The 57,671-nt window shown below is 58.7% G+C and carries 53 protein-coding genes and 2 tRNA genes (1 of these 55 running past the window's edge); 16 read left to right on the forward strand and 39 right to left on the reverse strand.

From position 1 onward, the window contains the following. Positions 1-910, reverse strand: a 910-nt coding sequence (gene dinB / locus D8U73_RS28470) for a DNA polymerase IV (RefSeq protein ID WP_130906358.1), incomplete at its 3' end; no start/stop codon positions are given. A 301-nt stretch (positions 911-1,211) separates the two neighbouring features. Between dinB and D8U73_RS28475 the strand changes: the two genes are divergently transcribed. From D8U73_RS28475 to D8U73_RS28490, 4 genes are all read left to right on the forward strand, one after another. Beyond that, positions 1,212-1,288 (forward strand) — tRNA-Met (locus D8U73_RS28475). A 224-nt stretch (positions 1,289-1,512) separates the two neighbouring features. Then, positions 1,513-1,589: transfer RNA gene (locus D8U73_RS28480), tRNA-Met, on the forward strand. Between the two features lie 278 nt (positions 1,590-1,867). Further along, positions 1,868-4,510, forward strand: coding sequence for a bifunctional lysylphosphatidylglycerol flippase/synthetase MprF (gene mprF, locus D8U73_RS28485; protein WP_130906359.1), 2,643 nt, complete (start codon positions 1,868-1,870; stop codon positions 4,508-4,510). Beyond that, positions 4,510-5,808, forward strand: a complete 1,299-nt coding sequence (locus tag D8U73_RS28490; RefSeq protein ID WP_130906360.1) for an AcvB/VirJ family lysyl-phosphatidylglycerol hydrolase — start codon at positions 4,510-4,512, stop codon at positions 5,806-5,808. The genes mprF and D8U73_RS28490 overlap by 1 nt, the downstream gene beginning before the upstream one ends. A 255-nt stretch (positions 5,809-6,063) precedes the next feature. Here D8U73_RS28490 and D8U73_RS28500 read toward each other — a convergent pair whose 3' ends face one another. Next, positions 6,064-7,965 carry a potassium transporter Kup gene (locus D8U73_RS28500; protein ID WP_130906361.1) on the reverse strand — a complete coding sequence of 634 codons (1,902 nt, stop codon included), beginning with the start codon at positions 7,963-7,965 and terminating at the stop codon, positions 6,064-6,066. Between the two features lie 285 nt (positions 7,966-8,250). Here D8U73_RS28500 and rimO point away from each other — a divergent pair, with 285 nt between their 5' ends. From rimO to tsaA, 6 genes are all read left to right on the forward strand, one after another. Beyond that, the gene (gene rimO, locus D8U73_RS28505) at positions 8,251-9,588 is read left to right on the forward strand and encodes a 30S ribosomal protein S12 methylthiotransferase RimO (protein ID WP_003222282.1); all 1,338 of its coding nucleotides are present in this window, start codon (positions 8,251-8,253) and stop codon (positions 9,586-9,588) included. 123 nt (positions 9,589-9,711) lie between these two features. After that, entirely contained in the window at positions 9,712-10,185 is a 474-nt protein-coding gene (locus D8U73_RS28510; protein WP_056856159.1) for a GNAT family N-acetyltransferase, read from the forward strand. A gap of 185 nt (positions 10,186-10,370) precedes the next feature. Continuing rightward, positions 10,371-11,081 (forward strand): rRNA pseudouridine synthase, encoded by a 711-nt coding sequence (locus D8U73_RS28515; protein ID WP_056856160.1) that lies wholly within the window; start codon positions 10,371-10,373, stop codon positions 11,079-11,081. Between the two features lie 75 nt (positions 11,082-11,156). Continuing rightward, the gene (locus tag D8U73_RS28520; RefSeq protein ID WP_056856161.1) at positions 11,157-11,627 is read left to right on the forward strand and encodes a DUF1456 family protein; all 471 of its coding nucleotides are present in this window, start codon (positions 11,157-11,159) and stop codon (positions 11,625-11,627) included. 299 nt (positions 11,628-11,926) lie between these two features. Continuing rightward, the gene (locus D8U73_RS28525) at positions 11,927-12,697 is read left to right on the forward strand and encodes an SDR family oxidoreductase (protein ID WP_056856162.1); all 771 of its coding nucleotides are present in this window, start codon (positions 11,927-11,929) and stop codon (positions 12,695-12,697) included. Positions 12,698-12,867: 170 nt separating this feature from the next. After that, a complete protein-coding gene (gene tsaA, locus D8U73_RS28530) occupies positions 12,868-13,566 on the forward strand; it encodes a tRNA (N6-threonylcarbamoyladenosine(37)-N6)-methyltransferase TrmO (RefSeq protein WP_130906362.1) in 699 nt (232 codons plus the stop codon). A 149-nt stretch (positions 13,567-13,715) separates the two neighbouring features. Here tsaA and fpr read toward each other — a convergent pair whose 3' ends face one another. Continuing rightward, entirely contained in the window at positions 13,716-14,495 is a 780-nt protein-coding gene (gene fpr / locus D8U73_RS28535; protein WP_008054100.1) for a ferredoxin-NADP reductase, read from the reverse strand. Between the two features lie 139 nt (positions 14,496-14,634). On the opposite strand from fpr, the gene D8U73_RS28540 reads away from it, so the two are divergent. Then, positions 14,635-15,561: a LysR family transcriptional regulator gene (locus D8U73_RS28540; RefSeq protein WP_056856163.1), complete on the forward strand. Its 927-nt coding sequence runs from the start codon at positions 14,635-14,637 to the stop codon at positions 15,559-15,561. Here D8U73_RS28540 and D8U73_RS28545 read toward each other — a convergent pair. The 3 genes from D8U73_RS28545 to D8U73_RS28555 all read right to left on the reverse strand — a co-directional run bounded on the left by D8U73_RS28545 (position 15,558) and on the right by D8U73_RS28555 (position 17,600). Further along, positions 15,558-15,920 (reverse strand): diacylglycerol kinase, encoded by a 363-nt coding sequence (locus tag D8U73_RS28545; protein WP_008060649.1) that lies wholly within the window; start codon positions 15,918-15,920, stop codon positions 15,558-15,560. The two genes, D8U73_RS28540 and D8U73_RS28545, sit on opposite strands and share 4 nt — an antisense overlap. 75 nt (positions 15,921-15,995) lie before the next feature. Then, a complete protein-coding gene (gene erdR / locus D8U73_RS28550; RefSeq protein ID WP_056856164.1) occupies positions 15,996-16,646 on the reverse strand; it encodes a response regulator transcription factor ErdR in 651 nt (216 codons plus the stop codon). A 210-nt stretch (positions 16,647-16,856) separates the two neighbouring features. After that, positions 16,857-17,600 (reverse strand): tRNA-uridine aminocarboxypropyltransferase, encoded by a 744-nt coding sequence (locus tag D8U73_RS28555; protein WP_056856165.1) that lies wholly within the window; start codon positions 17,598-17,600, stop codon positions 16,857-16,859. Positions 17,601-17,789: 189 nt separating this feature from the next. On the opposite strand from D8U73_RS28555, the gene D8U73_RS28560 reads away from it, so the two are divergent. Then, positions 17,790-18,212, forward strand: coding sequence for a PA3611 family quorum-sensing-regulated virulence factor (locus D8U73_RS28560; protein WP_056856166.1), 423 nt, complete (start codon positions 17,790-17,792; stop codon positions 18,210-18,212). Here the strand turns inward: D8U73_RS28560 and D8U73_RS28565 are convergent, their stop codons facing one another. Next, complete coding sequence (locus D8U73_RS28565) at positions 18,213-18,407, reverse strand: hypothetical protein (protein ID WP_056856167.1); 195 nt, start codon at positions 18,405-18,407, stop codon at positions 18,213-18,215. Positions 18,408-18,890: 483 nt separating this feature from the next. Between D8U73_RS28565 and D8U73_RS28570 the strand changes: the two genes are divergently transcribed. Continuing rightward, a complete protein-coding gene (locus tag D8U73_RS28570) occupies positions 18,891-20,009 on the forward strand; it encodes a TIGR00730 family Rossman fold protein (RefSeq protein WP_130906363.1) in 1,119 nt (372 codons plus the stop codon). Positions 20,010-20,053: 44 nt separating this feature from the next. Here the strand turns inward: D8U73_RS28570 and recX are convergent, their stop codons facing one another. The 5 genes from recX to D8U73_RS28595 form a co-directional block, all read right to left on the reverse strand. Next, the gene (recX, locus tag D8U73_RS28575) at positions 20,054-20,521 is read right to left on the reverse strand and encodes a recombination regulator RecX (protein WP_130906364.1); all 468 of its coding nucleotides are present in this window, start codon (positions 20,519-20,521) and stop codon (positions 20,054-20,056) included. A gap of 8 nt (positions 20,522-20,529) precedes the next feature. Further along, the gene (gene recA / locus D8U73_RS28580; protein WP_056856170.1) at positions 20,530-21,588 is read right to left on the reverse strand and encodes a recombinase RecA; all 1,059 of its coding nucleotides are present in this window, start codon (positions 21,586-21,588) and stop codon (positions 20,530-20,532) included. A gap of 83 nt (positions 21,589-21,671) precedes the next feature. Beyond that, on the reverse strand, positions 21,672-22,172 hold the full coding sequence (locus D8U73_RS28585; RefSeq protein WP_130906365.1) for a CinA family protein: 501 nt from the start codon (positions 22,170-22,172) through the stop codon (positions 21,672-21,674). Between the two features lie 116 nt (positions 22,173-22,288). Then, positions 22,289-22,630 carry a phage holin family protein gene (locus tag D8U73_RS28590; protein ID WP_056856171.1) on the reverse strand — a complete coding sequence of 114 codons (342 nt, stop codon included), beginning with the start codon at positions 22,628-22,630 and terminating at the stop codon, positions 22,289-22,291. A gap of 159 nt (positions 22,631-22,789) precedes the next feature. Next, positions 22,790-23,524: an XRE family transcriptional regulator gene (locus D8U73_RS28595; protein ID WP_056856311.1), complete on the reverse strand. Its 735-nt coding sequence runs from the start codon at positions 23,522-23,524 to the stop codon at positions 22,790-22,792. Between the two features lie 210 nt (positions 23,525-23,734). Between D8U73_RS28595 and mutS the strand changes: the two genes are divergently transcribed. Next, entirely contained in the window at positions 23,735-26,314 is a 2,580-nt protein-coding gene (mutS, locus tag D8U73_RS28600; protein ID WP_130906366.1) for a DNA mismatch repair protein MutS, read from the forward strand. A 141-nt stretch (positions 26,315-26,455) separates the two neighbouring features. Then, entirely contained in the window at positions 26,456-26,779 is a 324-nt protein-coding gene (gene fdxA / locus D8U73_RS28605; protein ID WP_056856222.1) for a ferredoxin FdxA, read from the forward strand. A gap of 482 nt (positions 26,780-27,261) precedes the next feature. On the opposite strand, the gene rpoS is transcribed toward fdxA, so the two are convergent. From rpoS to D8U73_RS28645, 8 genes are all read right to left on the reverse strand, one after another. Next, complete coding sequence (rpoS, locus tag D8U73_RS28610) at positions 27,262-28,269, reverse strand: RNA polymerase sigma factor RpoS (RefSeq protein WP_056856224.1); 1,008 nt, start codon at positions 28,267-28,269, stop codon at positions 27,262-27,264. Between the two features lie 104 nt (positions 28,270-28,373). Beyond that, positions 28,374-29,231, reverse strand: coding sequence for a peptidoglycan DD-metalloendopeptidase family protein (locus D8U73_RS28615; protein ID WP_056856225.1), 858 nt, complete (start codon positions 29,229-29,231; stop codon positions 28,374-28,376). Between the two features lie 211 nt (positions 29,232-29,442). Next, positions 29,443-30,078, reverse strand: coding sequence for a protein-L-isoaspartate(D-aspartate) O-methyltransferase (locus D8U73_RS28620; RefSeq protein WP_177336601.1), 636 nt, complete (start codon positions 30,076-30,078; stop codon positions 29,443-29,445). Positions 30,079-30,119: 41 nt separating this feature from the next. Next, on the reverse strand, positions 30,120-30,869 hold the full coding sequence (gene surE / locus D8U73_RS28625) for a 5'/3'-nucleotidase SurE (protein WP_056856227.1): 750 nt from the start codon (positions 30,867-30,869) through the stop codon (positions 30,120-30,122). Beyond that, positions 30,857-31,915, reverse strand: a complete 1,059-nt coding sequence (gene truD / locus D8U73_RS28630) for a tRNA pseudouridine(13) synthase TruD (RefSeq protein WP_056856228.1) — start codon at positions 31,913-31,915, stop codon at positions 30,857-30,859. The genes surE and truD overlap by 13 nt, the downstream gene beginning before the upstream one ends. Next, positions 31,912-32,385: a 2-C-methyl-D-erythritol 2,4-cyclodiphosphate synthase gene (ispF, locus tag D8U73_RS28635; protein ID WP_130906367.1), complete on the reverse strand. Its 474-nt coding sequence runs from the start codon at positions 32,383-32,385 to the stop codon at positions 31,912-31,914. Before ispF ends, truD begins: the two co-directional genes overlap by 4 nt. Positions 32,386-32,426: 41 nt before the next feature. Then, positions 32,427-33,275 (reverse strand): S-formylglutathione hydrolase, encoded by an 849-nt coding sequence (fghA, locus tag D8U73_RS28640; RefSeq protein WP_130906368.1) that lies wholly within the window; start codon positions 33,273-33,275, stop codon positions 32,427-32,429. An 8-nt stretch (positions 33,276-33,283) separates the two neighbouring features. Further along, entirely contained in the window at positions 33,284-34,396 is a 1,113-nt protein-coding gene (locus D8U73_RS28645; protein ID WP_056856230.1) for an S-(hydroxymethyl)glutathione dehydrogenase/class III alcohol dehydrogenase, read from the reverse strand. Positions 34,397-34,503: 107 nt separating this feature from the next. Here D8U73_RS28645 and D8U73_RS28650 point away from each other — a divergent pair, with 107 nt between their 5' ends. Further along, a complete protein-coding gene (locus D8U73_RS28650; RefSeq protein WP_130906369.1) occupies positions 34,504-35,400 on the forward strand; it encodes a LysR substrate-binding domain-containing protein in 897 nt (298 codons plus the stop codon). 169 nt (positions 35,401-35,569) lie between these two features. Here the strand turns inward: D8U73_RS28650 and ispD are convergent, their stop codons facing one another. From ispD to uppS, 19 genes are all read right to left on the reverse strand, one after another. Beyond that, positions 35,570-36,277, reverse strand: coding sequence for a 2-C-methyl-D-erythritol 4-phosphate cytidylyltransferase (ispD, locus tag D8U73_RS28655; protein WP_130906370.1), 708 nt, complete (start codon positions 36,275-36,277; stop codon positions 35,570-35,572). Further along, positions 36,274-36,552, reverse strand: coding sequence for a cell division protein FtsB (ftsB, locus tag D8U73_RS28660; RefSeq protein WP_056856233.1), 279 nt, complete (start codon positions 36,550-36,552; stop codon positions 36,274-36,276). Before ftsB ends, ispD begins: the two co-directional genes overlap by 4 nt. Before the next feature lie 171 nt (positions 36,553-36,723). Continuing rightward, on the reverse strand, positions 36,724-38,013 hold the full coding sequence (eno, locus tag D8U73_RS28665) for a phosphopyruvate hydratase (RefSeq protein ID WP_056856234.1): 1,290 nt from the start codon (positions 38,011-38,013) through the stop codon (positions 36,724-36,726). Between the two features lie 156 nt (positions 38,014-38,169). Then, a complete protein-coding gene (gene kdsA / locus D8U73_RS28670; protein ID WP_008057333.1) occupies positions 38,170-39,015 on the reverse strand; it encodes a 3-deoxy-8-phosphooctulonate synthase in 846 nt (281 codons plus the stop codon). A gap of 4 nt (positions 39,016-39,019) precedes the next feature. Further along, positions 39,020-40,651, reverse strand: a complete 1,632-nt coding sequence (locus D8U73_RS28675; protein ID WP_056856235.1) for a CTP synthase — start codon at positions 40,649-40,651, stop codon at positions 39,020-39,022. A gap of 274 nt (positions 40,652-40,925) precedes the next feature. After that, positions 40,926-42,254: a tRNA lysidine(34) synthetase TilS gene (gene tilS, locus D8U73_RS28680; protein WP_130906371.1), complete on the reverse strand. Its 1,329-nt coding sequence runs from the start codon at positions 42,252-42,254 to the stop codon at positions 40,926-40,928. Positions 42,255-42,387: 133 nt separating this feature from the next. Further along, the gene (locus tag D8U73_RS28685) at positions 42,388-43,335 is read right to left on the reverse strand and encodes an acetyl-CoA carboxylase carboxyltransferase subunit alpha (RefSeq protein WP_056856237.1); all 948 of its coding nucleotides are present in this window, start codon (positions 43,333-43,335) and stop codon (positions 42,388-42,390) included. Between the two features lie 139 nt (positions 43,336-43,474). Next, a complete protein-coding gene (gene dnaE / locus D8U73_RS28690) occupies positions 43,475-46,996 on the reverse strand; it encodes a DNA polymerase III subunit alpha (RefSeq protein ID WP_056856238.1) in 3,522 nt (1,173 codons plus the stop codon). A 77-nt stretch (positions 46,997-47,073) separates the two neighbouring features. Continuing rightward, positions 47,074-47,700 (reverse strand): ribonuclease HII, encoded by a 627-nt coding sequence (rnhB, locus tag D8U73_RS28695; RefSeq protein WP_056856239.1) that lies wholly within the window; start codon positions 47,698-47,700, stop codon positions 47,074-47,076. Positions 47,701-47,711: 11 nt separating this feature from the next. Next, positions 47,712-48,842 carry a lipid-A-disaccharide synthase gene (gene lpxB, locus D8U73_RS28700; protein WP_130906372.1) on the reverse strand — a complete coding sequence of 377 codons (1,131 nt, stop codon included), beginning with the start codon at positions 48,840-48,842 and terminating at the stop codon, positions 47,712-47,714. A gap of 2 nt (positions 48,843-48,844) precedes the next feature. Next, the gene (gene lpxA, locus D8U73_RS28705; RefSeq protein ID WP_056856241.1) at positions 48,845-49,621 is read right to left on the reverse strand and encodes an acyl-ACP--UDP-N-acetylglucosamine O-acyltransferase; all 777 of its coding nucleotides are present in this window, start codon (positions 49,619-49,621) and stop codon (positions 48,845-48,847) included. Further along, positions 49,618-50,058: a 3-hydroxyacyl-ACP dehydratase FabZ gene (gene fabZ / locus D8U73_RS28710; protein ID WP_007907157.1), complete on the reverse strand. Its 441-nt coding sequence runs from the start codon at positions 50,056-50,058 to the stop codon at positions 49,618-49,620. Before fabZ ends, lpxA begins: the two co-directional genes overlap by 4 nt. Positions 50,059-50,166: 108 nt before the next feature. Beyond that, on the reverse strand, positions 50,167-51,222 hold the full coding sequence (lpxD, locus tag D8U73_RS28715) for a UDP-3-O-(3-hydroxymyristoyl)glucosamine N-acyltransferase (protein ID WP_130906373.1): 1,056 nt from the start codon (positions 51,220-51,222) through the stop codon (positions 50,167-50,169). A 3-nt stretch (positions 51,223-51,225) separates the two neighbouring features. Beyond that, the gene (locus D8U73_RS28720; RefSeq protein WP_008057318.1) at positions 51,226-51,729 is read right to left on the reverse strand and encodes an OmpH family outer membrane protein; all 504 of its coding nucleotides are present in this window, start codon (positions 51,727-51,729) and stop codon (positions 51,226-51,228) included. A 45-nt stretch (positions 51,730-51,774) separates the two neighbouring features. Beyond that, on the reverse strand, positions 51,775-54,162 hold the full coding sequence (gene bamA, locus D8U73_RS28725) for an outer membrane protein assembly factor BamA (protein ID WP_056856243.1): 2,388 nt from the start codon (positions 54,160-54,162) through the stop codon (positions 51,775-51,777). A 74-nt stretch (positions 54,163-54,236) separates the two neighbouring features. Then, positions 54,237-55,589 carry a sigma E protease regulator RseP gene (gene rseP / locus D8U73_RS28730; protein WP_056856244.1) on the reverse strand — a complete coding sequence of 451 codons (1,353 nt, stop codon included), beginning with the start codon at positions 55,587-55,589 and terminating at the stop codon, positions 54,237-54,239. A gap of 53 nt (positions 55,590-55,642) precedes the next feature. Then, complete coding sequence (gene ispC / locus D8U73_RS28735) at positions 55,643-56,833, reverse strand: 1-deoxy-D-xylulose-5-phosphate reductoisomerase (protein ID WP_130906374.1); 1,191 nt, start codon at positions 56,831-56,833, stop codon at positions 55,643-55,645. Further along, positions 56,830-57,636, reverse strand: coding sequence for a phosphatidate cytidylyltransferase (locus tag D8U73_RS28740; protein WP_056856246.1), 807 nt, complete (start codon positions 57,634-57,636; stop codon positions 56,830-56,832). Before D8U73_RS28740 ends, ispC begins: the two co-directional genes overlap by 4 nt. Continuing rightward, positions 57,636-57,671, reverse strand: the final stretch of a protein-coding gene (uppS, locus tag D8U73_RS28745) for a polyprenyl diphosphate synthase (RefSeq protein WP_056856247.1). The gene runs 720 nt beyond the window's last position; 36 of the gene's 756 nt are visible here — the last part of the coding sequence; its start codon lies beyond the right edge, outside the window; the stop codon is at positions 57,636-57,638. The genes D8U73_RS28740 and uppS overlap by 1 nt, the downstream gene beginning before the upstream one ends.

The following is a 57,671-nucleotide window of genomic DNA, read 5'->3' on the forward strand; positions in this document are numbered from 1 at the left end:
GTTCCAGCGTGGTCTGCGTGAAGTCGTGAAACTTCACTTTGACGAACGGCTTGCCCGGCCGATAGCTGCTGTCGATTCGCGCCATTCGGGTTTTGAGGGTTTCCAACAACTCCGGCAGCTTGTCCAGGCAACTGCGCAAATCCGGAAGGTCAACATCGTAGGTATTTTCGACACTGATGGACTGCCGACGGCTATCGTTATGCACCTGGCGATCATCGATCCCACGCGCCAGGCTCCAGAGTCGCTCACCAAAGCTGCCGAATTCACGCACCAGCGCCAACTTGTCCCACTCGCGCAAGTGTGAGCAATCGATGATGCCGAGCTTGCCCAACCGCTCGGCGGTGACTTTGCCGACCCCATGCAGTTTGCTGACCGGTAATCCACTGACAAAGTCTTCGACCTGATCCGGCGTGATGACAAACAAACCATTGGGTTTCTTCCAGTCACTGGCGATCTTGGCAAGAAACTTGTTCGGCGCCACCCCTGCTGACACCGTTATGTGCAGCTGATTGGAAACGCGACGACGGATATCCTGGGCGATTCGCGTGGCACTCCCGCCGAAATGAGCACTGTCCGATACGTCGAGGTAAGCCTCATCCAGAGAAAGCGGCTCGATGATCTCGGTGTAATCGCGGAAAATCGTATGAATTTCCTTCGATGCTTCTCTATAGGCGTCCATACGCGGCTTGACGATGGTCAGGTCCGGACACAGCTTCAATGCATGCCCGGAAGACATGGCCGAGCGCACACCGTAGGCCCGCGCCTCGTAATTGCAGGTGGCGATCACGCCACGCCGATCCGCCGAGCCTCCCACCGCCAGCGGCTTGCCGACCAGGCGCGGGTCATCACGCATCTCGATGGCGGCGTAGAAACAGTCACAATCGACGTGGATGATTTTTCGCTGGGTCATATCAACGCGGTGTTCATGATGAAGAATGGGAGACACACGGAGTAGGACAGGCAGTATCTCATCGACACCTGTATATAGCACCAGTAGTACTGAATGTTCTCACGCAGCTGTAGGAAGAACCTTTGGTGAATTTATTTTCTCAATCGAAACGCCTCGACCAATAGAGCCGGAACCCTTGCCAGGCTTGGGCTGCAGCCCGATCCAGAGTCTCCTTTAATACCTAAGCAGTTGAAGCAAAACGGATTTTATCGATCCTACGGGTTGACACCCCGGCCATTCTCTATAGAATGCGCCACACAGACGCGGGATGGAGCAGTCTGGTAGCTCGTCGGGCTCATAACCCGAAGGTCGTCGGTTCAAATCCGGCTCCCGCAACCAAACATCAAAAAAGGCTGCTCGAAAGAGTGGCCTTTTTTGTGCGCGCCTGTTTTTTATTCGGCAGAGCTTCTATTGATGCTCAAGGCATTCAAATGGGAAATCGTTGCGATTCTGCAACTTAAGCCGCACCTGCGACCGTTTGCCGCTCTTCTACGTTTATTTGACCCTTCCCGGGATTAACGGTTGACACCTCGCCGATACTCTATAGAATGCCGCCACACAGACGCGGGATGGAGCAGTCTGGTAGCTCGTCGGGCTCATAACCCGAAGGTCGTCGGTTCAAATCCGGCTCCCGCAACCAAACATCAAAAAAGGCTACTCGAAAGAGTGGCCTTTTTTGTATCTGTTGAAAAAGTCCTTTCGCAACAATGATCTGTCACTGTGTCGCCAGCCATTGGGGATCACCCATGCGCCGAGTCCGGACTATGCTCTATCGCAGACTGAACCCTCTACGAGTGAAATCGCGCTCGCACCATCGCCCGGTGCGAGGCGTTAATATTTGTAATTATTTTTTTCTACAGGGATTGGTAACTTGGCTGGATACCTCCATCCTGTCGCGCACAATCCAAGAGGTGATTGATGCGCGCCAACTCGTCTGATTCACAAGACACCGTCACAGCGACACAACCGATCAAAGCCGAGCGACTGCGCTTGCTTGATCGCGTCAGTAAATACCGTCAGCCCATAGGTCTTGCGGTCACGCTGCTGTTGTTCGCGATCGCGCTGATTGCCTGTCGTCACCTGCTGAGCGAACTTGACCTGGACGCTCTGCACGACTCGATTCTCGAGGTTCCAAAACCGGCATTGCTCGGTGCACTGGGCGCGACCGTGGCAGGCTTCATCCTATTGCTGGGCTATGAATGGTCAGCCAGTCGCTATGCCGGTGTGAGCCTGCCCGCGCGCACCGTGGCCCTGGGCGGTTTCAGCGCTTTCGCCATTGGCAATGCCATCGGCCTGTCGATGCTGTCGGGTGGCTCGGTTCGCTACCGTTTATATGCGCGTCATGGCCTGGGGGCTTCTGAGGTTGCGCACATGACGCTGTTTGCCAGCCTGTCGCTCGGTTGCGCCCTGCCGCCACTGGCGGCACTGGCGACACTCAGCAATCTGCCCGCGGCCTCTGCGGCCCTGGGGCTCTCAGAGATCTTGCTCGGTGCCATCGCTGCCGGCGTACTGCTGTTGTTCAGCGTGCTGGCCGTCGGACTGTACCGTCGCCGCCTGCCGGAACAACCCTACGCCGATAACCTGCTGGTCAAGATTGGTCGTCGCACCTTGCGCCTGCCCGGGCGCCGCCTGACGTTCCTGCAACTGCTCATCACCGCTCTGGACGTGGCCGCCGCCGCGACCGTGCTGTATCTCCTGCTGCCCGAAGCTCCGCCCTTCGGCGCATTCATGCTGGTGTACCTCCTGGCGCTGGCGGCGGGCGTGCTCAGTCATGTGCCCGGCGGCGTCGGGGTGTTCGAGGCGATCTTGCTCGCGGCCTTTTCCGACAAACTCGGCGCCGCGCCACTGGCCGCCGCCCTGCTGCTTTATCGCTTGATCTACGTGGTGCTGCCGATGCTGGTGGCTTGCCTGCTGCTGTTGATCAACGAAGGGCAGCGCCTGTTCCAGACACGTCAGACGCTGCGTGCCGCGTCTGGCCTGGCAGCGCCGATTCTCGCGGTGCTGGTGTTTCTTTCCGGGGTAGTGCTGTTGTTTTCCGGAGCAACGCCGGAAATCGACACCCGCCTGGAACACATCGGCTTTCTGATTCCGCATCGACTGGTCGACGCCTCGCACTTGGGCGCCAGCCTGATCGGCGTGTTGTGCCTGCTGCTCGCCCAGGGTTTGCGTCGGCGACTGTCGGCAGCGTGGATGCTCACCACCATTCTGCTGCTGGTCGGCGCCCTGCTCTCTCTACTCAAGGGTTTCGACTGGGAAGAAGCCAGCCTGATGGTCTTGACCGCGAGCCTGCTCGGGGTTTTCCGCCGCTCGTTCTACCGTCCGAGCCGTCTGACCGAACTGCCGTTTTCGCCGTTGTACCTGGTGGCCAGCCTGTGCGTACTCGGTGCTTCGATGTGGCTGCTGCTGTTCGCCTATCAGGACGTTCCCTACAGCCATCAGCTGTGGTGGCAGTTCACCCTGGACGCCGATGCTCCCCGTGGCTTGCGCTCGCTGCTCGGCGCCGCGGTGCTGCTGGTGGTGGTATCCCTGACCTGGCTGCTGCGCACGGCCCGCCCGGTGATTCATCTGCCCACGCCCGATGAACTGGAGCGCGCCAGCAAGATCCTCATGGCCTCGGCGCAACCGGACGGCGGCCTGGCCCTCACCGGCGACAAGGCCCTGCTGTTCCACCCCAACGACGAGGCGTTCCTGATGTATGCCCGTCGTGGCCGCAGCCTTGTGGCGTTGTATGACCCGATTGGCCCTGCCCAGCAACGAGCGGAAATGATCTGGCAGTTCCGTGACCTGTGTGACATCCACCACGCCCGTCCGGTGTTCTATCAAGTGCGCGCGGAGAACCTGCCGTACTACATGGACATCGGCCTGACCGCGATCAAGCTCGGTGAAGAAGCCCGGGTCGATCTCAAGCGTTTTGATCTCGAAGCCAAGGGCAAGGAGATGAAGGACCTGCGCTACACCTGGAACCGTGGCACCCGCGATGGCTTGTCGCTGGAAATCCACGAACCGGGCCAGGCGCCGATGGATGAGCTCAAGGTGATTTCCGATGCCTGGCTGACTGGCAAGAACGTGCGTGAGAAAGGCTTCTCCCTGGGGCGGTTCAGTGATGACTACCTCAAGCATTTCCATATAGCGGTGATCCGTTTCGAGGGGCGCCCGGTGGCATTCGCCAACCTGCTCGAGACCTACAGCCATGACCTGGCCAGCCTCGACCTGATGCGCGCGCACCCGGACGCCCCCAAGCTGACCATGGAATTCATGATGGTCGGCCTGATTCAACATTATAAAAATCATGGATACGCGCGCTTCAGCCTGGGCATGGTGCCGTTGTCGGGGTTGCAACCCCGTCGCGGTGCACCGTTGACACAGCGCTTGGGCTCGATGGTATTCCGCCGTGGTGAGCAGCTCTACAACTTCCAAGGCTTGCGCCGCTTCAAAGACAAATTCCAGCCTGACTGGGAACCCCGTTATATGGCCGTGCCCGCCGGACTCGATCCGCTGGTTGCGCTGGCCGACACTGCTGCCCTGATCGCGGGCGGCTTGACTGGATTGGTGAAACGCTGATGATTCAACGCTCCCTGAAATACATCCTGGCCGCACTGATCGTGCTGGCCGTGATTCTCGGCGGCGGTTTCTGGTACCTCAAACGCCCGGCACCAGAACCGACCCTCGAACAGCTCACACCGGCCGATGGCGCAGCCATGACCCGCGTCATTCCCGGCACCACGCCGAAGGCCCAGGTATTGGTGGCGGTCAACGATGATCAGAAACTCAATGACAAGCAACTGACCACCCTGAGCCGCAGTGCCTCGGCGCAGATCGTTCAGGTGATCCTGCCCAAGGATTGCCTGCTGCAAAGCCGCGCCTTGCAAGCGGGCCTGCGTGAACTGCAGGGGCCGGCCACGCTGGTCAGCGGCATCGGCCCGGGCGCCGTGCTGGCCTGGCGCTGGTTGTCGGAACAGAAGAACGATAAGGCCCAGGCCGTTTCCGTGGATCTGGCCCTGGAAAAACCCGGTGGCTGCACACACCTGTTGCCCAAAAGCGCCGCCCACGGCCACTGGCTGGTGGCATGGAACGACAACCCGGACGACACCAGTGCCGGCTTCGTGCGTGACCAGCCGAACGCCGAAACCAGCATCAGCGACTACGACATCAACCTGCCGCAAGTGCTGAACAACGAACTGCGCAAGATCCTCGTCGGCGGCGACAAAGCGGCAGGCGGCCTGCAGATTCCGGTGGTTGAAGTGCCCGCAGGCCAGGCCAGGGACACGGTCACCCTGTTCCTCTCCGGTGACGGTGGCTGGCGCGATCTGGACCGCGATGTCGCCGGCGAAATGGCCAAGATCGGTTACCCGGTGGTCGGCATCGACACCTTGCGTTACTACTGGCAGCACAAGAGTCCGGAACAGAGCGCCCTGGACCTGGCAGAACTGATGCAGCACTACCGGCAGAAATGGGGCACCAAGCGCTTCATTCTCACCGGTTACTCGTTCGGTGCCGACGTGCTGCCAGCGATCTACAACCGCCTGGCCGAATCGGAACAGAATCGCGTCGACGCAATCATCCTGCTGGCTTTCGCCCGTACCGGCAGCTTCGAAATCGAAGTCGAAGGCTGGCTCGGCAACGCCGGCAAGGAAGCCGCCACCGGCCCGGAAATGGCCAGGTTGCCAGCCGCTAAAGTGGTGTGCATCTACGGTGAAGAAGAAGTCGATGAAAGTGGCTGCACCGACAAGAGCGCCGTGGGCGAAGTCATCAAATTGCCCGGCGGCCACCACTTCGACGAAAACTACCCGGCGCTGGCCCAGCGTTTGGTGGGGGTGATCAAGAAACGCCAGGCGCAGGAAACCGAGGCTCAGGAGTGATCTGAGCAGCGTTTGCAAAAAAGCCCCCGCAGCGTTTCGGTTACGGGGGCTTTTTCATGACCGTTACTTGAACTCGACACAAATCCCTGTGGGAGCAGGCTTGCCGCGATAAGGGCATAACGTCCGACATCTCTGTCGACTGACACGCTGCCATCGCGGGCAAGCCCGCTCCCACAGGGTTTATCGCTGCCTTTGGATACGTCATAAAAAGCCCCCGCTGCCGCAAGGCAAGCGGGGCTTTTTGATCTTGCAGTCTTACATCTCCACCTGTGTCCCCAACTCAATCACCCGGTTCAACGGCAGATTGAAGAAGCGCAGGTTGCCATTGGCGTTCTGCAACATGAAGGCGAACAGTGCCTCGCGCCAGCGGGCCATGCCTTCGAGCTTGGAAGCGATGACGGTTTCGCGGCTGAGGAAGTAGGTGGTGCGCATAGGGCTGAAGTCCAGTTCATCGAGATGACACAGTTTCAGCGCCTTCGGCACGTCCGGCTCATCGGTGAAGCCAAAATGCAGGATTACCCGGAAGAAACCCTCGCCGTAGGAATCGACTTCGAAGCGCCGGCTCGGCGGCACTCGCGGGATGTCTTCGTACACCACCGTCAACAGCACCACTTGCTCGTGCAGCACCTGATTATGCAGAAGGTTGTGCAACAGAGCGTGAGGCACGGCGTCCGGCCGGGCGGTGAGGAACACAGCGGTACCCTGGACCCGATGCGGGGGCTGCACGGCGATACTGCTGATGAAGATCGGCAACGGCAATCCACCTTCATCAATGCGATCGACCAGCAACTGCTTGCCGCGCTTCCAAGTGGTCATGAGGACAAACAATGCGAGACCGGCAATCACGGGGAATGCCCCGCCCTGCACGATTTTCGGTACGTTGGCAGCGAAGTAAAGACCGTCCACCAACAGGAAACCAAGCAAGATCGGCACCGCAAGGATCGGCGGCCACTTCCACAGCAGCAGGATCACCGCCGACACCAGAATAGTGGTCATCAGCATGGTGCCCGTCACCGCCACACCGTAGGCGGAAGCCAGGGCGCCGGAGGATTCGAAACCTATCACCAGCAAAATCACGCCGACCATCAGTGCCCAGTTCACTGCACCGATGTAGATCTGGCCCTGTTCAGCGCTCGAGGTGTGCCGGATATGCATGCGCGGGATGTAGCCGAGCTGGATCGCCTGACGGGTCAAGGAGAACGCACCGGAAATCACCGCTTGCGAGGCAATCACCGTGGCCAGGGTCGACAGGCCTACCAGTGGGATCAACGCCCAACTTGGCGCCAGCAAGTAGAACGGGTTGCGAGCGGCTTCCGGGTCACCCAGCAGCAAGGCGCCTTGGCCGAAATAGTTGAGCACCAACGCCGGCAGCACGAGGATGAACCAGGCGCGGGCAATCGGCTTGCGACCGAAGTGGCCCATGTCCGCGTAGAGCGCTTCGGCACCGGTCAATGCCAGCACCACGGCGCCGAGAATCGCCACGCCCATGCCCGGATGCACGATGAAGAAACGCACACCCCAAACCGGGTTCATCGCTTGCAGGACTTCCGGGTGCTGAACGATGCCGTAGACACCGAGCGCTCCCAGCACCAGGAACCAGGTGACCATGATCGGCCCGAACAGAATGCCGATCCGTGCGGTGCCGTGACTCTGAATCAGGAACAGCGCCACCAGCACGATCAACGACAACGGCACCACCCAATGGTCGATCCCCTCGAATGCCAATCCCAGGCCTTCGATTGCCGACAATACGGAGATGGCCGGGGTGATCATGCTGTCGCCATAGAACAACGCCGCACCGATCAGCCCGCATACCACCAGAAAGCCACGCAGCCTGGCATGCCCCGACGCCGCTCGGCGTGCCAGCGCGGTCAGGGCCATGATCCCGCCTTCGCCCTGGTTGTCGGCGCGCAGGACAAACATCATGTACTTGATCGACACGACCCAGATCAGTGACCAGAAAATCAGCGCCAGAATGCCTAACACGCCATCGTGATTGACCGGCACACCATACGCGCCGGAGAACACTTCTTTGAGGGTGTACAACGGACTGGTGCCGATATCGCCATAAACCACCCCGACTGCCGCAACCAGCATGCCGATCGGTTTGGCCGCCGAATGCCCGGTCGCTCCTGCCTGACTACTTGCGTGCCCCATCCACCACTCCTGATTACCAAAACCCGGCTTCTTGAATGAAGCACTTTTCTGCAGCATGCGCTTTTTTACTTTACGTTACAGACGTTTTGTTGACTGTAAAAAATCCGTAAAGCCCAACCGCGCGAAGCATAGCGCAGCACTCGTCGTATTTCCCCGCATAAAGCTGGTCAAGTGAACGTCTCACCGCTAGAATTGCGCACTTTTTGATCAGAGGCGCAGTTCAAGCGCCCGTCCGTCGGTTTTGCCCAGCCCGGCAAGCGGCGTCACAAAACACCGAGGTTAGACATGTCCACCACTCCTGCGCCGGCCAATCCAAAGGTTGGCTTCGTATCCCTGGGTTGCCCCAAAGCACTGGTCGACTCCGAGCGCATCCTTACCCAGCTGCGCATGGAAGGCTATGACGTCGTGTCCACCTATCAGGACGCCGATGTCGTGGTGGTCAACACCTGCGGCTTCATTGATTCGGCCAAGGCAGAGTCTCTGGAAGTGATCGGCGAAGCGATCAAGGAAAACGGCAAGGTCATCGTCACCGGCTGCATGGGCGTCGAAGAAGGCAACATCCGCGACGTGCACCCGAGCGTGCTGGCCGTGACCGGTCCGCAGCAGTACGAGCAAGTGGTCAACGCCGTGCACGAAGTCGTGCCGCCGCGTCAGGATCACAACCCGCTGATCGACCTGGTGCCGCCGCAAGGGATCAAACTGACCCCACGCCACTACGCCTACCTGAAGATCTCCGAAGGCTGCAACCACAGCTGCAGCTTCTGCATCATCCCGTCGATGCGCGGCAAATTGGTCAGCCGTCCGGTCGGTGATGTCCTTGACGAGGCCCAGCGCCTGGTCAAGTCGGGCGTCAAAGAGCTGTTGGTGATCTCGCAAGACACCAGCGCCTATGGCGTCGACGTGAAATACCGCACCGGTTTCTGGAACGGCGCGCCGGTGAAAACCCGCATGACCGAACTCTGCGAAGCCCTGAGCACCCTCGGCGTCTGGGTTCGCCTGCACTACGTTTATCCGTACCCGCACGTTGACGAACTGATCCCGCTGATGGCCGCCGGCAAGATCCTGCCGTACCTGGACATCCCGTTCCAACACGCCAGCCCGAAAGTGTTGAAGGCGATGAAACGCCCGGCGTTCGAAGACAAGACCCTGGCGCGGATCAAGAACTGGCGCGAAATCTGCCCGGATTTGATCATCCGCTCGACCTTCATCGTCGGTTTCCCGGGCGAGACTGAAGAAGACTTCCAATACCTGCTGAACTGGCTGACCGAAGCCCAGCTCGATCGCGTCGGTTGCTTCCAGTACTCGCCGGTCGACGGCGCGCCGGCCAACGACCTGGACCTGGAAGTGGTTCCAGATGACGTCAAGCAGGATCGTTGGGAGCGCTTCATGGCGCACCAGCAGGCGATCAGCTCGGCCCGCCTGCAAATGCGCATCGGCCGTGAAATCGAAGTGCTGGTCGATGAAGTCGACGAGCAAGGCGCGGTCGGCCGTTGCTTCTTCGATGCTCCGGAAATCGACGGAAACGTATTCATCGACAATGGCAGCAACCTGAAGCCGGGCGATAAAGTCTGGTGCAAGGTGACCGACGCCGACGAATACGATCTGTGGGCTGAACAGATCTAAACGCAAAAATTATGCAAAGCCCCGCTCTCTTGACGAGATGCGGGGCTTTTTTACGGCTATCGTTTGGTGAAGAACGGAATCTCACTTTTTACAGTCGGTAGCTAAAAGAAGGAGCAGGCGGGCATGCGCCAACATTCGGTCATCCACACACCGAAACAGAGTGACTATGAAGAACTGACCCGGGTCTGGGAGGACTCGGTCCGCGCCACCCATGACTTTCTGCCAGACAGTTACATCAATCTGTTGAAGAATCTGGTGCTGACCCGCTACCTCGATGCCGTCATGCTGATCTGCACCAAGGACGCCAACCAGCGCATTACCGGATTCGCCGGGGTCGCGGCGGGCAAGGTCGAAATGCTCTTTATTGACCCGCAACACCGCGGTCAGGGCCTGGGCAAGAAATTGCTGCGTTATGCCCTGGAAAACCTCAACGCCGATCAACTGGACGTGAACGAACAGAACCCGCAAGCCCTGGGGTTTTACTTCAAGCAAGGGTTTGAGGTGATCGGCCGCTCGGAAGTCGATGGCATGGGACAGCCCTATCCGTTGTTGCATATGCGAATGCGCCAGGTCCAGCAACGCTCACAACATGGCTGACACACCAGATTAACCCTGTGGGGCTTGCCAGCGATGCGGACGCTGCGGTCAAGCCAGATACACCGAGGTGATGCAATCGCTGGCAAGCCAGCGCCCACAGGAATTGCGACCGACCTCAAATGGAACCGGGCTTAACCGGCGCCAGGCAGGTACAATGCCCACCCCTTTTTTGTTACGGCCCTGTCATGACTGACCCGATTCGTCTCTCCAAACGCCTCATCGAACTCGTCGGCTGCTCCCGTCGGGAGGCTGAGCTGTTCATCGAAGGCGGCTGGGTCACCGTCGACGGCGAAGTCATCGACGAGCCGCAGTTCAAAGTCGGCGCACAAAAAGTCGAGCTGGATCCAGAAGCCAAGGCCACTGCCCCGGAACCGGTAACCATCCTGTTCAACGTGCCCGCCGGCATGGACGCGGACACCGCCATGGCGACCATCAGCGCCGAGACGCTGAGCGAAGAACACCGTTACGGCAAACGTCCGCTCAAGGGCCACTTCCAGCGCCTGACCGCCAGCACTGACCTGCAGGCTAACGCCAGCGGCTTGCTGGTGTTCACCCAGGACTGGAAGATCCTGCGCAAACTCACCGCCGACTCCAACAAGATCGAGCAGGAATACGTGGTCGAAGTCGAAGGCGACATGGTCGAGCACGGTCTCAATCGCTTGCAACACGGCCTGACCTACAAGGGCAAGGAATTGCCGCCGGTCAAGGCCAGCTGGCAGAACGAAAACCGCCTGCGCTTTGCCATGAAAAACCCGCAACCGGGTGTTATCGCCCTGTTCTGCCAGGCCGTCGGCCTGAAGATCGTAGGTATCCGCCGGATCCGCATCGGTGGCGTATCCATCGGTAAAGTGCCGTTGGGACAATGGCGCTACCTGTCCGGCAAAGAGAAGTTCTAAGGCTTTTCACGCCGTCACACATTTCGGCGTCGCGCCTGGTTGCGACGCCCACAGTTGAAAATCGGGACTGCCCACATGATTCATAACGACGTACTGCGCAGCGTGCGCTACATGCTCGACATCAGCGACAAGAAAGTCATCGAGATCATCAAGCTCGGTGGCATGGATGTGAAGCTCGAAGACCTGGTGACCTGGCTCGACAAGAAAGAGGAGGACGAGGAAGGTTTCGTACGCTGCCCGGACGAAGTCATGGCGCATTTCCTCGACGGCCTGGTGATCTATAAGCGTGGCAAGGACGAAAGCCGTCCACCGCAGCCGATCGAAGTGCCGGTGACCAACAACATCATCCTGAAAAAACTGCGCGTGGCCTTCGAACTCAAGGAAGACGACATGCACGCGATCCTCAAGGCCGCCGAGTTCCCGGTGTCCAAGCCTGAGCTGAGCGCGCTGTTTCGCAAATTCGGCCACACCAACTACCGCCCGTGCGGCGACCAGTTGCTGCGCAATTTCCTCAAGGGCCTGACCCTGCGCGTGCGTCCGCAGTAATCGCCCGCCCGCGTCCCTGTAGGAGCAAAGCTTGCTGGCGATGGCGATTTCGAAAGCGCTATCGCGAGCAAGCTTTGCTCCTACAAGGGATGGCGTCACAAAGCTGTATGGATGCTCACTCCCTGTAGGAGCACAGCTTGCTGGCGATGGCGATCTTGAGGACGCTATCGCCAGCAAGATGTGCGCCTGCAAAAGAAAGGGCAGTCCTGTATGGATGCTCATTCCTCGCAAAAATAGTGGCTCCGCTTCTCACGGCTGACGACTAGGGTGTAGAGACCCTTAAGTTCTCAGGATTCGCCATGCACCCCTACTTTTCCCTGCAAGGCCGCACCGCTCTGGTGACCGGCGGCACTCGTGGTATCGGCAAAATGATTGCCAAGGCCTATGTCGAGGCTGGCGCGACCGTGTATGTCTGCGCCCGCGATGCCGAAGCTTGCCAGCAAACCGCTGACGAACTCGGTGCCCTTGGGCGCTGCCATGCCGTAGCTGCCAACCTGGCGACGGAAGAAGGCGTGCAACAACTGGCCACACGCCTGGGCGAGCAGATCACCCATCTCGACATTCTGGTGAACAATGCCGGCACCACGTGGGGCGCGCCACTGGAAAGCTATCCCATCAAGGGCTGGGAAAAGGTCATGCAGCTCAACGTGACTTCGGTGTTCAACTGCATCCAGCAGTTCCTGCCGCTGCTGCGCAAGGCAGGTTCCGAAGCGAACCCGGCGCGGATCATCAACATCGGGTCGGTGGCGGGGATTTCTTCCTTCGGCGAACAGGCCTACGCCTACGGCCCCAGCAAAGCCGCACTGCACCAATTGTCGCGGATCCTGGCGCGGGAGCTGGTCAGCCAGCACATTAACGTCAACGTGATCGCACCGGGACGGTTCCCGAGCAAGATGACCCAGCATATCGGCAATGATAAGCAGGCATTGGCCGAGGATACGGCGCTGATCCCCATGAAGCGTTGGGGGCGCGAGGAAGAGATGGCGGCGCTGGCGATCAGCCTGGCGAGTACGGCGGGGGCTTACATGACCGGGAATATCATCCCATTGGATGGTGGGTTCAGCCTCTGATCTTCTCCTTATGATCGTTCCCACGCTCCGCGTGGGAATGCAGCGCGGGACGCTGCGCGTCCCAAGAGCTGACGCAGAGCGTCCATTGAGGCATTCCCACGCAGAGCGTGGGAATGATCATGGTTGATCGGGTTATCATGCCCACCCTCACCCCGCCTCGACCGTAAACCATGACCTACAGCGTTTCCCCCATCGGCTTCGTGCGCTCCTGCTTCAAGGAGAAGTTTGCCATTCCGCGTCAACCGCAACTGGCTCCGGCCGCTCGCGGCGTGCTGGAACTGGTGGCGCCTTTCGATCAGGGTGATGCCGTGCAGGGCCTTGAACAGGTCAGCCATGTCTGGCTGCTGTTCATGTTCCATCAGGCACTGGAAGAAAAGCCGCGCCTGAAGGTCCGCCCTCCCCGCCTCGGTGGCAACAAATCCATGGGCGTGTTTGCGACACGCGCAACCCATCGTCCCAACGGCATTGGTCAATCCGTGGTGAAGTTGGACAAGGTTGAAGCCAATCGTCTGTGGATTTCCGGCATCGACTTGCTCGACGGCACACCGGTTCTCGACATCAAACCCTACGTTCCCTACGCCGACATCATCGCCACCGCCTCCAACACTATCGCCAGCGCCGCGCCGCAGTTGATTGCCGTAGAGTGGACGGATGCTGCGCTGCACCAGGCTAATGGCCACGCCCAGCGCCTTGCAGAGCCTTTGGTCGAGCTGATCGAGCAATGCCTGGCGCAGGATCCACGCCCGGCCTATCAGACACCTGCGCCGGAACGGGAATACGGCGCGCAGTTCTGGGATGTGGATGTGCGTTGGCATTACCCGACGCCCGAGCTGATCCGCGTGCTCGAAGTCATTCCCGCGAAAGCCTGAACGCCGGAAACGAAAAAGCCCGCATGACCGTCCGGGGTCATGCGGGCTTTTTGGATGCGCTGCGAATCTATTGTAGGAGTCGGCTTGCTGGCGATGGCGATCTTAAAGGCGCTATCGCCAGCAAGCCGGCTCCTACACGTGACCTGCGGTCACTTCTCGACGAATGCACGCTCGATCAGGTAATCACCCGGCTCGCGCATCCGCGGCGAAACTTTCAGGCCGAAGCTGTTCAACACTTCGCTGGTCTCGTCGAGCATGCTCGGGCTACCGCACAGCATGGCGCGGTCGTCCTGCGGGTTGATCGGCGGCAGACCGATGTCGCTGAACAGCTTGCCGCTGCGCATCAGGTCGGTCAGGCGACCTTCGTTCTCGAACGGTTCGCGGGTCACGGTCGGGTAGTAGATCAACTTGTCACGCAGCGCATCGCCGAAGAACTCGTTCTGCGGCAGGTGCTCGGTGATGAACTCGCGGTAGGCGACTTCGTTGACGTAACGTACGCCGTGGCACAGGATCACTTTTTCGAAACGCTCGTAGGTTTCCGGGTCCTGGATGACGCTCATGAACGGCGCCAGACCGGTACCGGTGCTGAGCAAGTACAAATGTTTGCCAGGCTTGAGGTCATCCAGCACCAGCGTGCCGGTAGGCTTCTTGCTGATGATGATCTCGTCGCCTTCCTTCAAATGCTGCAACTGGGAAGTCAGCGGACCATCTGGCACCTTGATGCTGAAGAACTCGAGATGCTCTTCCCAGTTCGGGCTGGCGATCGAGTAAGCGCGCATAAGCGGGCGGCCGTTAGGCTGTTGCAGGCCGATCATCACGAACTGACCGTTCTCGAAGCGCAGGCCCGGATCACGGGTGCACTTGAAGCTGAACAGAGTGTCGTTCCAGTGATGAACACTGAGGACACGCTCGTGGTTCATGTTGCTCATGTACGTGGGACTCCTGGAGATTGGTCTGCGCTCGCTCTTGCATGAACAGAGCCGGGGTGCGCAATTGCATCGCATTCTAATAGCGACGACAATATCTGTTAACTGGATTATTAAGATAAGGGTTATCGGTTATATCGATATGCGATTTACTCTCCGTCAACTTCAAGTCTTCGTCGCTGTCGCCCAGCAGGAAAGCGTATCCCGTGCTGCGGGCCTGCTCAACCTCTCGCAGTCGGCGGCAAGCACCTCAATCACCGAACTGGAGCGTCAGTGCAGCTGCCAGTTGTTCGACCGTGCCGGCAAACGCCTGAGCCTCAACGCCCTTGGCAAGCAGCTGTTGCCGCAAGCGGTAGCGCTGCTTGATCAGGCCAAGGAAATCGAAGACCTGCTCAACGGCAAGTCCGGTTTCGGCTCATTGGCGGTAGGCGCAACCCTGACCATCGGCAACTACCTGGCTACCCTGCTGATTGGCAGCTTCATGCAGCGCCACCCGGAAAGCCAGGTGAAGCTGCACGTGCAGAACACTGCCAATATCGTGCAACAAGTAGCCCACTATGAAATTGACCTGGGTCTGATTGAAGGCGATTGCAGCCACCCGGACATCGAAGTGCAAAGCTGGGTCGAAGATGAATTGGTGGTGTTCTGCGCGCCGCAACATCCTTTGGCCAAACGCGGCACGGCAAGCATGGATGAACTGAGCCACGAAGCCTGGATTCTGCGTGAGCAAGGTTCAGGCACGCGCCTGACATTTGATCAGGCCATGCGCCATCACCGCAGCGCGTTGAATATCCGCCTGGAGCTCGAGCATACGGAAGCGATCAAGCGCGCAGTGGAGTCCGGCCTGGGGATTGGGTGCATATCGCGATTGGCGCTGCGGGACGCATTCCGTCGCGGCAGCCTGGTAGCGGTGGAAACACCGGATCTGGACCTGGCGCGACAGTTCTACTTCATCTGGCACAAACAGAAATACCAGACATCGGCGATGCGCGAATTCCTCGATCTGTGCCGCGCCTTCACCGCAGGGGTTCAGCGCAGCGACGAGATCGTACTGCCCACGATCGCTTAAAGCAGAATCACGGCCCACACCAGCGCAATCATGGTCAGCGCCACCAATTGCGCGGCGCTGCCCATGTCCTTGGCGTTTTTCGACAGCGGGTGCAACTCCAGGGAAATACGGTCGATGGCCGCTTCCACCGCCGAGTTGAGCAACTCGACGATCAGTGCCAGTAAACAGACGGCAATCAGCAAGGCTTGCTCGACCCGGCTGACGTTCAGGAAGAACGACAGCGGGATCAGGATCACATTGAGCAATACCAACTGCCGAAACGCAGCTTCCCCGGTGAAGGCTGCGCGCAGGCCGTCCAGCGAATAGCCGGAGGCGTTGAGAATACGTTTAAGGCCGGTCTGGCCTTTGAAAGGTGACATAGAGTAGGCAACTGACCAAAAAGGAGTGGGAAAGCTAGATTAACCAAAGTCAAAAAAGCGTGAAGAAGCCAACCCTCAGTGGCTCGAAATTGACTCAAGTTGTTGCAGAAGCAACGCTGCCTGAGTCCGGGTCCGCACATTCAACTTACGGAAAATAGCCGTCACGTGCGCCTTGATCGTCGCCTCGGAAACGCTCAGTTCATAGGCGATCTGTTTGTTCAGCAAACCTTCGCAAACCATCGTCAATACCCGGAACTGCTGCGGCGTCAGGCTGGCAAGCCCTTCGCTGGCAGCCTTGGCCTCATCGGATACGCTGACGGCTTCGAATGCCTGCGGCGGCCAGAATACATCGCCATCGAGCACCGCACGCACGGCTTTCTGGATCACGCTCAGGTCACTGGATTTGGGAATGAACCCGCTGGCGCCGAACTCACGAGACTTGACCATGATTGTCGCCTCTTCCTGAGCGGAAACCATCACCACTGGAATCTGCGGGTATTGGCCACGTAACAGCACCAAGCCTGAAAAACCGTACGCCCCAGGCATGTTGAGGTCCAGCAGGACCAGATCCCAATCGGCTTTTTCGGTCAGGCGGGTTTCCAGTTCGGCAATGCTCGCCACTTCCACCAGACGCACATCGGGACCAAGCCCAAGGCTCAACGCTTGATGCAAGGCGGAACGGAAAAGTGGGTGGTCATCGGCAATCAGGATTTCGTATGTGGCCATTGTTCAAATGATCCTGTTTTTCCAGCAACTCAAGGTACAGCCAGAGAGCGGTACCCGGGGCACATTGAACGCCGATACATGACTATTCTCGTTGGCACAGAATAGGCGTATCAAACTTCGGCCGCGCACTGATCGGCGCCAAGCATGCCCAGCGAAACCGGGGTGGTCAAGCTACATGGCCACTACAGTCTTTTGCAGTATGAGCGACAATCAATCCCCGCCCGCAGCGATTTTCTGCACGAACGGCAACAACTCGGCGTGTGCCGGCGTTTCGACGTTCATTTCAAGCTGACGCTTGGCATCGAGATAATGCTGGCTGAACACATCGAAATAAGCGTCCAGTGCCGATGCCGCCTGCTCATCGCCCGCCAGATCGAGACACAACGCCGCGACTTCCGCGGTGCACAGGTGCTCGCTGCGGGTGGATCGGCGCAATTGATAACGGGACAGTTTTTCGGGCAACAGGCTGAGGATCGGCAGCGAGTCGAAATACGGGCTCTTGCGGAAAATCTTCCGGGCTTCGGTCCAGGTCGCGTCCAACAGAATGAACAACGGCCGCTTGCTGCCATCCACCGCCACGCTGTGGGTGACGCGCTCGGGTGCGACATATTCCCCTGGAAACACCAGATAAGGCTGCCATTGCGGGTCGGACAACAACGCCAGCATCTGTGGGTCGGTTTCAGTACGCGACCAGATGAACGCGTGGTTATCGCGCACCACGTCGGCAATCAGCCAACCGGTATTGCTCGGTTTGAACACTTCCTTGCTGGTCATGATCAGGCACACACCGGAGCGGGTCTCGACCTGCGGGCGCCAGGCGCACAGGCAGTGACTCTCGATCACGCGGCAGGCACGGCAACGGGTTGCGCGCCAGCCACGGGCCTGAAGCGGCTTGATGCCTTCGTCTTCGCGCTGATCGCGCAGGCGGGCTACTGCATTGGGGGCATGGCTCATGGCAGGCAACGCCAGCGGGAAAAAGGAGTCGACACGAAAAACACTCGGCAAGGCAAAAAGTACCGGCAGTTTACCAGACCGACAGGAGCAAGCCTGTACCGTCCAGGCCGCCTCCCCTATAATTCGCCGCCACTGAACGCACAGTCACGTGACGGGTCAAACCACCCATCACTGCCCCAGGAGAGTTTCATGCTGCGCCTTATCGTTCCCACCGCTGCCATTCTGCTGGCTTCGACCTTCAACGCTCAGGCTGCATCCCTGAGCGAGCAGAATCTGAACAGAGAACTGCGCAACGTCGCCGCACAAAGCAGCGTCGGCACTCCTCGGGCGATCAATGAAGACATTCTCGATCAAGGCTACACCGTCGAAGGCAATGTCCTGATCAACCACCTGAGCGTGCAAAGCAGCCACGCCAACAAGATGCGCGCCGATCCCAAAGCCGTGTACTTCCAGCTGGGCGCCTCGGTCTGCAACAACCCGTCCTACCGTAAATTGATGGCCAAGGGTGCAGTGATGCGTTACGACTTCACCGAAGTGAAGACCAACCGCGCGGTGGGTTCTGCCAGCTACCAGGAATCGGATTGCCCGAAAGCGGTGCCGAAGAAGAAGTAATCAATGAGACTTTGCGCGTCGCTGTTCATCTTCGGCGCGCAACTCTGCCAGCAGTGCCTGCAAGTAACGTGATCGACGCTCCGTGCCTACAAGACGCCGGCAGCACTCCTCCTCGAGACTCAAATGATTGGTCTCGGCCGATGATTTCAACAATCGATACAGCTGCGTATCGATCTCCAGAATGACTCTGGCCATGGTTTCCCGCCTCCTTGCACCTCACTCGCGTTGAGCGAAAAATCCTTTAACTGCTTGTACCGTGCGCCCTGCCGTTGACGCAAAGTTGTCGTATCACACCTGTAACTTAGTAAATCAGAGTGCATGACACTTGGCTTGCGTTCTGACGAGCGGTGAAACCACCTTGCAAATCATCAATAAGCGGTTGCCAGGCAAGACTTTGCGGCGCAATGATCAATGCAGCGAAAATCACCGCGAAGGTCTAGATTCTACTTATCCACACTCACTTGTCAGGGCAGGAAAAGGGCCGCCCGTTACGTATTGTGTTGTGCGAACGTTTCTTTCATCCAAGGGACAAACAGAGCCTGTTTGGATGGCCCGGTGACTTTCGGGCCAAGTGGATCGCCCAGGCACGGGCCTGGGGCAGACAGCGACACATGAAGTGTCGTGGCATCGACGATTGCGTAGTCGCCGCCGTGGGCTCTGTGCAGAAGGAGAAGTTGAATGCCTTACCAACCGAATGACCTCCTGAGCCGTCATTTTGAAGAAAGCGGCCACGACCTCATCAGCAAGGTCGAAGAGCAACTCAGCCTTGTTTCCCCCAACAGCCCGAACATCCCAATCTACCGCGACATGATCCTGACCGTGCTGCGCATGGCCCAGGAAGACCACAATCGCTGGAATGCCAAGATCACACTGCAAGCCTTGCGCGAACTGGAACAAGCCTTTCGCGTGCTGGAACAGTTCAAGGGCCGGCGCAAGGTCACGGTCTTCGGTTCTGCCCGCACGCCCATCGAACACCCGCTATATGGTCTCGCCCGAGAACTCGGTGCCACCCTGGCGCGCTCGGACATGATGGTGATCACCGGCGCAGGTGGAGGCATCATGGCCGCCGCTCACGAAGGCGCCGGCCTCGCACACAGCCTGGGATTCAACATCACCCTGCCCTTCGAACAGCATGCCAACCCCACTGTTCAGGGCACAACCAACCTGCTGCCCTTCCACTTTTTCTTCACGCGCAAGTTATTCTTCGTCAAGGAAGCCGACGCTCTTGTCCTGTGCCCAGGTGGTTTTGGCACGCTGGATGAAGCGCTGGAAGTGTTGACGCTGATCCAGACCGGCAAAAGCCCGCTGGTCCCCGTGGTACTGCTGGACGCGCCGGGCGGCAAGTTCTGGCATGCAGCGCTGGAGTTCATCCAGCAACAACTGGAGGAAAACCGTTACATCCTGCCGACCGACATGAATCTGGTGAAACTGGTCTACACCGCCGAGGAAGCCGTGGAGCACATCAACCAGTTCTACAGCAACTTCCACTCCAGTCGCTGGCTCAAGCATCAGTTCGTGATCCGCATGAACCATACGCTCAGTGAGCGCGCCCTCGAACATATGCAGAAGGCATTCGCTGATCTGTGCCTGAGCGATCACTTCCATCAGCATGCGTACAGTGGCGAGGAACACGACGAAGTACAGTTCAGCCACCTGGCGCGCCTGGCCTTCACCTTCAACGCACGTGATCACGGTCGGTTGCGAGCGCTGGTGGACTACATCAACCTGCCGGAAAACTGGGCACAATCCCAACCTCAGGCACAACAACGCACACGAACGCCGTCCAAGATCACGTAATGCAAAAAAAAACGGCCCGCTATCGAAATAGCGAGCCGTTTCAGTTAATCGTCCATCCCTCGGCCGCTGAACAAGCGGCTGATCATCTCCATGGAGAATCCCCTGTACGCCAGGAACCTGCCCTGCTTGGCTCGTTCCCGCGCGTCGATCGGTAACTGCCCGGAGAACTTGCGCCGCCAGGTGTCTGCCAGTTGCTCCTGCCAATCGATGCCACTTTCGCGCAAGGCCAGTTCGATATCGCTGCGTTGCAGACCACGCTGGCTCAATTCTTCACGAATCCGTAAAGGGCCATATCCGGAACGGGCTCGGTAGGAAACAAAACTCTCGAGGTAACGGGATTCGGATAACAAACCCTCTTCCGTCAGCCGGTCGAGCGCTGTATCGATCATTTCAGGGAGGGCGCCGCGCTGGCGCAGTTTACGCGCCAGCTCAACCCGACCGTGCTCGCGTCGTGCGAGCAGGTCCATTGCGGTTCGCCGCACCGCGACGAGTGTATCGAGTACGGCGGTCATCGGATCAATCAGATATCAGCGTCAGCCAGATCGTCTTCGGTCTCTTTGACCGCAGAAGCCTTGGCGTCCGCTACCGACGCCGGGGACAGCAACTTGTCACGCAGTTGCTTCTCGAGCGTTGCGGCGACGTCCGGGTTATCCGCCAGGTATTTGGCCGAGTTGGCTTTGCCCTGACCGATCTTGGTGCCGTTATAGGCATACCAGGCACCGGACTTCTCGACGAAACCGTGCAGCACGCCGAGGTCGATCATCTCACCGTTGAGGTAGATACCCTTGCCGTAAAGAATCTGGAACTCGGCCTGACGGAACGGCGAAGCTACTTTGTTCTTCACAACCTTGACGCGGGTTTCACTACCGACGACTTCATCACCTTCTTTCACCGCACCCGTGCGACGGATGTCCAGACGTACCGATGCGTAGAACTTCAGTGCGTTACCACCGGTGGTGGTTTCCGGGCTGCCGAACATCACGCCGATTTTCATACGGATCTGGTTGATGAAGATCACCAGGCAGTTGGCGTTCTTGATGTTGCCGGTGATTTTACGCAGCGCCTGGGACATCAGACGGGCTTGCAGGCCCACGTGCATGTCACCCATTTCGCCTTCGATTTCAGCCTTCGGCACCAGTGCCGCCACGGAGTCAACGATGATCACGTCAACCGCGTTGGAGCGCACCAGCATGTCGGTGATTTCCAGGGCTTGCTCACCGGTGTCTGGTTGGGAAACCAGCAGATCATCGACGTTGACGCCCAGCTTGCCGGCGTACTCAGGGTCGAGGGCGTGTTCGGCGTCGACGAATGCGCAGGTCGCGCCGGCTTTTTGAGCCTGGGCGATCACGGACAAGGTCAGCGTGGTTTTACCGGAAGATTCAGGACCGTAGATTTCAACAATACGGCCTTTTGGCAGACCGCCGATGCCGAGAGCGATGTCCAGACCCAGAGAGCCAGTAGAGATGGCCGGGATCGCCTGACGGTCCTGATCGCCCATACGCATTACGGCACCCTTGCCGAATTGACGTTCGATCTGACCCAGGGCCGCAGCCAAGGCTTTCTTCTTGTTGTCGTCCATTAAAGTCCTCACGTAATCAATAAGGCCTGACGGCCAACACCTGTATAAGTAGCCAGTATTATTCCACAGCGATTCCGGATCGCCTACCCCTGATTTGAGATTTCTGCCTTGGTGTAGCGCAGCAGCCCCTCTAGTGCGGCCTTTACCGTTTGTCGGCGGACCTCGTCACGGTCACCGGCAAAGTGCTGCACTTCACTGAATACCCGTTCGCCAACGCCCCAGGCCAACCATACCGTGCCCACCGGCTTGCTTTTCGAACCACCATCAGGCCCGGCAATGCCGCTGACCGCCACGGAAAAAAACGCACGGCTTTTTTCCTGCGCACCTTTGGCCATCGCCTCGACCACCTCGCGACTGACCGCCCCCACCGAAGTGAACAACTCCACCGGGACGTTCAATTGCAGGTTCTTCTGCAGATTGGAGTAGGTGACATAACCGGCCTCGAACCATGCCGAACTGCCGGGAATCCGGGTGATCGCCTCGGCGATCCCGCCACCGGTACATGACTCGGCGGTGGACACATGGGCATTTAGAAGCTGCAACTGCCTGCCAAGGTCATCGGCCAGTTGGGTGATTGCTTTCACGGTCATCTCCTGATCGGGCGGAATGAGACTAACCGTACACCAGCGCATCGCACTTGCAAGTTATCGGGACGATCAATGTGTAAGGGATGAATGCCGGTGCCTGGTTTAGCTGCTAATCAGTCCTCAGCTTCATCGGGCAGGACATCGCGCACGCCCAGCCTTTTGGCCACCCAGCGTTCATAAAGCCCCAAAACCACGTCCGTCCCGGCCATCGCTGTCAGGCACCCTCCTGCGCATACGGCCCAAATCGAAACATTGGCAGCGTGCAGCAGCATGATCGCCGAAGCACCGCAGACCACGCTGGAGCCAGACCGCATGATCAGACGCCGGAGAAGAGGTCTGCCAGTAACCCCTTCTTTATCAGCGCGCCACATTTCGCCGACGATTCCGCCAACCAGAGGCAGGGTGATGAATAGCCAGAGAGGCATGTCCAACAACGCATAATGCTCCGTGGTCATTTCACGCCTCCTTGGATGACAGCCCACCAAATGAGCAAGAAGAATATGCATTTATGCATAGAAAGTCAATGCATCAATGCATGAATCGCGATCACCCCCATGCATTCGACAGACAAAAAAACCGCTCAAATGAGCGGTTTTATCGGACTGTCAAACGGACTAACGGGCGTACATACCCCACCAGAAAACATGACCCAGAATGACAATCTGCTCTTCCTGCATTTCCTGGAAGGTGTAGTCCTCGTCCGGGTGTTCATCGCGATTGAAGCTACGCAGGCGAATCCCGGTGGGCAGGCGATAAAGCTGTTTTACCCGTAGCTGGCCGTTATGGTTGATTGCATAAAGGTCGCCATCGATGATGTCGCCAATTCCGCATTTGCCGGCATTGACCCCGACCGTGGCACCGTCACGCAGCACTGGCAGCATGCTGTTGCCACGCACGGTCACGCATTTGGCCTGGTCGAACTGCACACCGTTATGGCGCAAGCTGCGTTTGCCAAAGCGCAGGCTGGAGCGCTCGCTTTCTTCGATGACGAATCTTCCTGATCCCGCAGCCAATTCAACCTCGCGAAGAAACGGCACCGACACCTCGTCATCATCGACGGGGGTATCGTCGTCCCACAGGCTTATATCCTTGAGTTCCGAATGCAGTACATCGCGTCCACCAGCGGCAAGCGGCGCGACTTCGACGCGGCCACGCAATTGGTCAGTACTGACGGCGAAGTACTCGGCGATCTTCGAAATGTGTTTATCCGACGGGTCAACGATCTTGCCGCTGAGAATCCGCGAAAGTGTGGATTGAGGCACGCCGGTACGCCGGTGAAGCTCCGTGGGGGAGATCCCGTGCTGATCGAGCAGCGCTCTTAATACGGTAGAAACATTGCGTTTTTGCATAACGCGCATAGTGCTTGTTCTTTTCGCGAGAGGCAAATGCAGAATTGCATTGAAGACGCATAAATAGCGCGTAAACCAACAGAAACAGACCACGTGGCGTTCGTGCCTGCGTCCGGCAGACCGCCCATGTTAATCTTGCGCCCATTGCGGAAAAGCCGGGCCAATGCCCCACTTTTGCCCCACACCTTTCGACGAGTTTTCCGATCCCCAATGAATAAAGCACTCTCCGACCTGTCCTCCCACACGCCGATGATGCAGCAGTACTGGCGCCTGAAAAACCAGCACCCGGACCAGTTGATGTTCTACCGCATGGGTGACTTCTACGAGATCTTCTATGAAGACGCGAAGAAGGCCGCCAAGTTGCTGGACATCACCCTGACCGCTCGCGGCCAGTCGGCCGGGCAGGCGATTCCGATGTGCGGGATTCCTTACCATGCCGCCGAAGGTTATCTGGCGAAACTGGTGAAGCTTGGCGAGTCGGTGGTGATCTGCGAGCAGGTCGGAGACCCGGCCACCAGCAAGGGACCGGTAGAGCGTCAGGTGGTGCGGATCATTACGCCGGGGACGGTGAGCGATGAAGCGCTGCTGGACGAGCGTCGTGACAACCTGATCGCAGCCGTGCTGGGCGATGAGCGCCTGTTCGGCCTGGCGGTGCTGGATATCACCAGCGGCAATTTCAGCGTGCTGGAAATCAAGGGCTGGGAAAATCTGTTGGCGGAACTGGAGCGGGTCAATCCGGTGGAGCTGTTGATTCCGGACGACTGGCCAAAAGACCTGCCGGCGGAAAAACGCCGTGGGGTTCGTCGTCGTGCGCCGTGGGATTTCGAACGCGACTCGGCGCTGAAAAGTCTTTGCCAGCAGTTTTCCACCCAGGACCTCAAAGGTTTCGGCTGCGAAAACCTGACCCTGGCCATTGGTGCCGCCGGTTGTCTGTTGGCCTATGCCAAAGAAACCCAGCGCACCGCCCTGCCCCACTTGCGCAGCCTGCGCCACGAGCGTCTGGACGATACCGTGGTGCTGGACGGTGCAAGTCGGCGCAACCTGGAGTTGGACACCAACCTGGCGGGCGGTCGCGACAATACGCTGCAATCGGTGGTCGATCGTTGCCAGACCGCCATGGGCAGCCGCCTGCTGACTCGCTGGCTGAACCGCCCGCTACGGGACTTGACGGTTTTGCTGGCACGCCAGACCTCGATCACCTGCCTGCTCGACGGTTACCGATTCGAAAAGCTGCAACCGCAGCTCAAGGAAATCGGCGACATCGAGCGGATTCTCGCGCGAATCGGCTTGCGCAACGCGCGCCCGCGAGACCTTGCGCGCCTGCGCGATGCCCTCGGTGCACTGCCGGCGCTGCAAGTGGCAATGACCGAACTTGAAGCCCCGCACCTGCAGCAACTGGCGACGATCACCAGCACCTACCCGGAACTGGCCGCGCTGCTGGACAAAGCCATTATCGATAACCCGCCTGCGGTGATCCGAGATGGCGGCGTGCTGAAGACCGGTTACGACAGTGAACTCGACGAGCTGCAATCGCTCAGTGAAAACGCCGGACAATTCCTGATCGACCTCGAAGCACGCGAAAAGGCCCGCACCGGCCTGTCGCACCTCAAGGTCGGCTACAACCGCATTCACGGTTACTTCATCGAGTTGCCGAGCAAGCAGGCTGAATCGGCACCGGCCGATTACATCCGTCGTCAGACCCTCAAGGGTGCCGAGCGCTTTATCACGCCGGAACTCAAGGCTTTCGAAGACAAGGCACTGTCGGCCAAGAGCCGTGCCCTGGCTCGTGAAAAAATGCTCTACGAAGCCTTGCTTGAAGACCTGATCTCGCAATTGCCACCCTTGCAAGACACCGCCGGCGCCCTGGCCGAGCTGGACGTTTTGAGCAACCTGGCCGAGCGTGCCTTGAACCTCGACCTGAACTGCCCGCGGTTCGTCAGCGAGCCGTGCATGCGCATCACCCAGGGTCGTCATCCGGTGGTCGAGCAGGTTCTGACCACACCGTTCGTGGCCAACGATCTGAGCCTCGACGACAACACGCGCATGCTGGTGATCACCGGTCCGAACATGGGCGGTAAATCCACTTACATGCGCCAGACGGCGTTGATCGTACTGCTGGCGCATATCGGCAGCTTCGTGCCGGCGGCCAGTTGCGAACTGTCGCTGGTCGACCGCATCTTCACCCGGATCGGTTCCAGCGATGACCTGGCCGGTGGCCGCTCGACCTTCATGGTCGAAATGAGCGAGACCGCCAACATCCTGCATAACGCCACCGAGCGCAGCCTGGTGCTGATGGACGAAGTCGGACGCGGCACCAGTACTTTCGACGGTTTGTCCCTGGCCTGGGCCGCCGCCGAGCGTCTCGCGCATTTGCGTGCCTATACGTTGTTCGCCACCCACTACTTCGAGCTGACCGTCCTGCCGGAAGCGCAACCGCTGGTGGCCAACGTGCACCTCAATGCCACCGAGCACAACGAACGCATCGTCTTCCTGCACCACGTGCTGCCGGGGCCTGCGAGCCAGAGCTACGGTCTGGCCGTGGCACAGTTGGCTGGTGTGCCCAGCGAAGTGATCGTCCGCGCCCGCGAGCATCTGAGCCGACTGGAAGACACCGCCCTGCCCCATGAAGCGCCGAAACCTGTCAAAGGCAAACCGGCCGCGCCGCAGCAGAGCGACATGTTCGCCAGCCTGCCGCACCCGGTGCTGGATGAGCTGGCCAAACTCGATCTGGACGACATGACGCCACGTCGTGCACTCGAAATGCTCTATACACTAAAGACACGGATCTAACGCATAGCCTTGCAAGCTGTTAGAATCTCGCGCGGTTTGGGATGCTGCACGCTATAGCCTGGCCTGCAGACTATCGCTCCCAAACCTTGCGACCCCCACGTGAAGGGGCGCAGCAAGCCGCGCCTGAGGAGAAAATTAGAAATGACCTTCGTCGTCACCGACAACTGCATCAAGTGCAAGTACACCGACTGCGTAGAAGTCTGTCCGGTGGACTGCTTTTACGAAGGCCCGAATTTCCTGGTGATTCACCCGGATGAGTGCATCGACTGCGCACTGTGCGAACCTGAATGCCCTGCCGTGGCCATCTTCTCCGAAGATGAAGTGCCTGCCGGTATGGAAAACTTCATTGCGCTGAACATGGAATTGGCCGAAGTCTGGCCAAATATCACCGAACGCAAAGATCCGCTGCCGGATTCGGCTGACTGGGATGGCAAGCCGGGCAAGCTCGAACACCTAGAACGCTGATTACCCCCGCGTTCCCAAAAAAGGCCCCACAAGGGCCTTTTTGCTTTTCTGCAGGCAAAAAAAGGGGCGGTTTGACCCGCCCATTTTTTTCCTTATTCCCTGTGTTCCCTTTCATCGTCCTGATGAATCGCGTCCTGCGATGTCCATTCCCCTCGTCCTTGAAGGGCGTGTCTGTCCGTCGACACAACCCCGATACTAGAGCGTTCCTCGCCAAGAGCAATGGCCCTTCTGCGCTGAAATTCCCTGTCATATTCCGTCAACTTAAAAATAATCCATTTATTATCAACACGATAACCAGGCATGAGGACAATCATGGCTGTCTGGCGCGGTGTAAAAAAACTGAACACTTACGCAAGAGTAAGCAAAGACTTACATCACCAGACGACAAACCTGCGGTATTACTCTTCTCACTGAAATTCGAATATCCAGATAACAAAAAGCCCCGAACATTCGGGGCTTTTGGTTATCTGCACGGGAAGCGCTTATTGGAACAGCGACTCACTGGAAAGGCCGTTTTTCTCCAGGATTTCCCGCAGACGCTTCAGGCCTTCAACCTGAATCTGTCTGACCCGTTCCCGGGTCAGGCCGATTTCAAGGCCTACGTCTTCAAGGGTGCTGCTCTCGTGGCCACGCAGACCGAAGCGGCGTACCACCACTTCACGCTGCTTGTCGGTGAGCTCGGAGAGCCATTGATCGATGCTCTGGGACAGGTCGTCATCCTGCAACAGTTCACATGGATCGGTTGGACGATCATCGGTGAGAGTGTCCAGCAGGGTTTTATCCGAATCCGGCCCCAGCGAGACGTCGACCGAAGAAACCCGCTCGTTGAGACCCAGCATGCGCTTGACCTCCGCTACCGGTTTTTCCAGCAGGTTGGCGATTTCTTCGGGTGAGGGTTCATGGTCAAGTTTTTGCGTCAGTTCCCGTGCAGCCCGCAGGTACACATTGAGCTCTTTGACCACATGGATCGGCAACCGGATGGTCCGGGTCTGATTCATGATCGCGCGTTCGATGGTTTGACGAATCCACCAGGTCGCATAGGTCGAAAAGCGGAAGCCGCGTTCAGGGTCGAACTTCTCCACCGCCCGGATCAGGCCGAGGTTGCCCTCTTCGATCAGGTCCAGCAGCGACAACCCACGATTGACATAACGCCGGGCGATTTTCACCACCAGCCGCAAGTTACTTTCAATCATGCGTTTGCGCCCGGCCGGATCGCCACTTTGCGACAAGCGCGCAAAATGAACTTCCTCTTCGGGGGACAACAGGGGGGAAAAACCGATTTCATTGAGGTACAGCTGCGTGGCATCAAGTGCACGCGTGTAGTCAATGTACTTGTGTTGTTTCAACGATGCGGAGTGTTTGGATTTGGCACGAACGGAAGGTGGAGCCGCCCCTTCATCATTCGACATCGAATCCGTCCCGATGCCGGTCTCCATCAGGAGAACCTCATCGTCGATGTCAAACTCCGGCACTTCTTTACTGAGAGCCATTGTTATAGTCCTTTGGTGAGTTCGACCTCAAGCTCAAGCGGCGCCTTTATCCTTGGCAACGCTGGAGCCTGTCCCCTCTACGCGACGGAACAGGCTGGTAGCGATCAACGGCGTGGCAGGAATTGCAGCGGATCTACAGGTTTACCCTGGCGGCGAATCTCAAAATGCAGTTTCACCCGGTCTGTACCCGTGGACCCCATTTCGGCAATTGTCTGTCCGACCTTGACCTGCTGCCCCTCCCGAACCAACAGCCTGCGGTTATGTCCGTAGGCACTGACGTAGGTTTCACTGTGTTTGATGATGACTAATTCGCCGTAGCCCCTTAAGCCACTCCCGGCGTATACCACCGTCCCATCAGACGCAGCTAAAACAGGCTGTCCCAAATCCCCGGCGATATCAATTCCTTTATTCAAACTACCGTTTGAAGAGAATTTTCCAATCAAAATGCCATTGGATGGCCATCCCCAGCCGGTCGGGGCTGGCCCGGCTGGAGGCAATGGAGCAGGTGTCGGCTTGTTGGCGACGGACGGTACAACCGTGGTCGTGGTCGGGGTGGAACCGTCAACCGGACGCCGAATGACCGTGGTTTTACTCGAGGACGACGGCGATGAACTGGTCGAACTCACTACCGCCGTCGGCGTTGAACCGGTACGACCGTCAAAGCGAATCGTCTGACCCGGGCGAATGGTGTAAGGCGCAGGAATGTTGTTGCGTGCCGCCAGAGCCTTGTAGTCCCACCCGTAGCGGAAGGCGATCGAGAACAGGGTGTCTTTTGGTCGAACCACGTACTGACCGGTTGTCACAGCCGGGCGCTGGGGCGCGGCATTGTTGCGATCGACAACGCGGACATCACTGGATTTGGTGCTGGAACACCCCGCCAGCAAGGTGCTCAAAACAAGGCCAGTCACCAGGCGCTGAAAGCTCGTTGTACCCATACGCTGCGCAATGACTGTGAGACTCACCCGCCGCTCCCTTTGTGGTGGCTGAAAATGTGATTTGCCGTGATCCGGCATGCTGTGTCGCCAGTATAACGGGCCGTGCAGGCTTTACCCTTATTGAAGCGATTTGGGCTTGCGCACACGTTTGCTGCTCGACAAAACAACCCGTTTAACCATTCGACGCCGCTGTAAGACAGAGGCAATCGAAGAGAATTCAGCGCATCGAAACAAATGCTCAGGCCAGTGGCCCATTGAGCAAGGGAACGAAGCGTACATTCCCCAGAACGCGCCTGGAAAAGCCCTGTTCTTCCCTGATGATCAGCAGTAATTGTTGAACCTCTCCAGAGCCGACCGGAATCACCAGACGCCCCCCGGGTGCCAGTTGGTCGAGCAAGGCCTGAGGGACATCGGTGGCCACCGCCGTCACGATGATGCCGTTGTATGGCGCCAACGCTGGCCAGCCCTCCCAGCCATCGCCCCAGCGAAACACCACGTTGCGCAGGTTCAACTCGACCAGGCGTTCCTTGGCCCGGTCCTGCAGCACCTTGATGCGCTCGACGGAAAACACCCGCTCCACCAGTTGCGACAGTACCGCTGTCTGGTAGCCGGAACCGGTGCCGATTTCCATGACCTTGTCCAAAGGTCCGGCTTCGAGCAGCAACTCGCTCATGCGAGCCACCATGTAAGGCTGGGAGATGGTCTGGTTATGGCCAATCGGCAGCGCCGTGTCCTCATAGGCCCGGTGCGCCAGTGCCTCGTCGACGAACAGGTGACGTGGCGTACGACGGATGACTTCCAGCACCTTGGCGTTGGAAACACCTTCTTCATAAAGTCGCTGGATAAGCCGCTCGCGGGTCCGTTGCGAGGTCATGCCTATGCCGCGATGCAGCATATCGTCTTGTCCGCGAGTCATCAGCGCAGCCCCTCCAGCCAGCCATCGAGACTTCTGAAGGCATCATTGAAGGTGCGATCCAGTTGCAGTGGCGTGATGGACACGTAGCCTTGCATTACCGCGTGGAAATCGGTGCCCGGACCGCCGTCTTCGGCATCTCCGGCAGCGGCGATCCAGTAACCGGACTTGCCGCGCGGGTCGACGACTTTCATCGGCGCAGCGGCGCGGGCGCGATGCCCGAGGCGGGTCAGCTGGATGCCGCGGATGTGCTCCAGTGGCAAGTTGGGAATGTTCACATTCAGTACCGTGCGCGGTGGAAGGTCGAGATCGACGTGGGCCTCGACCAGCTTGCGCGCAAAATACGCCGCCGTGGGAAGGTTATCGACCTGTCGAGAGACCAACGAAAAGGCAAACGCAGGACGCTCCAGGAAACGCCCTTCCAACGCTGCCGCCACCGTGCCGGAATACAACACATCGTCACCCAGGTTGGCGCCCAGGTTGATTCCGGAAACCACCATATCCGCTTCACGGTCCAGCAAGCCGTTGAGGCCCAGGTGCACGCAATCGGTCGGAGTGCCGTTGATGCTGATAAAACCGTTGGCCAGCGTCTGCGGGTGCAAAGGCCGGTCGAGCGTCAGCGAACTGCTGGCGCCGCTTTTGTCCTGGTCCGGGGCGATAACCACGCATTCGGTGTAATCCGCCAGCGCAGCATAAAGCGCGGCGAGACCGGGTGCGGTTACCCCATCGTCGTTAGAAATCAGAATACGCATGGGCTGTCCGTCTGCCCCACCGGCACCAGATCAACAAGCTCGCGCACCAATACAGTGGCGAAGCATCCGGCCGGCAGGACGAATTCCAGTTGCAGAATGTCAGGCTCGGGATAATGCCACGTCAACCCACCAATGGGCAGCCGCAGGATGCGACGTTCGTGGCTCATACCGGCGTTAATCAACCAATCGCGAAGATCTGCCTCGCGCGCAGCGATTGCCTGCTCCAGTTCATGGACAACGCCCGTGGCCGGCGAGTCACCTTCGCCCCACTGCGGCCCTGTCGGATGCAAGTCAAGAATCGCCAGGCGCGGGTCGCTGCACTCGGCAACACCTGCCGGAAAAAAACTGCGGCTATCGGTGAACGCCAGCAAGTCACCGACCTGTGCACGCTGCCAGGTGCCGTCGGCGACACGCGCGGCCAAGACCTGGTTGAACAGAAAACTGCGGGCCGTGGACAGCAGACGCGAACGCACGTTGCGTTGTTCCGGCAAGGCCTTGCGTGCGGCCCAGGCACGGGCGTCAACCACGTTACCGCCGTCATGCCCGAAGCGCTGCGCACCGAAATAATTGGGGATGCCCTGCCGGGTGATCAGTTGCAGGCGCTGTTCGATGGCAGCCTTGTCACCGGCGAACTGGGTAAGCCGCAGCGTGAAACCGTTGGCCGAGTGCGCACCGCGTTGCAGCTTGCGCTTGTGCCGGCTGGTCTTGAGAATTTTCAGCGTGTCGTTTTCTGCGGCCGACAGATCCGGATCGGCCTTGCCCGGCAGTTGCACGCTGAACCACTGACGCGTCAGCGCCTGGCGATCCTTGAGCCCGGCATAACTGACCGTGCGCAAAGGTACACCTGCTGCCTTGGCAATCCGTCGTGCCGCCTCTTCAGTATTCAGACCGCGCTTTTCCACCCAGATCCACAGGTGTTCGCCGTCGCCACTCAAGGGAATATCAAGGACTTCGTCGACCTGGAAATCTTCAGCGATGGCTTTCAGTACCGCGGTGCCCAGGGGCTCACCGTAGGCGCGCGGGCCAAGCAATTGCAGTTCGTTCATGCGCGCAGCAACAAAGCAACGGAATGCACGGCGATGCCTTCTTCGCGACCGACAAAGCCGAGCTTTTCGGTGGTGGTAGCTTTTACGTTCACTTGATCCGACTCAACTTGAAGATCCGCGGCAATCAGCGCACGCATCGATTCGATATGCGGAGCCATTTTCGGCGCCTGGGCGACGATGGTGTTATCGACGTTGCCAACCTTCCAGCCTTTGGCGTGGATCAGTGCGACGACATGACGCAATAGCGCACGGCTGTCGGCACCCTTGAATTGCGGGTCGGTGTCCGGGAAATGCTTGCCGATATCACCCAGCGCAGCAGCGCCGAGCAAGGCATCGCTCAAGGCGTGCAGCAGGACGTCACCGTCGGAATGAGCGAGCAGCCCGAAGCTGTGTGCGATGCGCACGCCGCCCAGAGTAATGAAATCGCCTTCAGCGAAACGGTGCACATCATAGCCGTGGCCAATACGCATAAAAAAACGCCCCGATTTTTGTCAGGGCGTGATTCTACCTGCTATTGACCTGCTAGAGCATGCGCGTGATGCCGCAAGTGATCATCGATAAAGCTGGCGATGAAGAAATAGCTGTGGTCGTAACCGGGCTGCAGGCGCAATGTCAGTGGATGACCGGCGAGTTTGGCTGCCTGTTGCAAGGCTTGCGGCTTGAGCTGAGTGGCGAGGAAATCGTCGCGATCACCTTGGTCCACCAGCAGCGGCAGCTTCTCGTCAGCCTCGGCAATCAAGGCACTGGCATCCCATTCGCGCCATTTCGAACGGTCCTCTCCCAGATAACGGGAAAAGGCCTTCTGCCCCCACGGGCAGTCCATCGGATTGTTGATCGGCGAAAACGCCGACACTGACAGATATCGCCCCGGATTGCGCAAGGCACATACCAGCGCACCGTGACCGCCCATGGAGTGACCGCTGATGCCGCGCTTTTCGGATGCGGGGAAATGCGCCTCAACCAAAGCGGGCAATTCCTGCACAACATAGTCATGCATCCGATAGTGCCGCGACCACGGTTCCTGCGTGGCATTCAGATAAAACCCGGCACCGAGACCAAAATCCCACGCGCCATCAGGATCCCCCGGCACATCGGGACCGCGAGGACTGGTGTCCGGCGCAACGATGATCAACCCCAGTTCGGCGGCCATGCGCAGGGCGCCGGCCTTTTGCATGAAGTTCTCGTCAGTGCAGGTCAGGCCGGACAGCCAGTACAGCACCGGCAGCTTGCCACCCTGCTCCGCTTGCGGCGGCAGGTACACGGCAAACACCATGTCACAGCCGAGCACTTCGGAGCGGTGGCGATAGCGCTTGTGCCAGCCGCCAAAACTTTTCTGGCAGGAGATATTTTCAAGGCTCATGGCAGACCTCAGAAATGGATGACAGAGCGGATGCTTTTTCCTTCATGCATCAGGTCGAAAGCCTTGTTGATATCTTCCAGGCCCATGGTGTGGGTGATGAAAGTATCCAGCGGGATCTCGCCGGTCTCAGCCATTTCCACGTAGCTTGGCAACTCGGTACGGCCACGTACGCCACCGAACGCCGAACCGCGCCAGACGCGGCCGGTGACCAATTGGAACGGACGGGTGGCGATTTCCTGACCGGCACCGGCCACACCGATGATCACCGACTCGCCCCAACCCTTGTGGCAGCATTCAAGCGCAGCACGCATCAGTTGCACATTGCCGATGCACTCGAACGAGAAGTCGACGCCGCCATCGGTCATGTCGACGATGACTTCCTGGATCGGACGGTCGAAGTCTTTCGGGTTTACACAATCGGTTGCACCCAGCTGTTTGGCGATCTCGAATTTGGCCGGGTTGATGTCGATGGCAATGATCCGACCAGCCTTGGCTTTCACCGCACCGATGATGGCAGAAAGACCGATGCCGCCAAGGCCGAAAATGGCCACGGTATCACCGGGTTTCACCTTGGCAGTGTTGAGCACCGCACCAATACCGGTGGTGACACCGCAGCCCAGCAGGCAAACTTTCTCCAGCGGCGCTTCCTTGGCAATTTTGGCGACGGAGATTTCCGGCAGCACGGTGTACTCGGAAAACGTCGAGGTGCCCATGTAGTGGAAAATCGTTTCGCCCTTGTAGGAAAAACGCGAAGTGCCGTCAGGCATCAGGCCTTTGCCCTGGGTTGCGCGAATCGCCTGACACAGGTTGGTCTTGCCCGACAGGCAGAATTTGCACTGGCGGCATTCCGGGGTGTACAGCGGAATGACATGGTCGCCGACCGCCACGGAAGTCACACCTTCGCCGATCGCTTCGACAATCGCCCCGCCTTCGTGACCCAGAATCGACGGAAAGATGCCTTCCGGATCAGCGCCCGACAACGTGTAGGCGTCGGTATGGCAGACACCCGAGGCCACCACGCGCAGCAAGACTTCACCGGCTTTGGGCATGGCGACATCGACCTCAACGATCTCCAGAGGTTTCTTGGCCTCGAAGGCAACGGCAGCGCGCGACTTGATCATGGTGATGCTCCAGTGAATAAAAACGAGACAAGGAGTGTAATACAGCGCCTTACGGTGAATAATCAGAACAAATGCAAAACATTATTGCCATGCAGGGATAATCTTTGATGTCCGACAACCGCTGGGAAGGCATCGACGAATTCGTCGCCGTCGCTGAATGCAGCCAGTTCACCGCTGCCGCCGAGAGATTGGGCGTTTCTTCCTCACACATCAGTCGACAGATCGTACGCCTTGAAGAGCGCGTGCAAACCCGACTGCTTTACCGCAGTACACGGCGGGTGACACTGACCGAAGCCGGACAGACTTTTCTGCAACATTGCCAACGCCTGCAGGATGGACGCGAAGAAGCGTTGCGCGCGGTCAGCGATCTGACCAGCGAACCCAAAGGCATGTTGCGCATGACCTGCGCGGTGGCTTACGGCGAACGCTTTATCGTGCCGCTGGTTACCCGTTTCATGGGGCTTTATCCGCAACTGCGGATTGACATCGAATTGAGCAATCGCCAACTCGATTTGGTGCATGAAGGCCTCGACCTGGCGATCCGCCTCGGACGCTTGCAGGACTCAAGACTGGTCGCCACCCGCCTCGCACCACGGCGAATGTTTCTCTGCGCCGCACCGTCCTACCTTGAACGGTACGGCCGCCCACACAGCTTGTCGGAACTGAGCCGTCACAACTGCCTCATCGGCAGCTCTGACCTGTGGCAGCTGGAACAGAACGGGCGGGAATATTCGCAACGGGTGCAGGGAAACTGGCGCTGCAACAGTGGGCAAGCGGTATTGGATGCTGCGCTACAAGGCGTCGGGTTGTGTCAGTTGCCGGATTACTACGTGCTGGAGCATCTGAAAAGCGGTGCGTTGATTTCTCTGCTAGAGGCGCATCAACCGCCAAACACAGCAGTGTGGGCGCTTTATCCACAGCAGCGGCATCTGTCGCCGAAAGTGCGCAAGTTGGTGGATTATTTGAAGGAAGGGTTGGCTGAAAGGCCGGAGTACCGAAGCTAGACGCTCAACTGCGTGCCAGCAAGAGATCGGGGGCCTGGACTACCGCAATCGCGAGCAGGCTCACTCCTACAGTGGACGGGGAAGACACACAAATCTTGTGTAAACCAATGAACCTTGTAGGAGTGAGACCGGCTTGCCGGCGATTGGGGCAATACTGAATTCAAGTCAATCAGTGACGATTGGCCCAGCGCTGTCTCAACCATTCAAGATCTTCGGGACGTGTGACCTTGAGATTGTCGGAACGCCCTTCGACAAGGCGTGGCGATGAACCAGCCCACTCCATAGCCGACGCTTCATCAGTGATCGCAGCATCCGCCACCAGACTGTCTGCCAACGCCCGATGCAACGCACCAAGTCGAAACATCTGCGGCGTGTACGCTTGCCAGATCACGCTGCGGTCCACGGTTTCGACGACACGTCCGTGTTTATCGACCCGTTTGAGCGTGTCCCGCGCTGGAACCGCCAGCAACCCGCCTACCGGATCGTCAGCCAGTTCTGCCAGCAATTTGTCGAGATCGTCACGGCTGAGATTCGGTCGCGCCGCATCGTGAACCAACACCCAATCTTCGTCATCGGCACCTTGTGCATGCAGATGCAGCAGGGCATTGAGTACCGAACCGGAACGCTCGGCGCCGCCCTCGACCCGCGTTATACGCGCATCGCCAGCACAAGCCAGGTTAGGCCAATAAGGATCATCGACAGCAAGACTGACCACCAGGCCTTTGAGGCATGGATGATCGAGGAAACAGCCGAGGCTGTGTTCGAGAATTGTGCGCCCGCCCAGTTGCAAGTATTGCTTGGGACGGTCCGCGGCCATACGGGCACCGATGCCCGCGGCAGGAATCACGGCCCAGAAGGCCGGTAACGTCGGGTTCATTGGGCCAACTGGTAAAGGGTTTCACCGTCCTTGACCATGCCCAACTCGTGACGAGCCCGCTCTTCAACGGTCTCCATGCCTTTTTTCAATTCGCTGACTTCAGCGTCCATCACCCGATTGCGCTCAAGCAACACCTGATTCTCAGCTTGCTGATCCGCGATCTGCTGCTTCAGCTCGGCCACTTGCGCCAGACTGCCATTACCCACCCACAGGCGGTACTGCAGGCCAGCCAGCAACAGGAGCAAGACGAGGAACAACCAATTGGGACTGCGCATCGAATATCAGGTATCCAGTGAAAAAAGACAGCCACACCACAACATGAAGCTACTGATAGCACGAAGCCTGGAAAACCCAGGCTTGTGCTGATAAGGCATCAGATTAGTGGCAAAAACCACGCCGTAGCGATTTTTCCGACACAATCCGCTGACTTTTTTTACCCGTACGACTTAGCCGCGGAATTCGCTGCGGCCGTTGTACTTGGCTTTGCCGTTCAACTGCTCTTCGATACGCAGCAGTTGGTTGTACTTGGACACGCGGTCGGAGCGGCACAGGGAACCGGTCTTGATCTGGCCAGCCGAGGTGCCCACGGCCAGGTCGGCAATGGTCGAATCCTCGGTTTCGCCCGAGCGGTGCGAGATCACGGCGGTGTAACCGGCGGCCTTGGCCATCTGGATGGCTTCCAGGGTTTCAGTCAGGGTGCCGATCTGGTTGAACTTGATCAGGATCGAGTTGGCGATCTTTTTATCGATGCCTTCTTTCAGGATCTTGGTATTGGTCACGAACAGGTCGTCGCCTACCAGTTGGGTCTTCTCGCCGATCTTGTCGGTGAGGATTTTCCAGCCAGCCCAGTCGGACTCGTCCAGGCCATCTTCGATGGAGATGATCGGGTAACGCTCGGTCAGGCCTTTGAGGTAGTCGGCGAAACCTTCAGCGGTGAACACCTGGCCTTCGCCGGACAGGTTGTACTTGCCGTCTTCGTAGAATTCGCTGGCCGCGCAGTCCAGGGCCAGGGTCACGTCGGTGCCGAGTTTGTAGCCGGCGTTGGCCACAGCTTCGGAGATCACTTTCAGTGCGTCTTCGTTGGAAGCCAGGTTCGGTGCAAAACCACCTTCGTCACCGACGGCAGTGCTCAGGCCACGGGCCTTCAGTACGGCTTTGAGGTGGTGGAAAATCTCGGTGCCCATACGCAGACCTTCCGAGAAAGACTTGGCGCCAACCGGCTGAACCATGAATTCCTGGATGTCGACGTTGTTATCGGCGTGCTCGCCACCGTTGATGATGTTCATCATCGGAACCGGCATCGAGTAGACACCCGGGGTGCCGTTCAGGTTGGCGATGTGGGCGTACAACGGCAGGTCCTGGTCCTGTGCTGCCGCCTTGGCCGCAGCCAGGGAAACGGCGAGGATCGCGTTGGCGCCCAGGGTGGCCTTGTTTTCAGTACCGTCGAGCTTGATCATCGCCAGGTCGAGGGCTTTCTGGTCACTTGGGTCCATGCCTTTCAACAGGTCCTTGATCGGACCGTTGATGTTGGCTACGGCTTTGAGAACGCCCTTGCCCAGGTAACGGCTCTTGTCGCCATCACGCAGCTCGAGCGCTTCACGCGAGCCAGTGGAAGCACCGGACGGCGCGCAAGCGCTGCCGATGATGCCGTTATCGAGAAGCACATCCGCTTCCACGGTGGGATTGCCACGGGAGTCGAGAACTTCACGACCTTTGATGTCGACGATTTTAGCCATTGTTGTAAACACTCCAAAGTTGACGAAAACGACGCAGCTAGAGGAAATCTTTTACCGTCGGCAAGCGATGTGCAGCGGGCAGTCTTGCGGACGATAAGGCTCAGGCCCGAGGGCCTGAGCGTTAATTCGTGCGGTACTTTACCGGAGAAATGAGGATTACGCGGTTTCTACCGTCGGAAAACTCTTAACCAGTTCGTCCAGAGCTTTGAGCTGGGCCAGGAATGGCTCCAGTTTGTCCAGGCGCAAGGCACAAGGGCCGTCGCATTTGGCGTTGTCCGGGTCCGGGTGGGCTTCCAGGAACAGGCCGGCCAGGGACTGGCTCATGCCGGCTTTCGCCAGGTCGAGGACCTGGGCACGACGGCCGCCGGCGGAGTCGGCGCGACCACCAGGCATTTGCAGCGCGTGGGTCACGTCGAAGAACACCGGGTACTCGAACTGCTTCATGATGCCGAAGCCGAGCATGTCGACGACCAGGTTGTTGTAGCCGAAGCTCGAACCACGCTCGCAGAGGATCAACTGATCGTTACCGGCTTCGACGCACTTGTTCAGGATATGTTTCATTTCCTGTGGCGCGAGGAATTGGGCTTTCTTGATATTGATCACGGCGCCCGTTTTGGCCATTGCGACCACCAGGTCGGTCTGGCGCGACAGGAAGGCCGGCAACTGGATGATGTCGCAGACTTCAGCGACGACCGCGGCCTGCTCAGGCTCGTGGACGTCGGTGATGATCGGCACGCCGAAGGCTTGCTTGATGTCCTGGAAAATCCGCATGCCCTCTTCCAGGCCGGGGCCACGGTAAGAGGTCACGGAGGAACGGTTGGCCTTGTCGAAGCTGGCCTTGAACACGTAAGGGATACCCAGTTTCTGGGTAACCTTTACGTACTCTTCACAGACCTGCATCGCCATGTCGCGGCTTTCCAGCACGTTCATGCCACCAAAAAGCACCATTGGCTTGTCGTTGGCAATCTCGATATCGCCTACGCGGATGATCTTCTGCGCCATCGGTTTACGCCTTCTTCTGGTGTTGAGCCAACGCTGCCTTGACGAAACCGCTGAACAACGGGTGACCGTCGCGTGGTGTCGAGGTGAACTCCGGGTGGAACTGGCAAGCCACGAACCATGGATGATCCGGTGCTTCAACCACTTCAACCAGCGCGCCATCACCGGAACGACCGGAGATTTTCAGGCCGGCTTCGATGATTTGCGGCAGCAGGTTGTTGTTCACTTCATAGCGATGACGATGACGTTCGACGATCACGTCCTTGCCGTAGCAACCGTGAACCAGCGAACCCGGCTCCAGCAGGCAATCCTGCGCGCCGAGGCGCATGGTGCCGCCCAGGTCGGAAGCTTCGGTACGGGTTTCGACGGCGCCAGTGGCGTCTTCCCACTCGGTGATCAGACCCACGACCGGGTGACCGCTTGCACGATCGAACTCGGTGGAGTTGGCGTCTTTCCAGCCCATGACGTTACGAGCGAACTCGATCACCGCCACTTGCATGCCCAGGCAGATGCCCAGGTACGGAACCTTGTTTTCACGAGCGTATTGAACGGCAGTGATCTTGCCTTCCACGCCACGCAGGCCGAAGCCGCCCGGAACCAGGATGGCGTCGACGCCTTCGAGCAGCGCGGTGCCCTGGTTTTCGATGTCTTCGGAATCGATGTAGCGCAGGTTGACCTTGGTACGGTTGCTGATACCGGCGTGACTCATCGCTTCGATCAGCGACTTGTAGGCATCGAGCAGCTCCATGTACTTGCCGACCATGGCGATGGTGACTTCGTGCTCAGGGTTGAGCTTGGCGTCGACCACGGCTTCCCACTCGGACAGATCGGCACCGCCGCATTGCAGACCGAAACGCTCGACGACGAAATCGTCCAGGCCCTGGGAGTGCAGGATGCCCGGGATCTTGTAGATGGTGTCGGCGTCTTCCAGCGCGATCACCGCACGTTCTTCAACGTTGGTGAATTGCGCGATCTTGCGACGGGAAGAGACATCGATCGGGTGATCGGAGCGGCAGACCAGCACGTCAGGCTGCAGGCCGATGGAGCGCAGTTCCTTGACCGAGTGCTGGGTTGGCTTGGTCTTGGTTTCGCCGGCAGTGGCGATGTACGGCACCAGTGTCAGGTGCATCAGCATCGCGCGCTTGGCGCCGACTTCGAAACGCAACTGGCGGATGGCTTCGAGGAACGGTTGGGATTCGATGTCACCCACGGTGCCACCGATCTCGACCATTGCCACGTCGGCATCGCCTGCACCCTTGATGATGCGGCGCTTGATTTCGTCGGTGATGTGCGGAATCACCTGGATGGTTGCACCCAGGTAGTCACCACGGCGCTCTTTGCGCAGCACATGCTCGTAGACACGGCCAGTGGTGAAGTTGTTGTTCTGGGTCATGGTCGTGCGGATGAACCGCTCGTAGTGGCCCAGGTCCAGGTCGGTCTCGGCGCCGTCGTGGGTGACGAACACTTCACCGTGCTGGAACGGGCTCATGGTGCCCGGGTCGACGTTGATGTACGGGTCCAGCTTCAGCATGGTGACCTTAAGTCCCCGCGCCTCCAGGATGGCCGCCAATGATGCCGATGCAATGCCTTTCCCCAATGAAGAAACAACACCGCCCGTGACGAATATGTAGCGCGTCATGAAAAACCCTAGAAGTCTGCGTTAAAGCGGTCCGAGCCGCCGGGGAAAGCGAAGGAAGGCCGAAGCCCCCGATCACCTGCATTAATCACAGTGCACCTTTCAAAAAAACCGCCGCGTTGGGACAGACCGGAAGATGAAACACCGGTACGTTGCTCGCTACACATTTTTTGGAATCGCCCAGCAAAGACTGCTTGGTAATCGGCAACTCCTGCAATTCAGGCGAATCCACAGAAGTTGTATCAAGAAGGGAGCGTAGTCTACCGGAAAGCCCCTTTCAGCTCAAACCTTGATCTTCGATCGGCGGCTGCCAATGCAATTTCCATTCTCCTGCCTTGCCACCTTCCAGGCCCTGAAGGTTCGCCACCGCCAGCAATTGCGTGCCCTTGAACAGCAGCGGCAATCTGCCGCGCACGAACTGCGGCACACCCCGCTCATTGAACAAACGCTTGAGATCGCGATGACCGCGGTGCGGCAATTCCATGATTTCGCCACCTTCACGATAGCGGATCTGCAAAGGGCCATCGGGCAATTGCCCCTTCAGCGTGAGCACGCCGTTGCCGGGCAATGCCAACGGCAGCGCGGGGTCAGGCCAGTTTCCGGCATCGGGCACCGGCCTCAACCAGATGCCCGACAACCACCACAAGCGCCCACCCGCCCGATGCAATTCGCCATCCGCCAGGCGCCAGATCGGTCGGGCATCGTGCGCTGCATCACGCAAATTGTCCCAACCCGACCAATGGTCACTGTCGGGCAGCCTTGTTCGCGGTTCCAGCCAGTGACTGAGCGCGTTGCGTTGCCGGGCAGCAGATAGTTTTTCCAGCGCTGCCAGCTCCAGGGACGGCAAGCCCAGCCAATCGAAATCACTTGGCGTACTCGCCTGGCTCAAGTCGATTTGCGCAAGATCATCGAGTAACCCCTGCGCCTCACTCAGATGCCCGGCGCTGCGGGCCATGGTCGCCATCGCTTGCGGCCAGCGCTCCGATAGCACCGGGAACACCTGATGGCGCAGGTAGTTGCGCGAGTACTGCCGATCCTGATTGGAAGGATCCTCGATCCAGCTCAAATGGTTTTCGCTGGCATAGGCTTCCAGCTCGGCCCTCGTGACATCGAGCAATGGCCGCAGTAGATGGCCTTTCCCCAATACACGCTGGCGCGGCATTCCCGACAATCCTCTCACCCCTGCCCCACGCAACAACCGGAACAACAGGGTTTCCGCCTGATCATCGCGGTGTTGCGCGGTCAGCAGTATTTCATTGGCTTGAGTGATCTGGTTGAAGGCGGCATAGCGCGCCTCCCGGGCCGCACGCTCCAGGCTGGCGCCGGGTTGCACCTGTACGTGCACGACGTGTAGTGGCACACCCAAGGCATCACAAACCGACCGACAATGCTCCGGCCACGCATCAGCCACAGCTTGAAGGCCGTGATGAACATGAATGGCGCTTAGCGCCGGCAGGGATTCGGTTTTTGCGAGGTGTACGAGAAGGTGCAACAAAACGGTGGAGTCGAGACCACCAGAGAAGGCGATGCGCCAAGCGGAGGCGTTGCGCCAGGGCTTCAGATTCAGCAAGAGTCTGGAAGGCAAATCAATTCCGGGCCGATCCATATATGTCCCTTTGCACAAATCAAATGTGGGAGCGAGCCTGCTCGCGATAGCGGTAGAACAGCCAACAGATTTGTTGAATGTTAAACCCTTATCGCGAGCAGGCTCGCTCCCACATGGGTACAGCGTGATCTGATTACAGACCGTAGCTCATCAGGCGCTCGTAACGACGGTCGAGCAGCGCCTTGTGATCAAGCTTCTTGAGCATTGCCAGTTGCGAGCTCAGCTCGGCACGGATCGAAGCAGCCGCAGCGGCCGGATCACGGTGGGCGCCACCCAGAGGTTCGCCAATCACCTTGTCGACGATGCCCAGGCCTTTGAGACGCTCGGCGGTGATACCCATCGCTTCGGCGGCATCCGGCGCTTTCTCGGCGGTTTTCCACAGAATCGAAGCGCAACCTTCCGGCGAGATCACTGCGTAGGTCGAGTACTGCAGCATGTTCAGTTGATCGCACACGCCGATGGCCAGAGCGCCACCGGAACCACCTTCACCGATTACAGTGGCGATGATCGGGGTTTTCAGGCGTGCCATGACGCGCAGGTTCCAGGCGATCGCTTCGCTCTGGTTGCGCTCTTCCGCGTCGATGCCCGGGTAGGCACCCGGGGTGTCGATGAAGGTCAGGATCGGCATCTTGAAGCGTTCGGCCATCTCCATCAGGCGGCAAGCCTTGCGGTAGCCTTCCGGACGCGGCATACCGAAGTTGCGGCGAACCTTCTCGCGCACTTCACGGCCTTTCTGGTGGCCGATGATCATCACCGGCTGGTCGTCCAGACGAGCGATACCGCCGACGATGGCAGCGTCGTCGGAGAAGTGGCGGTCACCGTGCAACTCGTCGAACTCGGTGAAGATGTGTTCGATGTAGTCCAGGGTGTAAGGACGTTTCGGGTGACGCGCCAGACGAGCGATCTGCCAGCTGGTCAGCTTGCCAAAGATATCTTCGGTCAGCGTCTTGCTCTTGTCCTGCAGGCGGGAGATCTCATCGCCGATATTCAGCGAATTGTCATTACCGACCAAGCGCAACTCTTCGATCTTGGCTTGCAGGTCGGCGATCGGCTGTTCGAAATCTAGAAAATTCGGGTTCATAGGCGTCCGTCTTGGGTCGAGTCCCAAGTGATCTTGGGCCGGCCGGTTGTCTATTCGCGCCCTACCTTAAGGGAGAGGCGCGCTGAGGTCGAGATTAAAAATTCAGGTTGCGGGCAGGCGTTCTGATATTACCTGCCGGTCAACGGTATTGGAGGAAGACGTTGTCTCGCCCGAACTGGTCACGCAGGGCTTGAATCAACGCATCCGCCGGATCAATTCGCCAGCCTTCGCCGAACTGCAGCAAGGCCTTCGCATCGGGACTGGTGTAGTCCATGGTGATCGGGCACGCGCCGCGGTGACGTTTGAGCAGCTCACCCAGCCAGCGTAGCTGATCGCCCTTGAGATCCTTGGCGTGCAGTTTCAAACGCAGGCTCTCGGCCAGGTTGGTGCGCGCATCTTCCATGCTCATCACCCGCTTGACCCGCAGCTTCAGGCCACCGGAGAAGTCGTCGTTACTGACCTCGCCTTCGACCACCACCATCGCGTCGGTCTGCAACAGCGACTGTGCAGCATGGAACGCCTCGGAAAACAGCGAGGCTTCAATCCGGCCAGAGCGGTCGTCGAGGGTGATGAAGCCCATCTTGTCGCCCTTTTTGTTTTTCATCACCCGCAAGGCGATGATCATCCCGGCGACGGTCTGGGTGTCGCGCGCCGGCTTCAGATCGATGATGCGCTGGCGGGCGAAACGGCGGATTTCACCTTCGTATTCGTCGATCGGGTGGCCGGTCAGGTACAGGCCGAGGGTGTCTTTCTCCCCTTTCAGGCGTTCCTTGAGAGTCAGCTCTTTGGCCTTGCGATGGTTGGCGTAGACGTCAGCGTCTGCCTCGACAAACAGACCGCCAAACAGGTCGGAGTGACCGCTGTCCTGAGTGCGTGCGGTTTGCTCGGCGGCCTTGATCGCTTCTTCCATGGCCGTCAACAGCACCGCTCGATTGCGGTCGATATTGGCCTGATAGGCTTTCTGTTCATCATGGAAATACGGGCCAAGACGATCCAGCGCACCGCTGCGAATCAAGCCGTCGAGGGTACGCTTGTTGATGCGCTTGAGGTCAACCCGGGCGCAGAAGTCGAACAGGTCCTTGAACGGGCCGTGCTGACGCGCTTCGGTAATCGCCTCCACCGGGCCTTCACCCACACCCTTGATCGCGCCGAGACCGTAAATGATCCGGCCTTCGTCGTTCACCGTGAACTTGAACTCCGAGGTGTTCACATCCGGCGCATCGAGGCGCAGCTTCATCGTGCGCACTTCTTCGATCAAGGTCACGACCTTGTCGGTGTTGTGCATGTCCGCCGAAAGTACCGCGGCCATGAATGGCGCCGGGTAATGCGCTTTCAGCCACGCGGTCTGGTACGACACCAGGCCGTAGGCGGCGGAGTGGGATTTGTTGAAGCCGTAACCGGCGAATTTTTCTACCAGGTCGAAAATGTTACCGGCGAGGTCCGCATCGATGTTGTTGGTCGCACAACCTTCAATGAAGCCGCCACGCTGCTTGGCCATTTCCTCGGGCTTTTTCTTACCCATGGCTCGACGCAGCATGTCCGCGCCGCCGAGGGTGTAGCCGGCCATGACCTGGGCGATCTGCATCACCTGTTCCTGATACAGGATGATGCCGTAAGTCGGCGCCAATACCGGCTTCAGGCCTTCGTACTGGTAGTCCGAGTGCGGGTACGCCAGTTCGGCGCGACCGTGTTTACGGTTGATGAAGTCGTCCACCATGCCCGATTGCAGCGGGCCAGGACGGAACAACGCTACCAGTGCAATCAAGTCTTCCAGGCAGTCGGGCTTGAGCTTTTTGATCAGCTCTTTCATGCCGCGCGATTCAAGCTGGAACACGGCCGTGGTTTCGGCTTTTTGCAGCAGCGTGTAGGTCGGCTTGTCGTCCAGCGGGATGAACGCGATATCCAGCGGCGGTTCGTTGACCTTGGCGCGGTCGCGGTTGATGGTTTTCAACGCCCAGTCGATGATCGTCAGGGTCCGCAGGCCGAGGAAGTCGAACTTCACCAGGCCGGCGGCTTCCACGTCGTCCTTGTCGAACTGGGTTACCAGGCCGTCACCGGCCTCGTCGCAATAGATCGGCGAAAAGTCGGTCAGTTTGGTCGGCGCGATTACCACACCACCGGCGTGCTTGCCGACGTTACGCACAACGCCTTCGAGCTTGCGCGCCATTTCCCAGATTTCCGCCGCTTCTTCATCGACCTTGATGAAGTCGCGCAGGATTTCTTCCTGTTCGTAGGCTTTTTCCAGGGTCATGCCGACTTCGAACGGAATCATCTTCGACAGACGATCCGCCAGGCCATAGGACTTGCCCTGCACCCGCGCCACGTCGCGGACCACAGCTTTTGCCGCCATGGAACCGAAGGTGATGATCTGGCTTACCGCGTTGCGGCCGTACTTCTCGGCCACGTAGTCGATCACCCGGTCGCGACCGTCCATGCAGAAGTCGACGTCGAAGTCGGGCATGGAAACCCGTTCCGGGTTAAGGAAACGTTCGAACAGCAGGTCATATTCCAGTGGGTCGAGGTCGGTGATCTTCTGTACGTAGGCCACCAGCGACCCGGCACCCGACCCCCGCCCAGGCCCTACCGGCACGCCGTTGTTCTTGGCCCACTGGATAAAGTCCATCACGATCAGGAAGTAACCGGGGAACCCCATCTGGATGATGATATCCAGCTCGAAATTCAGCCGATCGACATAGACCTGGCGCTTGGCTTCGTAGTCTTCGGTGGTGTCCTTGGGCAGCAGGACGGCGAGCCGTTCCTCCAGACCATCGAAGGACACCTTGCGAAAATACTCATCGATGGTCATGCCATCGGGGATCGGGAAGTTGGGCAGGAAGTGCGTGCCCAGCTTCACTTCGATATTGCAGCGCTTGGCGATCTCGACGGTGTTTTCCAGCGCTTCGGGAAGGTCGCTGAACAGCTCGGCCATTTCCTCGGCGCTTTTGAGGTATTGCTGATCGCTGTAGTTCTTCGAGCGCCGCGGATCGTCCAGGGCGCGGCCCTCACCGATACAGACGCGGGTTTCGTGGGCAGCGAAGTCTTCCTGCTTGATAAAGCGCACATCGTTGGTCGCCACTAGTGGCGCACCGATCTTCTCGGCCAGGGCGACGGCGCCGTGCAGTTGCTCTTCGTCATTCGGCCGATTGGTGCGCTGGATTTCCAGATAGAAGCGATCCGGGAATACCGCCATCCACTCCCGCGCCAGGGCTTCAGCTTCGTCGGGGTTGCCACTGAGCATGGCCTGGCCGATTTCGCCTTCCTTGGCCGCCGACAGCATGATCAGGCCTTCGCTGGCCTCGGCTACCCACTCGCGCTCGACAATGACCGAGCCATTGCGCTGTCCCTCGATAAAGCCACGGGAGATCAACTCGGTCAGGTTGCGATAGCCCACGGCGTTCATCACCAGCAGGCTGATCCGGCTCAGAGCGTTGTCCGGATCCTTGTTCGACAGCCACAGGTCGGCGCCGCAGATCGGCTTGATCCCGGCACCCATGGCGTTTTTATAGAATTTGACCAGGGAACACATGTTGTTCTGGTCGGTGACCGCAACGGCGGGCATGTTCATGCCGACCAGGGTCTTGACCAGCGGTTTGATCCGCACCAGACCGTCGACCAGGGAGTATTCAGTGTGCAGGCGTAGGTGAACGAATGAAGCCGGCATAGTGATCCTGTCTATGAACATGAAAACAACAAGGCCCGGATTGTACCGGGCCTTGGTAAAAAAAATCAGCCTTGCGACTAGCTCTCTATGACGATTTCCAACGCCTCATACGCCATACGCACCGGAGCGAACGAACGCCGGTGAATAGGCGTAGGCCCCAAGCGTGCCAGCGCTTCCAGATGAACGGGTGTCGGGTAGCCTTTGTGGCCGCCGATGCCATAACCCGGATAGATCAACTCGAATGCACTCATTTCCCGGTCGCGGCTGACCTTGGCCAGAATCGACGCTGCCGCGATGGCCGGCACCTTGCCGTCACCCTGTACCACCGCTTCGGCGCGCATCGGCAGTTTCGGGCAGCGGTTGCCATCGATCATCGCCAGTTTCGGCTGGATATGCAGCCCGGCGACGGCACGCTGCATGGCCAGCATGGTGGCGTGCAGAATATTCAGTTCATCGATTTCTTCGACTTCAGCGCGAGCGATGCACCAGCTCAAGGCTTTTTCGCAGATCTCATCGTAAAGCTTCTCGCGCCGGGCTTCGGTGAGTTTCTTCGAGTCGTTCAGGCCGAGGATCGGCCGATTCGGATCGAGAATCACGGCAGCCGTGACCACCGCACCACAGAGCGGGCCTCGGCCGACTTCGTCGACACCGGCTACCAGTTCTTCAGCTTCCGCGACCAAGGAGAAATCCAGCCCCATCTGCATGCTTTTCTTACTCATTGTACTTCGCCGATCAGTTTGAGCACGGCATCCGCCGCCTGGTTGGAGGCATCCAGACGAAGGGTCCGGTGAATCTCATCGAAACCACGGGTCTGCTCTTCGCCATCCTCGATCAGCGGCGACAAGGTCTGGGCCAGGGCTTCGACGGTCGCGTCGTCCTGCAGCAGCTCGGGCACCAGCAAACGCTGGGCCAGCAGGTTCGGCAGGGAAACGTAGGGGCTTTTCACCATGCGCTTGAGAATCCAGAACGTCAGCGGTGCCAAGCGGTAAGCCACCACCATCGGCCGCTTGTACAGCAAGGCTTCAAGGGTCGCGGTTCCGGAAGCGATCAATACCGCATCGCAGGCGGCCAGGGCCAGATGCGACTTGCCGTCGAGCAAGGTCAGTGGCAGATCGCGGCCAGCCAACAGCTCTTCAAGCTGCGCCCGGCGTTGGGGGTTGGCGCAAGGTACGACGAATCGCACGCCCGGACGCAGCGCCCTCAGGCGTTGTGCCGTGTCCAGAAACAACGCACCAAGACGCCCCACTTCGCCGCCACGACTGCCGGGCATCAGGGCAACCAACGGCCCGTCAGGCAAGCCAAGCTCGGCCCGCGCAGCAGCGCGGTCGGCTTCGAGCGGAATGGCATCGGCCAAGGTGTGCCCGACGAACCGCACCGGCACGCCCTTCTCTTCGTAGAATTTGGCCTCAAACGGAAACAGCGTGAGCATCAGATCGCAGCCTTCGCGAATCTTCAGCACCCGCTTCTGTCGCCAGGCCCATACCGACGGGCTGACGTAGTGCACGGTCTTGATCCCGGCCTGACGCAATTTGAGTTCGATATTGAGGTTGAAGTCCGGCGCATCGATACCGATGAACACGTCCGGCTTCGCAGCGATCAAGTCGGCGACCAGCTTCTTGCGACGTGCCAGCAACTCGCGCAACCGACCCAGGACTTCCACCAACCCCATCACCGAAAGGCGTTCCATCGGGAAATACGAGGTCAGGCCTTCGGCCTGCATCAGTGGACCACCCACACCGATGAACTCGACCGCCGGGTGACGAGCCTTGAGCGCACGCATCAGACCCGCGCCAAGAATGTCACCGGAAGCCTCACCCGCTACCAGCGCAATACGCAGATTGGCCATGGTTAGCGGGTGATGCCGCGGGTAGACGACTGGATGGAGTCTCGGAACACCGCGACTTCCGGGAACTGGATCGAAGGCTCGGCCAGTTCGGCGAGCGCCTGTTCAACCGTCAGTCCCTGGCGGTAAACCACCTTGTAGGCTCGACGCAGCGCATGGATTGCGTCTTCGCTGAAACCGCGACGACGCATGCCTTCGAAGTTCATGCTGCGAGCTTCGGCCGGGTTGCCGAATACCGTGACATACGCTGGAACGTCCTTGCCGATGGCCGTGCCCATGCCGGAAAAGCTGTGGGCGCCAATGTGGCAATACTGGTGGACCAGGGTAAATCCGGACAGGATTGCCCAGTCTTCAACGTGCACGTGGCCAGCCAGCGCTGTGTTGTTGACCAGAATGCAATGGTTGCCGATGACGCTGTCGTGACCGATATGTGCATAGGCCATGATCAGGTTGTGATCGCCCAGGGTGGTTTCCGAACGATCCTGAATGGTCCCACGGTGAATCGTCACGCCTTCGCGGATGACGTTGTGGTCACCGATCACCAGACGGGTTTCTTCGCCTTTGTATTTCAGATCAGGCGTGTCCTCACCTACCGAAGAAAACTGGTAGATGCGGTTGTGCTTGCCGATTCGGGTCGGGCCTTTGAGAATCACGTGCGGCCCGATCACTGTCCCCTCGCCGATTTCCACACCTGCGCCGACGATCGACCAAGGGCCGACCTCGACACCGTCGGCCAGAACAGCCGTCGGATCGATGATTGCGCGAGGGTCAATCAAACTCATAGTTTGCGTTCCGCACAGATGATTTCAGCCGAGCAGACCGGCTTGCCGTCGACCGAAGCCTGGCATTCGAATTTCCAGATCTGACGCTTGCAGCTCAGGAACTTGGCTTCGAGGATCAACTGATCACCCGGCAGCACAGGCTGGCGGAAACGCAGCTTGTCGGAACCGACGAAGTAGTAAAGCGTGCCATCGGCCGGCTTCACGTCGAGCATTTTGAAACCAAGGATCCCGGCAGCCTGAGCCATCGCTTCGATGATCAGAACGCCCGGCATGATTGGATGCGCAGGGAAGTGACCGTTGAAGAAAGGTTCGTTGATGCTGACATTCTTGTAGGCGCGAATGCGCTTGCCTTCCACATCCAGATCCACGACCCGGTCCACCAGCAGGAACGGGTAACGGTGAGGCAGGTATTCGCGAATCTCGTTGATGTCCATCATTTCGGGGGGAAGCCTATGTAAAGATTGGGAGCGCGCGATTGACGCACACTCCTCTAGCAAATCAAGGACGCAGTCTAGCGGCTGTGTACACTTGATATGGAAATGGTATCAGCCATCTGATGAAGCATTACCGCCAGGGGTCACTTCCCCTGCTTGCTTTTCCAGCTGTCGCAAACGTCGCGCGATGTCATCGAGCTGACGCAGGCGTGCCGCGCTTTTGCGCCATTCGGCTGCTGGCTGCATCGCCGTACCGGATGAATAGGCGCCCGGCTCGGTGATCGAGTGGGTCACCATGGTCATGCCGGTGATGAATACGTTGTCGCAAATATCGATATGCCCCACCAGCCCTACGCCACCGGCAAGCATGCAGTGCTTGCCGATCTTGGTGCTGCCGGAAATCCCCACACAGGCGGCCATCGCGGTGTGATCACCGACCTGAACGTTGTGGGCGATCTGAATCTGGTTGTCGAGCTTTACCCCGTTACCAATGATGGTATCGGCCAGCGCGCCACGGTCGATAGCGGTATTTACGCCGATTTCCACGTCATCGCCGATCAGGACGCCACCAATCTGGGCGATTTTCTGCCAAATGCCTTTTTCGTTGGCAAAACCGAAGCCTTCACCACCGAGTACGGCACCGGACTGAATCACTACCCGCTTGCCGATGCGCACGTCGTGATACAAGGTCACGCGCGGAGCCAGCCAGCCACCTTCGTCGATCACGCTACGAGCACCAATAAAGCAGTGCGCGCCAACGGTGGTACCGGCAGCAATTTGCGCGCCGCTTTCGATCACGGCAAATGCACCGATACTCGCCGCCGGGTCAACCACCGCATCCGCCGCAATCACCGCTGTCGGATGAATACCGGTTGCAGCCTTGGGCTTGGGGTCGAACAAGTGCGAAATACGCGCGTAGGCTGCATACGGATCAGGCACCACCAGTGCATTACCGGAAAACCCTTCGGCGTCGGCGGCTTTCAGCAACAGCGCTGCAGCCTGGCTGCCTGCCAGGTATTTACGGTACTGGGGGTTTGCGAGAAAGCTCAACTGAGTTGGGCCAGCCTCCTGCAAAGTGGCTAGCCCAGTGATTTCTTTCTCCGGGTCGCCACGCAGTGTGGCGCCGAGGAACTCGGCCAATTGGCCGAGCTTAATAGTCGCGGTCATGGATTACTTCAGCTGATTCATGCGCTCGATAACCTGGCGCGTGATGTCGTACTGAGGCTTGACATCAATCACGGCGCCACGCTCGAAGACCAGGTCAAAAGCACCTTTCTTGATGACTTCTTCCACTGCGCTATCGAGTTTCGGCTTGAGCTGCTTCAGCATTTCACGGTCGGCAACAGCCTTGGCTTCGTTCAGCTCCTTGGACTGGAACTGGAAGTCACGAGCCTTTTGCTTGAATTCAAGCTCCAGACGCTCACGCTCGCCTTGCTGCATTTTGTCGCCACCGGCCATCAGACGATCCTGAATACCCTTGGCGCTGCTTTCCAGAGTTTTGAGCTTGCTCAGCTGGGGACCGAACTTTTTCTCGGCATCCACGGCGTACTTCTTGGCCGCATCGGATTCCAGCAGGGCCATCTGATAGTTCAGAACGGCGATTTTCATGTCGGCAAATGCCGGGCCTGCTACCAGTACGGAAGCCAGGAGAACCAATTGAGTCAACTTACGCACGATGCACTCCTACAAAATCCATTGTCGTTATCTTGGGGCAGACGCTTAGAACGTCTGACCGAGGGAGAATTGGAACACTTGAGTTTCAGCTTCATCCGGTTTCTTGACTGGCATGGCCAACGCGAAACTCAAAGGACCCAGTGCGGTGACCCATGTCACACCTACACCAACGGAACTGGCCAAATTACTCAGGCTGATATCGTTGCACTTGGTATTGGACTTCGTGCCATCCGCGTTTGTGGTATCCGAGCAGGACGAATCGAATACGTTACCGACATCCCAGAATACCGAAGTGCGCAGGGAACGCTGATCCTTGACGAACGGCAGCGGGAACAGAACTTCCACACCGCCCTGGATCAGGACATTACCACCAAACGGCAGCGGGTCCTGGTCCGGGTCAAATTGAGTGCCAGCGTTACCGGTAATGGCCTGACCGCGGCTCGGGGTACTGCGAGGACCCAAAGTGCTGTCCTTGAAGCCACGAACCGAGTTGAAACCACCAGCATAGTAGTTTTCATAGAATGGCAAGCCATCGGTCGAACCGTAACCATCGCCATAACCCAGTTCGGTATGCAGGCGCATGGTGTAGTTCTCGCTCAATGGCTGGAACAGTTGGCCACGGTAGTCGAGCTTGAAGAACGACAGATCGCTGCCCGGTGTTGTGGTTTCCAGTACCAGGCTCTGGGAATGGCCACGTGTCGCCAGTACGCCCTTGTTCAACGTGGACTCGGACCAACCGGCCGAAGCCTTGAAGTTCAGGTACTTGTCGCCTTCCTGCTCAACGAAGTCGAAGATCTCGTCAACGGTGTAGACACCGGTCTTGATTTCGTCCTGTTGAGCCGTCAGACCGAAGGTCAGACGCGAAGTCTCGCTGATCGGGTAGCCGACGCTGACGCCCGCGCCCAGGCTGTCTACGGAGTAGCTGGCCACGTCGACGTCGAGGTCGTCGTAGTCGGTGGTGCGATAGAAAGCGTTGTAACCCAGGCTTACACCATCAGCAGTCCAGTAGGGGTCGACATAACCGAAGTTATAGCGGCTCTGGTATTCGCTGCGGGTCAAGCCGATGCTGACCTTGTTACCGGTACCGAGGAAGTTGTTCTGGGTGATCGAACCACCAAGGATCAGGCCCGCGCTCTGGGCGAAACCGACACTGGCGGTAATCGAACCGGAAGCTTGCTCTTCCACACTGTAGTTGACGTCGACCTGGTCATCGACACCCGGCACAGCCGGCGTCTCGACGTTGACTTCCTTGAAGAAGCCCAGACGTTCCAGACGGGTCTTGGACTGGTCGATCAGATAGGTCGACGCCCAGCCACCTTCCATCTGACGCATTTCACGACGCAGCACTTCGTCTTCGGACTTGGTGTTGCCGCGGAAGTTGATGCGGTTCACGTAGGCACGCTTGCCCGGATCGACCGCGAAGGTGATGTCTACGGTGTGGTCTTCATCGTGAGGCTGTGGCACGCCGTTGACGTTGGCGAAGGTATAGCCTTCGTTACCCAGTCGACGGGTGATCAGTTCGGAAGTGGTGGTCATCAGCTTGCGCGAGAATACCTGGCCTTTCTGTACCAGCAGCAGGGACTTGACCTGGTCTTCCGGCACCTTCAGATCGCCGCTCAGTTTCACATCACGAACGGTGTACTTGTCGCCTTCGTTGATGTTGACGGTGATGTAGACGTGTTTCTTGTCCGGCGTGATGGACACCTGGGTCGAAGCGATATCCATGTTGATATAGCCACGGTCCAGGTAGTAGGAACGCAGACGTTCCAGGTCACCGGAAAGCTTTTCACGGGCGTACTTGTCATCGTTCTTGAAGAACGACAGCCAGTTGGTGGTCTTGAGTTCGAACAGGTCGATCAGGTCTTCGTCAGGGAAGACGGTGTTGCCCACCACGTTGATGTGCTGGATCGCCGCAACGGTGCCTTCGTTGATGTTGACCTTCAGGCCGACGCGGTTACGCGGCTGCGGCACCACTTCGGTGTCGACGGTAGCGGAGTAGCGACCCTGAGCGACGTACTGGCGCTGCAGTTCATTACGCACGCCTTCAAGGGTGGCACGCTGGAAGATTTCGCCTTCGGCCAGACCGGACTGCTTCAGGCCCTTCATCAGGTCTTCAGTGGAGATCGCCTTGTTACCTTCGATCTCGATACTGGCAACCGACGGACGCTCGACTACCGTAATGACAAGGACGTTGCCATCGCGGCCCAGCTGGATATCTTGAAAGAACCCGGTTTTGAACAGCGCACGAGTGGATTCCACCAGGCGACGATCATCCGCCTGTTCACCGACGTTCAACGGCAAAGCACCAAAGACGCTACCCGCGGAGACCCGCTGGAGGCCATTGACGCGAATATCAGAGATAGTGAAGGACTCGGCGTGAACTTCGGCGATCATCAATACGGTGAGAACCGCAGTTAGCAGCAGACGTTTCATGAAGTCCTTTCTTATTCCAACTGGCAATAAACAAACTGCCGCAAAATGCGGCAGATTCGCAATTCAGCGAAGTGTTACAGACGACCCAGATCATTGACCAGAGCAAGCAACATCACTCCGACCACCAAACTGATACCGATCTGTATCCCCCAACCTTGCACCCGATCCGACAAGGGACGACCACGCGCCCACTCGATCAGATAAAACAACAAATGCCCCCCATCCAGCACAGGAATGGGCAGCAAATTCAGAACCCCCAGGCTAATACTCAGATAAGCAAGGAAATTCAGGAAATCAGCAACACCCGACTGGGCCGAAGCGCCCGCCACTTTAGCAATGGTTATCGGTCCACTCAAGTTTTTTACCGAGAGCTCACCGAACAACATTTTCTTCAGTGAATCGAGAGTCAGCAGGCTCATGGTCCAGGTGCGTTTGGCCCCTTCGCCAATTGCGGCCAGAGGCCCGTAACTAACCTCGCGGATCATTTCCGGCGGCCAGTCGACCGCTTTCACCCCAGCCCCAAGATAGCCACTGGGCGCCTTGCTCTCGCCGCGGGCAGCGAGCGTCACCGGGACGTCGATTTGAGCACCATCGCGCTCAACCCGCAGCATGATTTTGGTATCAGGACGCAAACGCACGGTGTCGACCACCTGCTGCCAGTCGTCCAGCGACTTGCCATCGAGCGCCAGCAAGCGGTCACCCATTTTCAGCCCGGCGGCCTGCGCCGGACCTTTCGGATCCAGTTCAGCCAGGACCGGCGGCAGTGCCGGACGCCACGGACGAATCCCCAGCGAACGGATCGGATCCGGTTCATCAGCACCCTTGAGCCATTTGTCCAAAGCCAGCTCACGAGGCGAATCCATCGAAGAGCCCTGATCGCGAACCAGCACTTGCAATGAACCGCTCTCCCCAAGGCGACGGACCAATTGCAAATTCACCGCCGCCCAACCGGAGGTCGGTTCGCCGTCGATGGAAATGATCTCCTGACCAGCAGTCAAGCCCGCCCTGGCGGCGATACTGCCGGACTCCACGGCGCCGATGACCGGGCGCACCTGCTCGCTGCCGAGCATGGCCAACACCCAGAAAAACACTAACGCCAACAGAAAGTTGGCAATAGGGCCGGCCGCCACGATTGCAATGCGCTGGCGAACCGACTTGCGATTGAAGGATTGATCGACCTGATCAGCCGGAACCTCGCCTTCACGCTCATCGAGCATTTTTACGTAGCCACCCAGCGGGATGGCAGCCACCACGAACTCGGTGCCTTGCTTGTCGTGCCAGCGCAGGAGCGGCATGCCGAAGCCTACGGAGAAACGCAGCACTTTGACCCCGCAGCGACGCGCGACCCAGAAATGGCCGAACTCGTGGAAGGTAACCAGCACACCCAAAGCCACCAGGGTGCCGACAATCATATAGAGCGCGCTCATCTACTTTCTCCGCATTCCTATCCGGTGCCGCATGGGTCAACGCGTTGCAGCACTCACCGCCCGTGACGACTCAACCACTGTTCAGCCAGCAGACGCGCTTTCGCATCCGCCGTGAACACTGCCTCAAGATCATCGACTGCCACTACAGGCTCAAGATTCAAGGTTTCTTCGATGATACTCGCGATTTCCGGGTAACGAACCCGTCCGTCGAGAAACGCGGCCACAGCTACCTCATTCGCAGCATTGAGCATCGCCGGAGCACTGTTGCCCGCCTCTGCCGCCAGCCGCGCCAGACGCAGGCAAGGGAAGCGCTCTTCATCCGGTGCCTGGAAATCCAGGCGTGCGATGGCAAACAAGTCCAGCGGCGGCACCCCTGAATCGATCCGCTCCGGCCAGGCCAGCGCGTTGGCGATCGGCGTGCGCATGTCCGGGTTACCCAATTGCGCCAAAACCGAACCATCGATGTAGTCGACCAGCGAATGAATCACGCTTTGCGGGTGAATCACCACCTCGACCTGGGATGGCTTGGCATCGAACAGCCAACAGGCCTCGATCAGCTCAAGCCCCTTGTTCATCATGCTGGCCGAATCGACCGAAATCTTGCGCCCCATCGACCAGTTAGGGTGGGCGCACGCTTGCTCAGGTGAAACATGCGCCAACTCAGCCATGGGCGTCTGTCGGAACGGACCACCGGAGGCCGTCAGTAAAATCCGACGTACACCGACCGAGCTCAGACCCCGTGCAAAATCCACTGGCATGCATTGGAAGATCGCATTGTGCTCACTGTCGATCGGCAGCAATACCGAGCCACTTTTACGCACCGCCTGCATGAATAACGCACCGGACATGACCAGCGCTTCTTTGTTGGCGAGGAGAATCTTCTTGCCTGCCTCGACCGCTGCCAGCGTCGGGCGCAGCCCTGCCGCACCGACAATGGCCGCCATGACTGCATCCACTTCAGGATCGGCAGCCACCTGACACAAGCCTTCCTCCCCCACCAGCACCCGGGTCGACAGGCCTGCCGCACGCAAATCATCCTGCAAGCTGCGTGCAGCGCCAGCTTCCGGCACAACAGCAAATCGTGGCGTATGCCGCACGCACAATGCCAGCAATTCACTCAAACGAGTGAATCCGCTCAGGGCATAGGCTTGATAGCGCTCGGGATGGCGAGCGATGACGTCGAGGGTGCTCAAACCGATCGAGCCGGTCGCCCCCAGAACGGTAATCTGCTGGGGACGGCTCATGGTGCCGCCATCCACAACAGCACGGCGAATACGGGAATGGCTGCCGTCAGGCTGTCAATCCGGTCCAGCACGCCGCCATGCCCCGGCAGCAGATTGCTGCTGTCCTTGATCCCGGATTGGCGCTTGAACATGCTTTCGGTCAGATCGCCCACAACCGAAATAAACACAATCACAGCGGCGCAGATCAGGCCCTTGAACAGCTCGGCAACGGTCCAGTCACGCACAAAGCCGACAATCACGGTGATGACCAGACTCAAGGCCAGGCCGCCATAGACACCTTCCCAGCTCTTGCCAGGGCTGACCTGCGGTGCCAGCTTGCGCTTGCCGAAAGCCCGGCCGGAAAAGTACGCACCGATATCAGCACCCCAGACCAGCACCATCACCGCCATGATCAGCCAGTTGCCCAAAGGCTGCTGCTTGATCTGAACCAGGCCTTGCCAGGCCGGCAGCAGGATCAGCAGGCCGATCACCAGTTTGCAGGCCGCGCTGGCCCAATGCTCGCTGGAGCGCGGGTACGTCAGCACCAGATAGGTTGCAACGCCCCACCACAGTACCGAAGCCCCCAGCACCCAAGGTGCAAGCCCGGGCAGGATGTACATGATAAACAGCATCAACGCGACGACAGCGGCATAGGCAACGCGTGCAGGCTGGGCAGTGAAGCCCGCCAGACGCGCCCACTCCCAGGCACCGAGGGTCACGACCAGCCCGATGAACAGCGCAAAACCGGAGCCCTCGAGCAGGAAAAACCCGCCCAAGGCAATCGGCAGCAGGATCAGCGCGGTGATGATTCGTTGTTTAAGCATTAAACCCGGGCTCCAGCCTCGACCTGCTCGCTCGT

The sequence above is a fragment of the Pseudomonas sp. Sample_22 genome, assembly GCF_004307635.1.
GTDB lineage: Bacteria > Pseudomonadota > Gammaproteobacteria > Pseudomonadales > Pseudomonadaceae > Aquipseudomonas.

Coding starts and splice junctions, on each gene's coding strand:
- D8U73_RS28490 (WP_130906360.1), top strand. CDS start 4,510: ATGATTCAACGCTCCCTGAAATACATCCTGGCCGCACTGATCGTGCTG.
- D8U73_RS28525 (WP_056856162.1), top strand. CDS start 11,927: ATGCACCCCTACTTTTCCCTGCAAGGCCGCACCGCTCTGGTGACCGGC.
- fghA (WP_130906368.1), bottom strand. CDS start 33,275: ATGAGCCTTGAAAATATCTCCTGCCAGAAAAGTTTTGGCGGCTGGCAC.
- D8U73_RS28675 (WP_056856235.1), bottom strand. CDS start 40,651: ATGACGCGCTACATATTCGTCACGGGCGGTGTTGTTTCTTCATTGGGG.
- erdR (WP_056856164.1), bottom strand. CDS start 16,646: ATGGCCACATACGAAATCCTGATTGCCGATGACCACCCACTTTTCCGT.
- D8U73_RS28570 (WP_130906363.1), top strand. CDS start 18,891: ATGCCTTACCAACCGAATGACCTCCTGAGCCGTCATTTTGAAGAAAGC.
- bamA (WP_056856243.1), bottom strand. CDS start 54,162: ATGAAACGTCTGCTGCTAACTGCGGTTCTCACCGTATTGATGATCGCC.
- D8U73_RS28645 (WP_056856230.1), bottom strand. CDS start 34,396: ATGATCAAGTCGCGCGCTGCCGTTGCCTTCGAGGCCAAGAAACCTCTG.
- fabZ (WP_007907157.1), bottom strand. CDS start 50,058: ATGATGGACATCAACGAGATTCGCGAATACCTGCCTCACCGTTACCCG.
- truD (WP_056856228.1), bottom strand. CDS start 31,915: ATGAACGAACTGCAATTGCTTGGCCCGCGCGCCTACGGTGAGCCCCTG.
- kdsA (WP_008057333.1), bottom strand. CDS start 39,015: ATGGCGCAGAAGATCATCCGCGTAGGCGATATCGAGATTGCCAACGAC.
- ftsB (WP_056856233.1), bottom strand. CDS start 36,552: ATGCGCAGTCCCAATTGGTTGTTCCTCGTCTTGCTCCTGTTGCTGGCT.
- eno (WP_056856234.1), bottom strand. CDS start 38,013: ATGGCTAAAATCGTCGACATCAAAGGTCGTGAAGTTCTCGACTCCCGT.
- D8U73_RS28595 (WP_056856311.1), bottom strand. CDS start 23,524: ATGCAAAAACGCAATGTTTCTACCGTATTAAGAGCGCTGCTCGATCAG.
- D8U73_RS28515 (WP_056856160.1), top strand. CDS start 10,371: ATGACTGACCCGATTCGTCTCTCCAAACGCCTCATCGAACTCGTCGGC.
- fpr (WP_008054100.1), bottom strand. CDS start 14,495: ATGAGCAACATGAACCACGAGCGTGTCCTCAGTGTTCATCACTGGAAC.
- lpxA (WP_056856241.1), bottom strand. CDS start 49,621: ATGAGTTTGATTGACCCTCGCGCAATCATCGATCCGACGGCTGTTCTG.
- D8U73_RS28685 (WP_056856237.1), bottom strand. CDS start 43,335: ATGAACCCGAATTTTCTAGATTTCGAACAGCCGATCGCCGACCTGCAA.
- rimO (WP_003222282.1), top strand. CDS start 8,251: ATGTCCACCACTCCTGCGCCGGCCAATCCAAAGGTTGGCTTCGTATCC.
- tilS (WP_130906371.1), bottom strand. CDS start 42,254: ATGGATCGGCCCGGAATTGATTTGCCTTCCAGACTCTTGCTGAATCTG.
- D8U73_RS28565 (WP_056856167.1), bottom strand. CDS start 18,407: ATGGCCAGAGTCATTCTGGAGATCGATACGCAGCTGTATCGATTGTTG.
- D8U73_RS28590 (WP_056856171.1), bottom strand. CDS start 22,630: ATGACCACGGAGCATTATGCGTTGTTGGACATGCCTCTCTGGCTATTC.
- D8U73_RS28555 (WP_056856165.1), bottom strand. CDS start 17,600: ATGAGCCATGCCCCCAATGCAGTAGCCCGCCTGCGCGATCAGCGCGAA.
- D8U73_RS28520 (WP_056856161.1), top strand. CDS start 11,157: ATGATTCATAACGACGTACTGCGCAGCGTGCGCTACATGCTCGACATC.
- rpoS (WP_056856224.1), bottom strand. CDS start 28,269: ATGGCTCTCAGTAAAGAAGTGCCGGAGTTTGACATCGACGATGAGGTT.
- recA (WP_056856170.1), bottom strand. CDS start 21,588: ATGGACGACAACAAGAAGAAAGCCTTGGCTGCGGCCCTGGGTCAGATC.
- ispF (WP_130906367.1), bottom strand. CDS start 32,385: ATGCGTATTGGCCACGGCTATGATGTGCACCGTTTCGCTGAAGGCGAT.
- fdxA (WP_056856222.1), top strand. CDS start 26,456: ATGACCTTCGTCGTCACCGACAACTGCATCAAGTGCAAGTACACCGAC.
- D8U73_RS28545 (WP_008060649.1), bottom strand. CDS start 15,920: ATGTCACCTTTCAAAGGCCAGACCGGCCTTAAACGTATTCTCAACGCC.
- D8U73_RS28500 (WP_130906361.1), bottom strand. CDS start 7,965: ATGGGGCACGCAAGTAGTCAGGCAGGAGCGACCGGGCATTCGGCGGCC.
- D8U73_RS28740 (WP_056856246.1), bottom strand. CDS start 57,636: ATGCTTAAACAACGAATCATCACCGCGCTGATCCTGCTGCCGATTGCC.
- dnaE (WP_056856238.1), bottom strand. CDS start 46,996: ATGCCGGCTTCATTCGTTCACCTACGCCTGCACACTGAATACTCCCTG.
- lpxB (WP_130906372.1), bottom strand. CDS start 48,842: ATGGCCAATCTGCGTATTGCGCTGGTAGCGGGTGAGGCTTCCGGTGAC.
- D8U73_RS28510 (WP_056856159.1), top strand. CDS start 9,712: ATGCGCCAACATTCGGTCATCCACACACCGAAACAGAGTGACTATGAA.
- rseP (WP_056856244.1), bottom strand. CDS start 55,589: ATGAGCGCGCTCTATATGATTGTCGGCACCCTGGTGGCTTTGGGTGTG.
- recX (WP_130906364.1), bottom strand. CDS start 20,521: ATGACCGCCGTACTCGATACACTCGTCGCGGTGCGGCGAACCGCAATG.
- mutS (WP_130906366.1), top strand. CDS start 23,735: ATGAATAAAGCACTCTCCGACCTGTCCTCCCACACGCCGATGATGCAG.
- D8U73_RS28620 (WP_177336601.1), bottom strand. CDS start 30,078: ATGACCTCGCAACGGACCCGCGAGCGGCTTATCCAGCGACTTTATGAA.
- surE (WP_056856227.1), bottom strand. CDS start 30,869: ATGCGTATTCTGATTTCTAACGACGATGGGGTAACCGCACCCGGTCTC.
- D8U73_RS28650 (WP_130906369.1), top strand. CDS start 34,504: ATGTCCGACAACCGCTGGGAAGGCATCGACGAATTCGTCGCCGTCGCT.
- ispC (WP_130906374.1), bottom strand. CDS start 56,833: ATGAGCCGTCCCCAGCAGATTACCGTTCTGGGGGCGACCGGCTCGATC.
- lpxD (WP_130906373.1), bottom strand. CDS start 51,222: ATGACCGCGACTATTAAGCTCGGCCAATTGGCCGAGTTCCTCGGCGCC.
- D8U73_RS28560 (WP_056856166.1), top strand. CDS start 17,790: ATGCTGCGCCTTATCGTTCCCACCGCTGCCATTCTGCTGGCTTCGACC.
- tsaA (WP_130906362.1), top strand. CDS start 12,868: ATGACCTACAGCGTTTCCCCCATCGGCTTCGTGCGCTCCTGCTTCAAG.
- rnhB (WP_056856239.1), bottom strand. CDS start 47,700: ATGCAGATGGGGCTGGATTTCTCCTTGGTCGCGGAAGCTGAAGAACTG.
- D8U73_RS28540 (WP_056856163.1), top strand. CDS start 14,635: ATGCGATTTACTCTCCGTCAACTTCAAGTCTTCGTCGCTGTCGCCCAG.
- ispD (WP_130906370.1), bottom strand. CDS start 36,277: ATGAACCCGACGTTACCGGCCTTCTGGGCCGTGATTCCTGCCGCGGGC.
- mprF (WP_130906359.1), top strand. CDS start 1,868: ATGCGCGCCAACTCGTCTGATTCACAAGACACCGTCACAGCGACACAA.